53 protein-coding genes (2 of these 53 cut by a window edge) are annotated in these 57,671 nt (G+C 30.9%); 16 read left to right on the top strand and 37 right to left on the bottom strand.

What is annotated here, in order from left to right:
* From OCU55_RS13960 to OCU55_RS13950, 3 genes are all read right to left on the bottom strand, one after another.
* On the bottom strand, positions 1-137 hold the 5' end (the start) of the coding sequence (locus OCU55_RS13960; RefSeq protein ID WP_427847055.1) for a nucleotide sugar dehydrogenase. The gene continues 1,180 nt to the left of window position 1, outside the view; only the first 137 of its 1,317 coding nucleotides appear in the window; it begins with the start codon at positions 135-137; its stop codon lies beyond the left edge, outside the window.
* Between the two features lie 213 nt (positions 138-350).
* Entirely contained in the window at positions 351-1,340 is a 990-nt protein-coding gene (locus OCU55_RS13955; RefSeq protein WP_261852923.1) for a UDP-3-O-(3-hydroxymyristoyl)glucosamine N-acyltransferase, read from the bottom strand.
* Positions 1,341-1,348: 8 nt separating this feature from the next.
* Positions 1,349-2,095: a polysaccharide deacetylase family protein gene (locus OCU55_RS13950; RefSeq protein ID WP_261852922.1), complete on the bottom strand. Its 747-nt coding sequence runs from the start codon at positions 2,093-2,095 to the stop codon at positions 1,349-1,351.
* A 131-nt stretch (positions 2,096-2,226) separates the two neighbouring features.
* Between OCU55_RS13950 and OCU55_RS13945 the strand changes: the two genes are divergently transcribed.
* Both OCU55_RS13945 and OCU55_RS13940 read left to right on the top strand, forming a co-directional pair.
* On the top strand, positions 2,227-3,093 hold the full coding sequence (locus OCU55_RS13945) for an NAD-dependent epimerase/dehydratase family protein (protein ID WP_261852921.1): 867 nt from the start codon (positions 2,227-2,229) through the stop codon (positions 3,091-3,093).
* 15 nt (positions 3,094-3,108) lie between these two features.
* A complete protein-coding gene (locus OCU55_RS13940; protein ID WP_261852920.1) occupies positions 3,109-4,464 on the top strand; it encodes a glycosyltransferase in 1,356 nt (451 codons plus the stop codon).
* Between the two features lie 189 nt (positions 4,465-4,653).
* Here the strand turns inward: OCU55_RS13940 and OCU55_RS13935 are convergent, their stop codons facing one another.
* From OCU55_RS13935 to OCU55_RS13890, 10 genes are all read right to left on the bottom strand, one after another.
* Positions 4,654-5,628: an NAD-dependent epimerase/dehydratase family protein gene (locus tag OCU55_RS13935; RefSeq protein ID WP_261852919.1), complete on the bottom strand. Its 975-nt coding sequence runs from the start codon at positions 5,626-5,628 to the stop codon at positions 4,654-4,656.
* Between the two features lie 50 nt (positions 5,629-5,678).
* Positions 5,679-6,308 (bottom strand): PIG-L deacetylase family protein, encoded by a 630-nt coding sequence (locus OCU55_RS13930; RefSeq protein ID WP_261852918.1) that lies wholly within the window; start codon positions 6,306-6,308, stop codon positions 5,679-5,681.
* A 17-nt stretch (positions 6,309-6,325) separates the two neighbouring features.
* Entirely contained in the window at positions 6,326-7,009 is a 684-nt protein-coding gene (locus tag OCU55_RS13925; protein ID WP_261852917.1) for a glycosyltransferase family protein, read from the bottom strand.
* Positions 7,006-8,595 carry a bifunctional glycosyltransferase family 2 protein/class I SAM-dependent methyltransferase gene (locus tag OCU55_RS13920; protein WP_261852916.1) on the bottom strand — a complete coding sequence of 530 codons (1,590 nt, stop codon included), beginning with the start codon at positions 8,593-8,595 and terminating at the stop codon, positions 7,006-7,008. Before OCU55_RS13920 ends, OCU55_RS13925 begins: the two co-directional genes overlap by 4 nt.
* Before the next feature lie 203 nt (positions 8,596-8,798).
* Positions 8,799-10,838, bottom strand: a complete 2,040-nt coding sequence (locus tag OCU55_RS13915; protein WP_261852915.1) for a methyl-accepting chemotaxis protein — start codon at positions 10,836-10,838, stop codon at positions 8,799-8,801.
* Between the two features lie 474 nt (positions 10,839-11,312).
* Positions 11,313-11,615 (bottom strand): PTS sugar transporter subunit IIB, encoded by a 303-nt coding sequence (locus OCU55_RS13910; protein ID WP_261852914.1) that lies wholly within the window; start codon positions 11,613-11,615, stop codon positions 11,313-11,315.
* 362 nt (positions 11,616-11,977) lie between these two features.
* Positions 11,978-12,217, bottom strand: a complete 240-nt coding sequence (locus OCU55_RS13905) for a hypothetical protein (protein ID WP_183279426.1) — start codon at positions 12,215-12,217, stop codon at positions 11,978-11,980.
* Between the two features lie 279 nt (positions 12,218-12,496).
* A complete protein-coding gene (locus tag OCU55_RS13900) occupies positions 12,497-13,237 on the bottom strand; it encodes a MurR/RpiR family transcriptional regulator (protein ID WP_261852913.1) in 741 nt (246 codons plus the stop codon).
* A gap of 95 nt (positions 13,238-13,332) precedes the next feature.
* Positions 13,333-14,352, bottom strand: a complete 1,020-nt coding sequence (locus OCU55_RS13895) for a homoserine dehydrogenase (RefSeq protein WP_261852912.1) — start codon at positions 14,350-14,352, stop codon at positions 13,333-13,335.
* Between the two features lie 28 nt (positions 14,353-14,380).
* A complete protein-coding gene (locus OCU55_RS13890) occupies positions 14,381-15,565 on the bottom strand; it encodes an MFS transporter (RefSeq protein ID WP_261852911.1) in 1,185 nt (394 codons plus the stop codon).
* Positions 15,566-15,785: 220 nt separating this feature from the next.
* Between OCU55_RS13890 and OCU55_RS13885 the strand changes: the two genes are divergently transcribed.
* Positions 15,786-16,364: an HDIG domain-containing metalloprotein gene (locus tag OCU55_RS13885; protein WP_261852910.1), complete on the top strand. Its 579-nt coding sequence runs from the start codon at positions 15,786-15,788 to the stop codon at positions 16,362-16,364.
* Between the two features lie 239 nt (positions 16,365-16,603).
* On the opposite strand, the gene OCU55_RS13880 is transcribed toward OCU55_RS13885, so the two are convergent.
* From OCU55_RS13880 to cysC, 17 genes are all read right to left on the bottom strand, one after another.
* On the bottom strand, positions 16,604-17,713 hold the full coding sequence (locus OCU55_RS13880; RefSeq protein WP_261852909.1) for an FtsW/RodA/SpoVE family cell cycle protein: 1,110 nt from the start codon (positions 17,711-17,713) through the stop codon (positions 16,604-16,606).
* 365 nt (positions 17,714-18,078) lie between these two features.
* Entirely contained in the window at positions 18,079-19,428 is a 1,350-nt protein-coding gene (locus OCU55_RS13875) for a 6-phospho-beta-glucosidase (protein WP_261852908.1), read from the bottom strand.
* A gap of 252 nt (positions 19,429-19,680) precedes the next feature.
* The gene (locus OCU55_RS13870; RefSeq protein ID WP_261852907.1) at positions 19,681-20,202 is read right to left on the bottom strand and encodes a DUF1648 domain-containing protein; all 522 of its coding nucleotides are present in this window, start codon (positions 20,200-20,202) and stop codon (positions 19,681-19,683) included.
* Between the two features lie 251 nt (positions 20,203-20,453).
* Complete coding sequence (locus OCU55_RS13865) at positions 20,454-22,649, bottom strand: DNA topoisomerase III (RefSeq protein ID WP_261852906.1); 2,196 nt, start codon at positions 22,647-22,649, stop codon at positions 20,454-20,456.
* Positions 22,650-22,920: 271 nt separating this feature from the next.
* The gene (locus OCU55_RS13860) at positions 22,921-23,826 is read right to left on the bottom strand and encodes an HD-GYP domain-containing protein (protein WP_261852905.1); all 906 of its coding nucleotides are present in this window, start codon (positions 23,824-23,826) and stop codon (positions 22,921-22,923) included.
* Between the two features lie 77 nt (positions 23,827-23,903).
* On the bottom strand, positions 23,904-24,365 hold the full coding sequence (locus OCU55_RS13855) for a hypothetical protein (RefSeq protein ID WP_261852904.1): 462 nt from the start codon (positions 24,363-24,365) through the stop codon (positions 23,904-23,906).
* 228 nt (positions 24,366-24,593) lie between these two features.
* Complete coding sequence (locus tag OCU55_RS13850; protein ID WP_261852903.1) at positions 24,594-25,967, bottom strand: APC family permease; 1,374 nt, start codon at positions 25,965-25,967, stop codon at positions 24,594-24,596.
* A gap of 419 nt (positions 25,968-26,386) precedes the next feature.
* The gene (locus tag OCU55_RS13845; RefSeq protein WP_261852902.1) at positions 26,387-27,052 is read right to left on the bottom strand and encodes a YczE/YyaS/YitT family protein; all 666 of its coding nucleotides are present in this window, start codon (positions 27,050-27,052) and stop codon (positions 26,387-26,389) included.
* Between the two features lie 95 nt (positions 27,053-27,147).
* A complete protein-coding gene (locus OCU55_RS13840; protein WP_261852901.1) occupies positions 27,148-27,330 on the bottom strand; it encodes a GGDEF domain-containing protein in 183 nt (60 codons plus the stop codon).
* A gap of 35 nt (positions 27,331-27,365) precedes the next feature.
* The gene (locus tag OCU55_RS13835) at positions 27,366-29,165 is read right to left on the bottom strand and encodes a GTP-binding protein (RefSeq protein WP_261852900.1); all 1,800 of its coding nucleotides are present in this window, start codon (positions 29,163-29,165) and stop codon (positions 27,366-27,368) included.
* 16 nt (positions 29,166-29,181) lie between these two features.
* Positions 29,182-30,063 (bottom strand): sulfate adenylyltransferase subunit CysD, encoded by an 882-nt coding sequence (cysD, locus tag OCU55_RS13830; protein WP_261852899.1) that lies wholly within the window; start codon positions 30,061-30,063, stop codon positions 29,182-29,184.
* An 81-nt stretch (positions 30,064-30,144) separates the two neighbouring features.
* Positions 30,145-30,459, bottom strand: a complete 315-nt coding sequence (locus tag OCU55_RS13825) for a 4Fe-4S dicluster domain-containing protein (RefSeq protein WP_261852898.1) — start codon at positions 30,457-30,459, stop codon at positions 30,145-30,147.
* The gene (locus tag OCU55_RS13820) at positions 30,443-32,131 is read right to left on the bottom strand and encodes an adenylyl-sulfate reductase subunit alpha (RefSeq protein WP_261852897.1); all 1,689 of its coding nucleotides are present in this window, start codon (positions 32,129-32,131) and stop codon (positions 30,443-30,445) included. Before OCU55_RS13820 ends, OCU55_RS13825 begins: the two co-directional genes overlap by 17 nt.
* Positions 32,132-32,151: 20 nt before the next feature.
* The gene (locus tag OCU55_RS13815) at positions 32,152-32,904 is read right to left on the bottom strand and encodes an ABC transporter permease (protein WP_261853082.1); all 753 of its coding nucleotides are present in this window, start codon (positions 32,902-32,904) and stop codon (positions 32,152-32,154) included.
* A complete protein-coding gene (locus OCU55_RS13810; RefSeq protein WP_261852896.1) occupies positions 32,861-33,700 on the bottom strand; it encodes an ABC transporter ATP-binding protein in 840 nt (279 codons plus the stop codon). The genes OCU55_RS13815 and OCU55_RS13810 overlap by 44 nt, the downstream gene beginning before the upstream one ends.
* A 16-nt stretch (positions 33,701-33,716) precedes the next feature.
* Complete coding sequence (locus tag OCU55_RS13805; protein WP_261852895.1) at positions 33,717-34,742, bottom strand: aliphatic sulfonate ABC transporter substrate-binding protein; 1,026 nt, start codon at positions 34,740-34,742, stop codon at positions 33,717-33,719.
* Between the two features lie 117 nt (positions 34,743-34,859).
* A complete protein-coding gene (cysC, locus tag OCU55_RS13800) occupies positions 34,860-35,474 on the bottom strand; it encodes an adenylyl-sulfate kinase (protein ID WP_261852894.1) in 615 nt (204 codons plus the stop codon).
* Positions 35,475-35,915: 441 nt separating this feature from the next.
* On the opposite strand from cysC, the gene OCU55_RS13795 reads away from it, so the two are divergent.
* The 3 genes from OCU55_RS13795 to OCU55_RS13785 all read left to right on the top strand — a co-directional run bounded on the left by OCU55_RS13795 (position 35,916) and on the right by OCU55_RS13785 (position 39,935).
* A complete protein-coding gene (locus OCU55_RS13795) occupies positions 35,916-36,941 on the top strand; it encodes a branched-chain amino acid aminotransferase (RefSeq protein ID WP_261852893.1) in 1,026 nt (341 codons plus the stop codon).
* Between the two features lie 191 nt (positions 36,942-37,132).
* Positions 37,133-39,139 carry an alpha/beta hydrolase family protein gene (locus tag OCU55_RS13790; RefSeq protein WP_261852892.1) on the top strand — a complete coding sequence of 669 codons (2,007 nt, stop codon included), beginning with the start codon at positions 37,133-37,135 and terminating at the stop codon, positions 39,137-39,139.
* Between the two features lie 154 nt (positions 39,140-39,293).
* Positions 39,294-39,935 carry an exosporium glycoprotein BclB-related protein gene (locus OCU55_RS13785; protein WP_261852891.1) on the top strand — a complete coding sequence of 214 codons (642 nt, stop codon included), beginning with the start codon at positions 39,294-39,296 and terminating at the stop codon, positions 39,933-39,935.
* 157 nt (positions 39,936-40,092) lie between these two features.
* Here OCU55_RS13785 and treR read toward each other — a convergent pair whose 3' ends face one another.
* The 3 genes from treR to treP all read right to left on the bottom strand — a co-directional run bounded on the left by treR (position 40,093) and on the right by treP (position 44,094).
* A complete protein-coding gene (gene treR / locus OCU55_RS13780; RefSeq protein ID WP_261852890.1) occupies positions 40,093-40,803 on the bottom strand; it encodes a trehalose operon repressor in 711 nt (236 codons plus the stop codon).
* Positions 40,804-40,924: 121 nt separating this feature from the next.
* The gene (gene treC / locus OCU55_RS13775) at positions 40,925-42,583 is read right to left on the bottom strand and encodes an alpha,alpha-phosphotrehalase (protein WP_261852889.1); all 1,659 of its coding nucleotides are present in this window, start codon (positions 42,581-42,583) and stop codon (positions 40,925-40,927) included.
* Positions 42,584-42,663: 80 nt separating this feature from the next.
* Positions 42,664-44,094 (bottom strand): PTS system trehalose-specific EIIBC component, encoded by a 1,431-nt coding sequence (gene treP, locus OCU55_RS13770; RefSeq protein ID WP_261852888.1) that lies wholly within the window; start codon positions 44,092-44,094, stop codon positions 42,664-42,666.
* A gap of 679 nt (positions 44,095-44,773) precedes the next feature.
* Between treP and OCU55_RS13765 the strand changes: the two genes are divergently transcribed.
* Positions 44,774-45,406 carry a hypothetical protein gene (locus OCU55_RS13765; protein ID WP_261852887.1) on the top strand — a complete coding sequence of 211 codons (633 nt, stop codon included), beginning with the start codon at positions 44,774-44,776 and terminating at the stop codon, positions 45,404-45,406.
* A 283-nt stretch (positions 45,407-45,689) separates the two neighbouring features.
* Here the strand turns inward: OCU55_RS13765 and uppS are convergent, their stop codons facing one another.
* The gene (gene uppS, locus OCU55_RS13760; RefSeq protein ID WP_261852886.1) at positions 45,690-46,331 is read right to left on the bottom strand and encodes a polyprenyl diphosphate synthase; all 642 of its coding nucleotides are present in this window, start codon (positions 46,329-46,331) and stop codon (positions 45,690-45,692) included.
* Between the two features lie 102 nt (positions 46,332-46,433).
* Positions 46,434-47,321: a DMT family transporter gene (locus OCU55_RS13755; protein ID WP_261852885.1), complete on the bottom strand. Its 888-nt coding sequence runs from the start codon at positions 47,319-47,321 to the stop codon at positions 46,434-46,436.
* A 255-nt stretch (positions 47,322-47,576) separates the two neighbouring features.
* Between OCU55_RS13755 and OCU55_RS13750 the strand changes: the two genes are divergently transcribed.
* Together OCU55_RS13750 and OCU55_RS13745 are read left to right on the top strand one after the other, a co-directional pair.
* Positions 47,577-48,482, top strand: a complete 906-nt coding sequence (locus OCU55_RS13750; RefSeq protein WP_261852884.1) for a Gfo/Idh/MocA family protein — start codon at positions 47,577-47,579, stop codon at positions 48,480-48,482.
* Positions 48,483-48,673: 191 nt separating this feature from the next.
* Entirely contained in the window at positions 48,674-49,447 is a 774-nt protein-coding gene (locus OCU55_RS13745) for a MurR/RpiR family transcriptional regulator (RefSeq protein WP_261852883.1), read from the top strand.
* 136 nt (positions 49,448-49,583) lie between these two features.
* On the opposite strand, the gene OCU55_RS13740 is transcribed toward OCU55_RS13745, so the two are convergent.
* Together OCU55_RS13740 and OCU55_RS13735 are read right to left on the bottom strand one after the other, a co-directional pair.
* The gene (locus tag OCU55_RS13740) at positions 49,584-51,020 is read right to left on the bottom strand and encodes a HAMP domain-containing sensor histidine kinase (RefSeq protein ID WP_261852882.1); all 1,437 of its coding nucleotides are present in this window, start codon (positions 51,018-51,020) and stop codon (positions 49,584-49,586) included.
* 10 nt (positions 51,021-51,030) lie between these two features.
* A complete protein-coding gene (locus OCU55_RS13735; protein ID WP_261852881.1) occupies positions 51,031-51,723 on the bottom strand; it encodes a response regulator transcription factor in 693 nt (230 codons plus the stop codon).
* 234 nt (positions 51,724-51,957) lie between these two features.
* Between OCU55_RS13735 and OCU55_RS13730 the strand changes: the two genes are divergently transcribed.
* From OCU55_RS13730 to OCU55_RS13700, 7 genes are all read left to right on the top strand, one after another.
* Positions 51,958-52,260 carry a hypothetical protein gene (locus OCU55_RS13730; protein ID WP_261852880.1) on the top strand — a complete coding sequence of 101 codons (303 nt, stop codon included), beginning with the start codon at positions 51,958-51,960 and terminating at the stop codon, positions 52,258-52,260.
* A 14-nt stretch (positions 52,261-52,274) separates the two neighbouring features.
* Positions 52,275-52,853: a hypothetical protein gene (locus OCU55_RS13725; RefSeq protein ID WP_261852879.1), complete on the top strand. Its 579-nt coding sequence runs from the start codon at positions 52,275-52,277 to the stop codon at positions 52,851-52,853.
* A gap of 265 nt (positions 52,854-53,118) precedes the next feature.
* Positions 53,119-54,078, top strand: a complete 960-nt coding sequence (locus tag OCU55_RS13720; protein ID WP_261852878.1) for a CobW family GTP-binding protein — start codon at positions 53,119-53,121, stop codon at positions 54,076-54,078.
* A 431-nt stretch (positions 54,079-54,509) separates the two neighbouring features.
* Positions 54,510-55,151: a GTP-binding protein gene (locus OCU55_RS13715; protein ID WP_261852877.1), complete on the top strand. Its 642-nt coding sequence runs from the start codon at positions 54,510-54,512 to the stop codon at positions 55,149-55,151.
* A gap of 31 nt (positions 55,152-55,182) precedes the next feature.
* Positions 55,183-56,223 carry a permease gene (locus OCU55_RS13710; RefSeq protein ID WP_261852876.1) on the top strand — a complete coding sequence of 347 codons (1,041 nt, stop codon included), beginning with the start codon at positions 55,183-55,185 and terminating at the stop codon, positions 56,221-56,223.
* 1 nt (position 56,224) lies between these two features.
* Positions 56,225-56,968, top strand: a complete 744-nt coding sequence (locus tag OCU55_RS13705) for a TIGR03943 family putative permease subunit (protein WP_261852875.1) — start codon at positions 56,225-56,227, stop codon at positions 56,966-56,968.
* A gap of 589 nt (positions 56,969-57,557) precedes the next feature.
* Positions 57,558-57,671, top strand: partial view of a methyl-accepting chemotaxis protein gene (locus OCU55_RS13700; RefSeq protein ID WP_261852874.1) — the 5' portion only. Its footprint extends 1,599 nt past the window's final position; the window shows 114 of its 1,713 coding nt (coding positions 1-114); it begins with the start codon at positions 57,558-57,560; its stop codon lies beyond the right edge, outside the window.

Here is a 57,671-nt window from a genome sequence, read left to right as displayed (position 1 = left end):
ACATCAAAACCTACAACGTTAAATCCACTTTTAGCACTTTCAACAGCTAGAGGAAGACCTACATATCCTAGTCCCACAATTCCTACAACTGCACTTTTGTTCGCTATCTTTTCAGCAAGAATAGATTCATTAGTCACTTTATTAACTCCTTTACCCATAAATTGTCAACATTTTACACTAAATTCTACTATATATTATGCTTACTGAAAAAATATGTTCTTTAAGATATTTATCTTCATGCTAGTAGGTGCATTACCGCTCGTCTTTAATAATCGGATATAATTGTAGTTAATGTTGAAATTAAGCAGTCATAAAGGATTCCAATACGGTGCTTTAATTGCACCTAATTATTAAATATTCATCTCATTTAAAAGTTTCTGCTTAATTCTTTTCATCATCTTTAGGTTTTCAATTGTATCAGCAGGATTTCCTGCTACCACTTCATTATCCTGCACATTACGCAAAACTACACTTCCTATACCGATAGTTACATGACTACCTATTTTAACTCCATTAATTATTGATGTATTTGGTCCTATCCAACTATTTTCTCCAATGGCCACACTGCCACTAATCTCTGCGTTAGCAATTATATATGATCCTTTTCCTACTCTACAATTATGAGCAATAAATACACAATCATCTATCTTAACACCGTCCTCTATAATCGTAGGTTCAATTGTGCCTTGAGCAACTGAAACTAAAGCTCCAACCTCTACATTATTTCCTAGTATTACTCCTCCAAGATGTGGTATCCTGAAAGGAACTCCTTTTTCATCTCTCTCCATTCCAAATCCTTCATCGCCAATAACTGAATTTTCTTTTATAATACAATCATTTCCTACGATAACATTGTCCCTTATCTTTGCTCCACTCCTTATAATGCACCTTTCCCCTATGCTACAATTGTTCCCAATAAAAACAAGAGGTTCGATTTGAGTTTCTTGACCTACTTTTACATTCTCACCTATAACATAACCTTCATCGTTCAACTTGTAGCCATGTAGCACCTTACTTTGTCTTTTTAAGATATAAGTTAAAATCTTAGCATACTCTAGCCTTGCATTTTCTACTATAAGAACTATGTTATTCTCATGAATACTTATCTCGTTTTCATCAAGAAACAGCTTTACAGCATTGCTTATCAATATAATACTTTCATTTACTAACCTCATATTCAATAATGAAAGCTTATCAATTTTACTTATAAATATAAGACTATTATCCCTAGGCCTTCCAGCCGTTGATATATTGTAAATATCAATACTTTTAGTTATATTTCCGTAACAATCATCTATATCCACTAAATCATAACTATTAAAAAAGAATTTCTTATCCATAATTTCTCCTAACCGTCTGCATATTTACAAAAACAATCTAATAACTTTTTGTTTCCCATTTCTTCGTTATATTTTTTATTCAATCTCATATCACAATCTAATTCATTAATGTTTCTTTTGAATATTTTATTAAGCGCCTCTTCATAAGTTAACTCTGTTTCAGAAAAATGAATTGGATGCAATAGTACTTGGATTAAATCTTCTTTCCCTTTCCTTATAAATTCAAATATATTTTTCCCTCTGAAATCCTTACATGAATCTGATATATACAGTTCAGAATTAAAGAATTCTGGACTATATGCATTCTTATATCCTTGAAACACCGGATATACATTATAGATAGACGGGCGATGCAGACTTACAGAATATACCTTATCATTAATAATATTTTCAAGAATACTACACTCATTTTTCATGTTGGATTGCATCTTCTCATCATCTAAATTGCCATATACAAGTGGGTCAAAATGCAAGCCTATATCAAAACCCTTATCGTGCATATTACGTAGCAATCTTCTATTTTTTGATGCATTAGGGTTATAAGTTTCTGAGCTGGTAAGCACAAAATAAGTACTTCTTACATCTTTTTGTTCTTCAATTTGCGATAGCACATAAGCTGTCTCAATATCAAAATCTATATCATGCCTTAGTATTACCCCTGTCAAAGGTTTCTCTGGTAATGTTTTAAAGGTATATATTATATTCACTTGCTTCATTAGTTCTATAAGTAGCCCGTATTCTTTATAAGTAAACATATTCGTTTTATCTCCTTAACTTATTACAACTGAAACAATATTCATATGGGGCAATTTATAAGTTTCTCCATATAATATGAAGGAAAAAAGCTTTTGTTCTTTATAAATTTCTGTAAGGAGTTTTTATAATAATGAAAAATATAGAATTGCTAATAACCGGTGGTTCTGGTTTTATAGGCACACACTTAGTAAATTCATTGAATAGTATATATAACATCACAAACCTTGGGAGAAATAAAAATCCAAAGTGTTCTAATATATATTGGGACTTAAGAACTGGTTTAGATAACATTACCAATCTACACCCACACACGGTAATTCATTGCGCTTCCATAGTGAACAGTAAAAGTACTGATAACTATGAATATATAGATATAAACGTTAAATCTACTATAGCCTTACTAGAGTTCTGTGTTAAAAATTCCGTAAAAAAGTTTATTTTTATCTCATCTGGTGGTGTATATGGTTATAGCAAAGAATCTTTATCAGAATGCAATTTTTGTAACCCAGAAGGAATTTATTTATTAAGTAAATACTTTTCAGAAAAGATATGTGATTTATATAAAGATAAATTAGATATTGTAATATTAAGGCCATTTTTTCCATACGGTGAAGGACAAAAAGGACGGTTAATAAGTAATTTGTTTTACGATATTTTGAACAATAATGTGATTTCACTAAACAAGAATGGACATCCTAGAATAAATCCTATATATATATCCGACTTAATAGCTATCATCAACCTAGCTATTGAAAATGATGTGTCAGGAGTATTTAATGCATGTGGAGATGATATTGTTTCAATAGAAGAGCTTTGTAAAATAATAGCACATGTTGCAGATAACAAAAGCTTACGTTTTTCCTATAAAGAAACTGATGCAGAAGACTTAGTAGGTGATAATAGCTATCTATGCTCTGCTTTAAATTATAAATTAAATACAAACTTAGAACAGGGACTTGCTTATTACTTTAAATGGTTGAAAACTCTAGAAAATTAGAAGGTGTGTAAAAAAATGAATAATGAAGCAATGAACTCAAAACAAACTATAGAGTCATATATGAAGCAAAATAATATAGACAAGGCTTATGAACTTGCAGAAGCATATGTAAAGGCATCACCTAACGATCCAGATGGTTATTATTTATATGGTTATTTATTAATGCTTAAAGATCAAGACCAAAATGCCAGTCTTATATTTAATAAGGGATTAGATATTGATCAAAAGAATGCTCTATTAAACTTTTCTATAGGAAATCTTTTAAATAAGCAGCACAAATCCACAGAAGCCTTAAAATATTTCTGCAAATCAAAACTATTTAACCCATCCATAGATTTTAAAATCAGTCTAAAAAATGACTTTAATAATCTTAATATACTCTTTGGCTCTATGGAGATAGCTAACCAGATGCATACTTCTGTAAAAGGCTTAAAAAAATTAGGCCTTAATGCCAAATCTATAAATTATTATCCTGGCTATTTGGGTTACAAAAATGACTACACATTAAATTTATCTTCAATCGAAGATTTTGATATCGCTGATCTAGAAACTAAAAAATTAGCCTCTGAACTTATATCTGAAAACAATGTATTTCATCTTTTTTTTGGAACAAGTTTGACTTTAGATCATAGCGACCTTCCATTATTAAAAGAATTGGGAAAGAAAGTTGTAATGCAGTACTGGGGATCTGATGTGAGAATGTACTCTAAAGCAGTAAAATTAAATAGATATGTAAAGGTAAAGAACATGGATGAAGAACAGATTAAAAGACACCTGGAATTTATCTCCTACTATGTATCAGACTGCTTAGTAGATTATGAATTAGCAGAATACGTAAAAGACTTCCATACAAACATTCATTATATTATGCCTGCTATTGATCTGTCTGAATACAAGGTTGTTGAACCAACCAAAAATGATAAACCTTTAATCGTTCACGCACCTACCTCTCCTGAATTTAAAGGAACCCCCTATATACTGAGAGCAGTTGAACAACTAAAACAATACTATGATTTTGATTTTAAGTTAGTACAAGGTGTATCTCATGAAGAAGCTGTTAAAATATATGCAAAAGCTGATTTAATAATAGATCAGATTCTAACTGGAAGTTACGGTCTCTTTTGTATAGAAGCTATGGCCATGGGTAAACCTGTTATATGCTATATAAGTGATTTTATGAAAGAAAAGTATCCAAAGGATTTACCTGTCATATCTGCAAATCCAGATAATATAAAAGAAACTATAGAGAATTTCCTTCGCAATAGAGATAGATCAGAAGATTTAAGAATTAAAGGTAGATCATACGTCGAAAAGTATCATGATATGAATCTAATTTGTTCTGATCTATACCATGTATACAAAAATTTATAAACTTCTATTTCATTTTATTGATTGAGGTTAAATATATATTAAAGGGTTCCTATGTCTAAACTTAATTTATATTCGTTAGAAAATCTGTGCTTCTGGGTATTTTCAGGCATGTATAAATTAATAGTCGAGCTAGGAACCTTATAAAAATGCAATATAAAGTTATTATTATCTTATAAGCTTTTTATTTATTTAATCTTCTAAACTTCTATACCATTCAATAGTCCTCTTTAATCCGCTAATCAAGTCGATTTTAGGATTGAATCCTAGAAGTCTTTTTGCTTTATCAATACTAGGAACCCTTAATTCCACATCTGCATATGCTTTTGGTATATATATAATATTAGAATTAGAGCTTGCTATTTGTTTTATCAGCTTAGCTAGCATTTCTATTGTTATGGTAGCTTTAGGATTTCCTATATTTAAAGAATTACCTATTGCAGCATCACAGTTTAAACATAATCTTATCCCTTCAATGAAGTCATCAATATAACACCACGATCTTATTTGATCTCCATCACCATGAATCTGTATTTCCTCATTCTTAATAGCCTTAAGTATAAACTTGTGAATCGCTCCTTCTCCAACTTGCCCTGGCCCATATATATTGAAAGGTCTTACTGTTACAGTCTTTAGCCCATATTGCTTGTAATAACTATGAGTAAGGTGCTCACCTGCTAACTTACTCGCAGAATAGGTCCATCTAGCTTCTCCAGCAGGTCCTATTTTTGCATTACACTCCTCATCCACCCTATAGGCATGGCTACCAAAGACTTCACTAGTAGAAAAATCTATAAATCTACTTATATTTCCTGCATAATTCTTTATTGCTTCTAAAACATTATAGGTTCCTAACATATTAACCTTCATTGTTTCCACTGGATTACTAATAACTGTATCTACTCCAGCAATTGCAGCCAAATGCACAACTATATCTGGAGAAAAATCTTTAACTACTTTTTTTAAAAATTCTAAGTCTAATATATCTCCTTCCATTAAAGTAATTGAGTTCTCATTTAATAAATCTGTATCTTTTATTGAGTTTCTTCTGAGATTATCATAAATTAGCAACTTATTCTCTTTAGCTAAAACCTCACTTAGCTTTGAACCTATGAATCCTGCTCCACCTGTTAACATTATCCTCTTATTTTGGGTATCTAAATTCATCTTTACCCTCCATTTAAAATATTCTAACTGTACATAAGCCAATAGAATTATCATTTATTTATCCATCTTATAACTTCAAAACCCTCTGCAAATTTTTCTCCTATCTGCACACCCCTAGCAGTAGCCATGCTTCTAATAAAATCTTCTTTAATATAATCCCTATGATTCTGTGATTCATAGCATCTTAGAGCTTCTATTTTTCTTAATATATGCCTTTCTTCTAGAACAAAAAAGGCTTGAGTATTAAAAGAAAGATTATTCCATATCATTTCATAACCTAGTATAGTGAACATCTTAAAAGCCCTTATGCCTTCATTTGTGATTGTCTGATGGTCTTGATGTATATCTTTTGATGACGGCAGTAAAATCAAATCTGGTTTTAGTAATTCTCTTAACTTTATTAAATCATCTAATATTGACTGCCTGTTATCAGAAAAAGTCCTAACCTTATATGAATATAAATATAGATTTTCAGGTTTTATACCTAAGGTTTTAGTAGCCTTTTTTACTTCAATCTCTAATATATTAGTAGGAAGCCCTTTTCTTACTGAAAGTTCACATACAGAGAATGCTGCATAGTATATTTCAGAACCTTCTTCTATAAACTTGGCTATAGTTCCACCGCAGCCCAATTCACCATCATCAGTATGAGGTGCTAATATTAAAACCCGCTTAAACATATCTCCTCCCAAATAACCTAAGTAACTTTTATAGCATTTATTTCTTTTGCATACTCATCAAGCAACCTTTTTCTGCTATCTTCATAACTAAAACTTAATTCTATTCTTCCACAATCATGTATGCACCAGATTGACAGCTGTTTTGGAACTACAACCTTATAGCCATTCCTCTTGAATTCAATACTGTGAGATATATCATAAAAATGCCATCCTTGAAATATATCTTCTCTCCAAGGTATATCATACTGTGTTATCATAATTAGCCCATCTATAGCTGCCACTTCTTCATATATATCCTTCACTTCATTAAAATTGATGACCTCCATACTTCCAATATGACTGTCTGCAACTTTACCTAAGCAGTCATTTGCCTCCCACCATACTCCGTTAGCTGGAATCGTCCTACATCCAACCACCCCAATCATACCTATATTTTTATTTAGGTTAAATATCTGTAAGATATCATGTATAAAGTTTTTGTTCACTATGAACACATCTTGATGCATGAAAACCTTATACTTTGCATCTGACCTTCTAATCCCTTCATTATAGGCACTTGTAATTGAGTTGAAATTTTTAATTTTAATAAATTCCACTTCAATATCCTCTGGGGTTATTAGATGTTCCACATAAAACTTTGATTCTTCATATAATTCTTCATTATTAACAGAGGTTATAAAGGCAATTTTTTTATCATTCATCTTTTTTCCTCCAAATATATATCTTTCATAATACTTCTTAATTTATCTTTTAAAATTATATGTTTCTCAATAGCTCTATCTATATCTTCCATTGAAAGTTTTTTAGAAAGAAATAATTCAGCAATTTTTCCTACACTATTCTCAATATCAACATCATATTCTATTCTCCTAAGTATAAATGCTAACCTTTGATCCATCCCATTCTCATTGTTGTCTGCTACAACTATATATCTAGAAGATAAATACTGGATTTTCATATCTGGTTTTGATATCGATAATAGATTCTCTATGAACTCCTCATCTTCTTTATTAGTTTCTTGAAGTATACCTTCTGCCTTGATGTTATAATACTTACAATCGGCAAGAAGCTTATATAAATCATTGAAAGTAAAGAAACTTACATCTTCACTACCTAAGCATCCATCATCATATCTCCAATTACCATTAATTAATTGTTTTATCTTTGGAAAATACATAGCATTAGGAACTATCAATATTAAATGTCCAAGGGGTTTAAGATACTTCTTAATAATACTCAAAAGCCTTTCTGGATAATAAAGATATTGAAGAAGTTCACTTATTATAATGTAATCAAAAAAGCTTTCCTCATATCCAAACTTAATATTTTCTACATCTCCTACCTTCACGTTCATGAAACTTTTAGCAATCTCCGCAGCTTCAATGTTTTTTTCTATTCCAAAGAGCCTCGTATTCTCATATTCATCTCGTATTTTCAAACAAGTTGCTCCGCATCCACAGCCAATATCTAGTATATTCATTGGTTTATTATCTATATTAATAATCTTATTTAAAATCTCAAATCTTATAAGAGTCATGCTGCTGGGATCAAATCCCCACTTTTCTATAAACTTTCTATAGTTTTCATACATTATATTATTTGTTTTACCTGGATCTCTCTTAAACGAAACACTTCCATAATGATGAACAAAGGTATCTTTACATAGCAAAAGTTTATACCCAGCTTTTATTATCCTATATGAATAATCATCATCCTCATAATTACCTGGTGTAAATCTTTCATCCAGTAATCCAACTTCGTTAATAACCGACTTTTTTATCAGCATACAAAAGCCAATTAGCTTAATCCTCTGTTCCCATTTCTTTTCATCCGAATCATTATATTTATCTGCAAATTCAACAAGCTCATCGTAATTATTATATGAAGTAGGGATAGTCTGATAATAAGAGCAGCTATTAGTTACTGCGCCAACAGCCCCTACACTGTCATTACTCCATAAGGCTAAAGACAAATTGTTTAACCATTTTGGAGTAACAATAACATCATTATTTAATAACAAGATACTATCTCCTGTTGCGATGTTTATTCCTTGATTGCATCCCTTAGGAAACCCTATATTGTATTCATTAAATATGCATCTGATATCAATACATCTTTTTAACCACTCTTTTGTCTCATCAGAAGAATTATTATCTATAACTATAATTTCATAATCCAGATGTTCTGTATATTTTCTTATACTATCTATACATTTTTTCGTATATTCTATATTGTTGTAAGTAAGTATAATTATACTAGTCTTATGTGTCTCTATATTTCTATTCAAGTTTCATCAATCCCTTATAAAATAGTCAATAATATAATATGTCTACTTAGCGAAGTTGCTAATAAAAATTCCTTTGAAGTGATTAATTCTAACTTAAACCAATCTTAAGCTTAAAACTTTATACTTTTCTATTAAGTAAACAAAGAAGCTCAGTACTGCAATTAATTATCGCAATACCAAGCTTCTCCTTCATATTTATTTAATTAGATCTTAAATTTATTTACATCATCTTCTAACCCATTAGATAATTCCTTTAAGTTAGTTGCTTTTTCATTAAACGAATCCATGCTTGCAGATACTTGCTGAGTAGCCGCTGAAACTTGCTCTGTGCTTGCAGCAGTTTCTTCTGATATAGCAGACATATTCTGCATTTTATCCATTATGGAATCCTTGTCTTTATTAATACCATTTATTGATTGCTGAACAGTGACAATCATCATTGCTAACTTATCAATAGCTCTAGATATTTCATTAAAGGTTTCCTTGGTTTCTTTTACCGCATTACCTTGTTCCTCTATTGTAGTTTTAGCTTCAGTAACAGATTTTACTGCAATCATTGATTTTTCATTAACTTGCTCTATAAGAACCTGTATATCTTTCGTTGATTGAGTAGACTGTTCTGCAAGAGTTCTAATTTCATCAGCTACTATAGAGAACCCTCTTCCTGCTTCTCCAGCTCTTGCAGCTTCAATTGCTGCATTTAATGCTAGAAGATTTGTTTGTTCTGCAATACTATTTATAGTCTTCGTTATTTCTTGGATATTTAAAGATGAATCTCTCATGTCCTTAACTGCTAACTCTATCTTATCTGATGCTTTACTTGTATCTATAGACTTATCTGAAAGTGCATCCATAACTACTAATCCGGTTTTAGTCATATTATCTGTATCAGTTGATACTTTAGTCATATTAGTTGTTTGTTCATATATACTTTGAAGTTTCTTAACCAAAGCATCAAGCTCAGATACTCCTGTCTCAACATCTCTTGCTTGCTGAGTACTTCCGCTAGCAACTTGATCTATAGTTTTAGCTATATCTTCTATAGCATTTGTTGTCTGCTCACTAATAGTCGAAAGATCTATAGATGTTTTATTTATAGTGTCAGTTGAATTTTTCACGTTTGCAACGAGCGCACTTATGCCCTTAGCCATTTCATTATAGCTCTCTGCTAAGTCTTCAAACTCATCTTTAGAATTAATAACTAAAGAATTAGTTAAATCACCTTTTGCAGCTCCGTTTAATGCAAACCTTAACTTCTTAATATTTTTATTAATAGTTTCACTAAATAAAAACGCTACTATCACATTTATTATTAACGCACCAACTAAAAATACATAAAGAAGATTAGTTAGTACCTTTGTGTCAGTATTTATTTCACTTTTCTTCATTGAGGCCATTATCTTCCAACCAGTAGTATCGTTAGTTATGTAACTTGCAAATTTTGTTTCACCTGTTTTTGTATATATGTATTCAGCTATTCCACTCTTAGAGTTCTTTACTTCATTCCAATATGTCTGCTTAGTTGTATCATCTTTTCCTAAAAGTGTCTTGTCAGGGTGAGCTATCATGATACCATTTTTGTCACTTACATATACATAGCCCTCATTACCTAAGGTTACCTTTGACATATTATCGGCTAATGTACTTAAATTTATATTTATAGTAACTACTCCAACTTCAGTACCGTCTTTAACTACAGCTTTAGAAACAGATATTATATTATTGCCTGTTCCTAAAGATTTATAAGGTTCTGAAAATGCAACCTTCCCCTTATTCTCCATAGCATCTTTATACCAACCTCTTGCAGTCGGATCATAATCAGATGCGAAGTTTGTTTCAGGATAAGAGATTAATTTTTTATCAGTAGTAGAAAAAAGTATTTGTTCAATATCTCCATTACTTACTTTTACCTGCTTTATTACATCTTTTGCATACTCTTCACTTTCTGGATGTGTGCTTAAATTTGTTAAGTTATAATCATTGGAAAGCATAATTGTACTTGAAACGATTCCATTAAAATAGTTATCTAATGACTGATTTACTAGACCAACTTCTTGATTTGTTGTCACCTTAAACTTGTTTAAAATTATGTCATAAGATTTTTTATATGCCGCTACTCCATAAGTGATTAAAGGAATTTGACATATGAAAATCATCATAAGTATAAGCTTGACCCTTATACTCCTAAACTTAAACCTTTTCTCATCATTTACTTTTTTCTTTTGTTGTTGATCCTTTTCCATTCTTTTTCCCCCTTAAAAATATAGCTGTATTTATATTGATATAAATCTAAGTATAAGCTAGCTATTTACTTTAAAAATTACCCCTATTATCTAAGCGCTATTTTACATTCAGGTTACAAAATTCCACAAATATCTATACTCAACAATTAAAGATATCACTACAAAAATTATACATTTAGACTTATATCAACATTTACATATATTTATCGACACTATAATAACATTTTTAACTACTGGAAACAATTAATTTAATTAATTATTTAATATAAAAAAAATTTTCATTAAAATTGGAAAAATATCTAATAATTATTATTAGAAACCATTTATCCCTCTGTTCACGAAAAAAAAGCTAGCATAAATATAAACTCATGCTAACTTTTCTAACCATTTGTTATATAAAATCTTTTTATTATCCGTCTTTCTGAATATAAACGAGAAAAACTTTGCAGACGAATATTTTACTTTTTAAGCAGTCTATTTTAATAGAGCTAAAGTTTTATCTAGAACTACCTTACCATCCATCATACTGTAGTCCTTCATATCAATTACCACAACTGGAACTCTACCTTTTATTATTTTATCAACTTGTCCCTTTAAAAACTTAACTTGAGGACCAAGAAGAACTGCGTCTACTGTACTACCTACATTAGCGCACTTTGAGATAGGTAAAGCGAATATCTCTATATCTATATTTTTATCGTTTGCAGCACTCATCATTTTGTTAACCAATAAACTTGTAGACATCCCCGCTGCACAAACAATTAGTATTCTCTTCATAAAATCCCCCCTAATAGAACGAAACAAAATCGTATAAGTCAATTATATAGTTGTAAATTTCCTAATGTAAATGTTTTATAACTTTATGTAACAAGTATATTGTTTTGTAAAATTATAACTTTAAAAAACATGTTGTTACACAAAAAAGTCTCTGAAGTAGTTTTCTTCAATGATTTTTTTGCATATCTACCTTTCCAAATACATATAAAGAAGCTTGCAGACAAATAAGTTTTGTTTTTTTTATGTATCCCCTAAAACTCATCTTAAATACTTAAAAACAATTCTGTTAACTAGCATTAAGATTTTATAATTACAATACAGTAAAAAATAAAAGGATGCTATTATACATCCTCTTAAGTTCATTATTTTACATATATCGCGAAATACAATGCCATTCCAAACTTTGACTTATTTTTAAATGTTGTTTTTAAATACGATTCCAACTTATCTTTTGGAAGACTTGTTTCTACATCCATTGTTGCCTTAATTTTGCTTACATTTTCTTTAATGGTGCATTTTATATTATCATCTTGATAATTATCAAAAAACTCCACCAACTGCTTTAACTGTGCACAATTTAGTTCTGCTACATAAGTATTCATCTACATTCCTCCTAAGATATATTTATAAAATAAACCTAACTAGTCTTGTAAAGATAATATACAGCTTGTACTATATACATTTTATATATGTATTTTGTATAAACCTTGTATATAATATTATTTAATTCTAAGTTTTAGAATCAAATATACAAATTAGAATATTAAAAACACTCTATAAAATCATTATATAATTTCTCAATCCTTATGTAAAGGTTTAAGGAGATATAGTTATATATAACTCAGATTGTAAAATGGTACATATAAAAAACATCTTGTTATTTAAAGCAGCAATCTATTGACTTCTCTAGCTAACGCCTCAATTATATATACAGTAGGTACTTGAGAAGTAACGTCTCTATATTCTAAAGCATTATCTAAAAAGTTTTCTGTGCTTATGTAATATGATATATTTATATCAGAAAGCTTTGACAAAGTTGAACTTTTTCTGTTTGTTATTGAAATAATCTTACTTCCTTTAGATTTTAATAGATTTACAAGTCTTAAAGATGAATCAGTTTCACCAGAAACTGAGAGTGCTATAGTTACACTATTGCTAACCATTTCACCAATAAGTGGAAAATAAGGATCATCTATATGCATAGCAAACTTTCCTAGGCTTGACATATATCTTGCTCCATATCCTGCTATAAAGCCTGAGTTCCCAATTCCTATAAAGATTACATTATTATAATCAGCTATAAGTTGCGCAGCCTTCAATATACTTTCATCTAGGTCTCCATTTAAAGATCTTTCCATAAACTCTTCTATAGCGTTGATACTATTATCAAGAATCTTACTATTATTTTCTTTTGCATGCATCTTCAATTTAACTTTAAAATCAGAGAATCCCTCGCAACCCATATTTCTACAGAACCTAAGTATAGTAGTTGTGGAAACATGAGTTTCTTGTGCTAATTCTCTTATTCTCATATACATTACTTTATTCATATTTTCAATTACATACTTATATAAATCTAATTCTAGTTCATTTAAATTCGCAATATTTTCAGCACTAAACACATCAACCACTCCTTAATTAAATAGTACCTCTTTACTTATGTAATTTCAAAGGTTAATTTACAGATATGAACATATAATTTTGTAAAACAGAAATATTACTGTTTATACATGTTTATTATATCTTTAAGGACAGCGGCTCCAGCACCAATAGGATCAGACGCCCCTCCTGCACAAAATATTTCACCCATTTCATCTGTATCATAAACTATACACTTATTTGTACCATTAACTGATGCCATCATTTTTGTATTTATCACTTTTACTGGTGAAACTTTCATGTATACTTCCTCACCTGAGATACTCGCTTCTGCTATTAGTTTTATCGTTTGTCCATTTTCATATGCAATTCTAATATCATCATTTGTTATTTTATCAATTCCAGTTATAGTTACATCATTAATAGTATACTTCTTGTTCAGTACTTTATTTACTATTAGTACAAGTTTACAACCACTATCAAATCCACTTATATCTAATGTAGGATTTCTCTCTGCTATCCCCATACTTTGAGCTTTTTCCAAAGCCTCTTCAAAGGATATTTTATTTAACGTCATTTCAGTTAGTATATAATTCGTAGTTCCATTTAATATTCCCTTAATTGATTTTAACTTTGATCCACTCAAGCAATTTTCTCCTATATCTAAAGTTGGAAGAGCCGCTGCTGTAGCTCCGCTATAATTTAATTTAGCTCCTTTTTCTTTAACCTTATCTAAAATTTGCGTGTAATTAGTTACTAGCGCTCCTTTAGATGCAAAAACTAAATCCATCCCCAGATTCAGGGCCTCTAAAGAATAACTTAATCCAGGTTCACCGCTGTTTAAGTTCGTTGGAGTTGCTTCAACAAGTATATCACCTTTAGGAATCACTTTATTATTCAAATTTAAGCCTTTAACTTTAGCATATTCTTTGAGAGCAGAAGACCCTTTACCACACTTTATCAACAAACTTAAATCTATACCTTTTTCTTCAAAAATCTGACCTTCCGCTGCAATTATTGATATTACTTGTAAGTCTAAATTATATTTATTAATGATAAGGTTTTTATTATTTGATATAATTTTGCAAAGTTCTACTGATACATTACCATACCCACATATTACTATAGATTTTTTCAAAAAAATCCCCCCAAAATTTAAATGAATCTTATTCTATTTTCCCATCTAAAATACTTTTTAATTTAGATAAAAAATATCCTGATATCAATGGTGTAGTACCTATTATAATTAAATATATATTTAAAATATTATAATGCTTAAACATAGAAAGTAAAACTACCAGAACTATAGTACTAATTATTCTTCCTAAGTTAAGTACTATATCCTTATTTATCATATATTCTACTCTTAAGTCTCCTTCATGAGATTTATCTATTACATTAAACGTAGTAGATGATAATTGAATCATAAAAAATGGCATAAAGAACGAATCCATCACTGTATAAATGAGTAATATCATATAACTTATTCTAAACGAAAGTAGCAATGCACCTATTAATGCCGACATACCTCCAATAAATATCGCTATTCTTCGCCTTTTAGGTTTTATTATCCTTTGCACCAACATATAAGACAAGGATGAAATAAATGCACCTACTAGCGATAGCTTACCAAGTGATAATTCGCTGCCTGTATTTTGAAAGATTAGTAAATTCACTATAAATACTATAATAACATCTCTAAAGCCCCAACACATAGTAGCTTTTCGAATCATGCCCCAATCATTATTATTTTTAGAAAAGGCAACTCTTAAGTTTAGTTTACTGCCGCAGTTCTTACACTTTAAGGTGAGACTTATAAGCATCAATATTATAAACAAAGCTAAGGTTATAGCAAATACTATAGTGTATCCTTTTATGCCCTGAAATCTACTTATTATGTATGCTGAAGTTATAGGAGCGACTATACTGGCAAATCCACAGCAACTACCATTATAACCATTAAAAGTATCTCTGTTAGTAGGACATGTAAAGTCAAAACTCAAAGTATTGAAAGCTAGCCAATAGAACCCACAAGCAAATCCATATATAACACCTAAAAAGTATATAGCTCCAACTCCATTTTTTCCTATTAATAATATCAATACATAGAACACAGCATATAATAACAATCCTACTCTTAAGGCCCATATTCCATTTTTCTTTTTAGCTATATATCCCGCAATCATGAAAGAAACAGGTGTAAATACATAATGCATTAAATTATATATTGCTATTACAATAAAATCTCCAGTTTCTCTCCAAAAAAATATGTTGGCAAATATTCCTGATAACCCCATACCTAACGTAAAAATTGTACTAACTACTAATAGTAATTTCGCCTCTCTACACATTTTGCCCTCCTCTGCCATACTAAAACTATATAAGTTGCAGTAACATTTAAAGCTTAGAGTCAACAACTCATCTTTATTATCTACATTCTCCTTTATCACATTCATAAAATCTTTTTGAAAAACTTGACAAATACTTATATTATTACTAATATTTTATATAAATTAAAAATATTTAACGATATTTACTTACTTATAGCAACTAAGAAAGGGTGATTTACAATTGTCTGAAAAAACTCCAACCAGAGAAGAAGCCTTAACTCTTCTAAAAGAATTTAATAAAACTGAAAGCCTTTTAACACACGCCTTATCAGTAGAAGCTGTAATGCGACATTTTTCAGAACTTTATAACGAAGATTCTGAGAAGTGGGGCATTATTGGATTACTTCATGATTTGGATTACGAGATGTATCCAGAAGAACACTGCTTTAAAGCAAGAGAAATACTTGAAGAAAGAAACTGGCCTGAAGCTTATATCAGAGCTATTCAAAGCCATGGTTACGGTCTAGTTAATGATATAGAGCCTATAGAAACTATGGAGAAAGTTCTTTATACTACTGATGAACTTACAGGACTTATTACTGCAACCTGCTTGCTTAGACCAAGTAAGAGTGTTCTAGATTTGGAAGTTAAGTCAGTAAAAAAGAAATGGAAACAAAAAGGTTTTGCAGCAGGCGTTAATAGAGAAGTCATAACGAAAGGTGCAGAAAAACTAGGCGTAGAAATAGATGAAATTATAGAAGAAACAATAAAAGGTATGCAAAAAGCTGCAGATGATATAGGTTTAAGAGGTGTAGTTTAGATATAACTATTATGAATCGTAGCTAGTAATTTTATCGATATATCTAATATATTAGCTCAAAACTTTTTCGCTTTTCTAAAAGTTAAAAGGGAAATATATTGTACAGACACATCCTAAATGTCTATATAATATATTTCCCTTTCAATTATATATCCTTAAGTTCTACTCTACAGAACTTAATTTCTGACTCTATTAAATATTAACGAAAGTGGATTATTTATTTCTATGAACACACACACTTAAAAAACTATCTTCTTTCTTCTCATTCCGATGTTTAAGACTAAGGCGATTGATACAACAGTAGTAAGAAGTGAACTGCCTCCATAACTTGTCAGTGGCAGAGTTATGCCAGTTATAGGCATGATTCCTATAGCCATTCCTGCATTTTGTAAAATAGCGAAGGTAAAATAAGTAGCCATGCCTACTGAAAAAATCATTCCAAATCCGTCTTTCGCTTTTTTAGCTATTGCTATAATTCTATATATTAAAAATCCATAAAGACTGAGCAGCACAATTGCTCCTAAAGTCCCAAAGTTTTCTGTAGTAACTGCAAATATGAAATCTGTTTGAGGTTCTGGTACATTACTTGCCACGTAATTAGCATTGGCTTGGTTTTCAACAGTGAACTTCTTTCCAAAGAATCCACCTGAACCAACTCCAGTCATTGCTTGAAGTAATTGGTACCCATCCCCTAATGCATAAGATTCTGGATCTAAAAAGGCAATTATTCTTCCTTTTTGGTAGTCCTTAATAAAATGTCCTGAGTTCCATATACCTACTACAGAAATAATTACGATTAAAATTCCTGCTCCTAAAACTTTAAGATTAAGATTTGCGGCGAAAGCTATTCCGAGTACTATGAAAAAAAGTACCATAGTCATTCCCATATCTGGCTGCTTAATTATAAGCACCATAGGTATGGCACAATATATACCTAGTATTATAAGATTTCTTATATTATTAACCTTAAACTCCATATCTTCGAGCTTTACACCAAGCATCATAATCAATGCAATTTTAGCTATCTCCGCTGGCTGTATATAAAAACCAACATAAACCCATCCAGTTGCGCCATTTATTGTTCTTCCAAAATAAAGTGTATATAAAAGCAGTATCATACACAACCAATAAAATATCTTCACATATATCTTTAAATCTACATAATCAATTAACAATACTATGTAGGATATTGCTAAAGATAATATAAGCCACTTTACCTGTTGACTTCCTTTACCACTACAAGTCGCAATATTATATGCTCCAAATAAAACAATTAATATGACAGTAATTATAATACCAAAATCCAGTTCTTTTAGTGTTTTCCTATCTAAAAATAAGCTCTTTATCATACTCTATATCACCTCTCACAAAACACCTTAATATATATTATATACCTTTTAAGGAAATAATAGTATTAACACATATCATTTATATATTTAATATTAGTATTGAAATTAAGATGTCGCTACAGGAGATGCTATATGAGCGAGCTATTAGAATTAAATGATTTTTGTAGATGTAATAGCGTAAAAAAACTGTATTGTCCAAGCGTAGCGAGTTATACAGTTTTAGCTATGAAATCGTAGAAAATCATATTAATTCTTTGCGAAGCTCATTAAAGTATCGGATGTAGAGACACCTTAATTTCAACATAGATAAACATAAAAGTGCTCATGCAAATAGCTTGAGCACTTTTATGTTTAACTATATTATTTTATTTATTCTCTAATTTATCTATAACTTCTTTAAATTGAGGTAAATGATTTTTATGAGCAACTAACATCTCATCTAATAATTGTCTACCTTTTAAATCATCACTGACCAAAGGATTAGTAACCATTGCCAATAAAGCCGTATCATAATTTCCAGTATATGCAGCTTCTGCTGCTAATCTTTCAAAGGCTTTAATTTGTGCAGTAAGCCCCTGTACCGCAATTGGAAGATCTGTTACAGTCTCTACAGGGTTTGGTCCTTCTTTTCCAACATAGCAGCTTACTTCCACTGCAGAATTCATATCAAAATTACTCAAGGTATTGCCATTTCTTGTGTTCACAGCTATTACTGTATTCTTATCATTGTATATTGCATTTATTACATTACATGCGACATCTGAGTAATGAGCTCCTCCACGCTTTGATAATTGTTCAGGTTTTACAGCTAAATTAACATCCTTATATAATTCAAACAATTCCCTCTCAACTTGCATTACGACTTCAGCACGAGTTTGTCCTTTAGAATAACTTTCTAATTCTTCCTTAAGCATATCGCCTCTTTTATAGTAATACCTGTGGTATGGACAAGGTATAAGTTTCAAAGCTCTAATAAACTCAGTTTCCCATTGCATAGCTTTTATATTTGCCATAGTTGGACTTTCATTGTTTGGATCAAGTAGCTTTTCCATTACTTCATTAGTTATATCCTTACCATCTAAATAAACTCTTTCACCGTATACCATATGATTAAGACCAGCAAAATCTACTCTTATTCTTGAGTGTTCCACTCCAAGCAATGCTGCTATTGAGAACTCAAGTCCTATAGGCACATTACATACTCCTATAACTTTTTTATGTTCTCCATACCTTAATAATGCTTCCGTAACTATTCCAGCAGGATTTGTAAAGTTTATAAGCCATGCATTTGGACAGAGCTCTTTCATTTCCTTGGCAATATCAAGTATAACCGGAACTGTTCTTAATGCTTTAAATAATCCACCTGCTCCATTAGTTTCTTGTCCCAAAAATCCATGGCTCAAAGGAATTCTTTCATCCTTAGCACGAGCTGGAAGTAAGCCTACACGAAGCTGAGTTGTAACAAAATCAGCATCCTTTAAAGCTTCTTTTCTATCTAAGGTCATATGAATTCCCATTGGAACTCCTGCTTTTTCTACCATTCTTTTAGCTAAGTTACCTACTATCTCTAATTTTTCTTTTCCTTCTTCAATGTCCACCAACCAGTATTCTGTAACAGGAAGTTCATTATATCTTTTAATCAAACCTTCAACCAATTCTGGTGTATAGCTTGACCCTCCCCCTATGGTAACTATCTTCAAACCTCTCTTATCCATTTTACATCCTCCTAAAATATAAGTAATCGTATTCATTTATGTAATGTTTAATCTCTATTTATATAATAATACGATTTATATTAATTTTATTACTTACTAATATTATAAATCAACCTACTTATTTTGTGGTTTCTATTTATGAAAATTTTTAATATTCAAAATCTCTAATTGAAGACACCTTACCTAGTCTAATCAGAAAAAAGCTGTAAAACAAAATAGTTTTACAGCCTTTTTATCATTGTTTTTAAGTAATTATTTGTAGCTTAATGACTTTCTAACAAAATAAACTACAGTTCCAAATATAGCTAATATAAACAACGGCAAGGATAGTATTCCTAAGTTGCTCTTATTACCTAATGCTACCATCAATGAATTATATTCCATTACTGAAAGATATACCAAAAGTTCAGTTTTTATAAAGATCATAAGCCTTCTTGCATTGCTATATTGATCTCTCGCATTTATCTCATTTATATCTACCACATAATTAAAAACATGAGGAAACTTACTCAATGTAGTCAATAAAACATAGAATAATATTGATATTATAGGCATTATAAGTAAAGTATTTTTACTCCCCCAGCCATCAGGCTCTCCTGTTATTCCAAAATGAGTAGCTATATGCTGAGGTATTCTATCCCAGCAAGCTGTAAGCATTCCTATCACCACAATTATGGCCGCGATTGATATTATCTCTAATATTCTTTCTAAACTTGAATAAGGTATCTTTAATATAGGTCTTTTATTACTTCCATTCCCAAAAGATTCAGTCATGAAGCTCATCTCCTAAATATATCTTTAATAGCTTTTATATTTAAATTATATTCTTTAACTTTACTTTAAAAGCCTATTAGGCTACTTATATTAGTTGTTACATCTAAAGTCAAGTTATACTATAAGTTAATAATAATTGCTATATGATATAATTTCAAAATCTATATCCTTAAAAATATATTGATATTAGCTAGTATTTTTTCATTTTATCCATTAAAGTACTAAACTTAAACATTAGCTTCAAGTATATACTATTCTTCCTTACCAAACATTGACATAAGGTCAGCAAAAGCATTATTTATAGGAGCATCGCTTTCTTTTTTCATCTTTTTCATTATGTTTGAAACTTCTTTTTTATTTACCTTATCTGATTTATTATCAAATCTCTTATTAAAGGAACTTGCTTTTTCTCTGAAGCTGCAATTAGTATTTGCACATACATATATTTGACCTTCTCCTTGACCCCTTAGTTCAAGCTTTTTATGACACTCTGGGCATCTAGCATTTGTAAATCTGCTTAAGTTTTCTCTGTGACCGCATTCTCTATCCTGACAAACCAGCATCTTTCCGTTCTTTCCGCTTACTTCTAGCATATACTTGCCACATTCAGGACACTTCTTACCAGTTACATTATCGTGCCTAAACTTATCACTACTTCCTTTAACATCTTGAACTAACTCTTTTGCATAATTTCTCATTTCTTCTGTGAAAACCTTAGGATTTTTCTTTCCTTTACTTATAAGATCAAGTTCAAGTTCCCATTTAGCAGTCATTAAAGGCGATTTAAGTTCTTCTGGAACTAATTCTATAAGTTGCTTTCCTTTTGAAGTCGGAATTATGTCTTTTCCGCTCTTCTCTATATAGAACATGTTATATAACTTCTCTATTATATCTGCTCTAGTAGCAACTGTTCCTATTCCACCAGTTTCTCCTAGAGTTTTAGCAGAAACCTTATCTACTGATACATATTTATGAGGCTTTTCCATAGCTGAAAGTAGAGTACCTTCATTAAATCTTGCTGGTGGTTTAGTTTGTTGTTTTTTACTATCTACTGATAATATAGGAAGTTTGTCACCCTTCTTTACAACAGGTAACTCTTGGCTATCCTTTTCATCTTCATCATCTGTAAGATCATCAACCCTATCATAAACCTTCTTCCACCCCTTTGACTTTATAACATTTCCTTTGGCCACAAAAGTTTCTCCACTTATATCTGTAGATATTGTTGTCTGTACATACTCATATGGAGGTAACATCACAGCTAAAAATCTCTTAACAACTAAGTCATAGATATGTCTTTCTTCACTGCTTAGTACTGCTAAATTAACTTTTTCTTCTGTAGGAATAATTGCATGGTGATCACTTACCTTGCTGTTATCTACAAAGCCTTTATGTGCATTTATCTTACCGTTTAAAATCTCAGTAGCAGCAGCTCTATAATTACTTATAGAAATTGCTTTAAGTCTTTCTGGCAAAGTAGCTACTATATCACTAGAAATATATCTTGAATCTGTTCTAGGATAAGTAAGTATCTTAAAGTTCTCATATAATCTCTGCATTATAGATAAAGTCTGCTTTGCTGAATATCCAAATATTCTGTTGGCATCCCTTTGAAGCTCTGTTAAATCATAAAGTGCAGGAGCAAATTGCTTCTTATTGCTCTCTATGACATCAACTACATTGGCTTCTTTTCCTTTAACTGCTGCAATTATCTTATTTGCCCTATCTTCTTCAAAAATACTACCATTGTTATTTTTATCTCTCCAGCTAAGAGTAAATCCTTTTGTCTTAGCACTTATAGTAAAATAATCCTTTGGTTTAAAGTTCTTTATCTCTTCTTCACGATTCACTATCATAGCTAAAGTAGCTGATTGAACACGACCTGCAGTAAGCTGTGCATTATGCTTGCATGTAAGTGCTCTAGTTATATTAAGACCTACTACCCAGTCTGCCTCAGCTCTACAAGCAGCTGCTTTATATAAATTATCATATTGTGATCCTGGTTTTAGATTCTTAAAACCCTCTAATATAGCCTTATCTGTTTGAGAGGATATCCATAATCTTTTTATAGGCTTGTTAACTCTAGCCTTTTCTATGATCCATCTTGCAACCAATTCACCTTCACGTCCTGCATCAGTTGCTATTATAATTTCAGTTACATCTTTTCTATTTAATTGCTCCTTAACAGCGTTATACTGCTTCCCACTTTGTTTTATAACTACAAGTTTTAAGTGATCAGGGAGCATAGGAAGATCTTCTAACTTCCAACTTTTATATTTATCATCATAAGCTTCTGGATCTGCAAGGGTAACTAAGTGCCCTAACGCCCAAGTAATTATATATTTTTCACCTTCTAAATATCCATTACCTTTTTTACCACACTTTAAAACTCTTGCAATTTCTCTAGCTACTGATGGCTTTTCTGCTAGTACTACTATCTTACTCATATCAACAACCCTTTCAGTTTTTCTATGCTTATATTACCACAAAGAAATCTTTTTAACTACTAATTAAAGATGAACCACTTCAATCTGAAATCTATTTTCAAAACTCCTCTGGTTTCTGAGAGGAGAATTTGAAAATATAAATTTAATTATGAAGTGGTTCATCTAAATCAACTCTATCTCTTTATAACGCAAAAATAATAGAAAGGCAGCTTAAACTGCCTTTCTATTATATATTAAGCAAAACTTTTTATTAAACTCTTAGACATATTTTTTATATTAAACCTTCTTCTTTAAGCACTTCTTCTAACTTAGATATAATCAACTCATCGTAGTGTTTCCCTACCAAGGCTTTAAGTTCTCTTAAAGCATCCCCTGGCTCCATACCTTTTCTATAAGGACGATCAGAAGTCATAGCATCATAAGAATCTGCAACACCAATTATCTTGGCTTCTAAACAGATTTCGTCTCCCTTTAGTCCTAAAGGATAACCGCTTCCATCTAATCTTTCATGATGCTGTCCTATTCCAAGAGCTGATTCTTTTATAAATGTATCTTTTACTATATCTTCTCCATCCTTAGGATGTTTTTTTATATATTCAAATTCTTCTGTTGTAAGTCTACCTGGTTTTTTTAAGACTTCATCTGGAACATTTATCTTTCCCAAGTCATGAAATGCTGCAGCATAATTCAAACAAGTAATCTTTGCATTTGATAATAATAACTTTTCACCTATTTTCACCGAATATTCTTTTACTCTTTCCCCATGAGCATGAGTATACATATCTTTTTCTTCAACAGCATTTCTCATATCTTCCAAGTCCTTCATCTTATTACTTATTAAGTGAAAAACTGGCTTATCACTCACATAAAGTATCTGAACATCGGTTATAGTTTTGAAAAAAGCCTTATTTTCTAAGTCCTTTGAAAAATAATAATCACCATTTTTTAGTTTTATCATTTCTCCATCGAACTCTAATACCAGCTCACCTTCTAATATATAAAAAAACTCCATTAGTTCAGAACTGTCTGCTGGATATACAAAAAAGATTGTATTTTTATCAATCTTTTGAAGCATTATTTCTGTTTGTCCACTATTTGCCAATAATGAAAGCTGCGTTTTATTGCTTAAAACTTTTTCTATATAACTACCTTTACGATTTAAAAATATTCCAGACATAATTCCTCCTAAACCAGGTATATGATTATTAACATTAGAAGATTTATATATTTAAATTGCTGTCTAATATTGTACTTTTAGTCCACTACGTGAACAGGATCTATCGCAATAATTTTCCCGCCAATATTATAGTCAAAATATTCCTTCTGAACCTCAATTCCGCCTGCTGTAGCCTCTGCTACCATGGCATTAGCTAAGTCCTCAGTTTCATTATATAAATCTAAGCAAAGCTTGTCTATCTCTTTGTTAGCTTCTTCTCTTAAATTAACAATTTCTTTATCAATTTCAGCTATCTTATCATCTTGTCCTGTATAATTAGCCTTTTCGCTCTCTAGTTCTACTACTTTTTTATCGAGTTCTATATTTATTTCTGAACCCTTTGTTTGAGCATTATCTATTAAAACTTGAATTTGTTGATTAGTTTGCTGAATCTTTGCAAGAATGTCTGACTTATCATCATTTGTTGCTGCAAAAGCATTGTGTCCTAATCCAAAAGAAACTAATAAAAACGTAAATAAAAATGCAATTAATTTTTTCATTTTTCTCCCCCTATATGCTACTTTCTTTTTGTTCTAAGAGTTTAATATGTCCTTATTAATTTTACTTTATTTTAATTCATTTAGCAATTTTTACAATGGAAAATATATCATATAATTGTTTTAACAAATTATTATTCTATCTGTCATACTTTGTATTTAACTGGATAAAAATACACTACTCAATACTAATTTGTTGCTTTAAGTATTGATATAGTGTATTTTGAATGACTATTTATTTAAACTACTGTTTTTATACCCATAAACGAAGTATATAATTAATCCAAGTAAAAGCCAAACTACAAATCTTATCCACGTTTGGATTGGTAAGAATGACATAAGATATCCACAGAATATAACTGTTAATATCGGAGTAAATGGCACTCCTGGGCACTTAAACTTTCTTTCTATATCAGGCATAGCTTTTCTTAAAACTACAACCCCAATAGAAACTAGAACAAATGCAAATAATGTTCCTATGTTACAAAGTTCCATTATAATACCTAGTGGTAAGAAACCTGCCATAATAGCAGTTATTATTCCTGTTATTACAGTACAAAGACCTGGCGTTCCAAACCTTTTATTTACCTTTGCAAATCTTTTTGGAAGTAATCCATCTCTAGACATAACCATGAATATTCTTACTTGTCCATATAGAGTTACAAGTAGAGTTGAAATCATTCCTATTACAGCTCCAACACCAACTAAAGCCGATCCCCAAGTTATACCTATAGTAGATAAGGCACCTGGTAAAGCGTTGTCGATATTTATACTCTTGAATGGTACTATCCCTGTTAATATCAAGGATACTGCGATATATAGAACAATTACTGCTATTAAACATATAGCAAGTCCCATAGGTACATCTTTCTTTGGATTTTTAGTTTCTTCCGCTGCAGTTGATACAGCATCAAACCCTATAAAAGCGAAGAATATTATTGATGCTCCCGTCATTATTCCCTTTGTTCCAAAAGGCGCAAAAGGATGATAGTTTGCCACATTTATATGAGTTATACCTAATACTACAAACACAAGTATTACGAATATTTTAATTCCTACTATTATATTATTTACCTTAGCACTTTCAGAAACTCCTATATATAAAATCCAAGTGACTATAAGAGTTATAATTACTGCTGGTAAATCAACTATACCACCACTTATAGGTGCTGTTGTTAATGCAGTTGGAATAGCTATACCATAATCCTTTAATATACCGACTAAGGTTCCTGACCAACCTGAGGCAACTGCTGCTGCAGAAACTAGGTATTCTAATATCAAATCCCATCCTATTATCCAAGCTATTATTTCACCGAAGGCAACATAGGAGTATGAATATGTACTACCTGAAACAGGAAACATTGATGCTAATTCCGAATAAGTAAGGGCGCATAAAGCACTAACTATAGCTGCAACTATATAAGATATTGTAACAGCAGGTCCAGCAAGTTGAGCGCCTTGTCCTGTAGCTACAAATATACCAGTTCCAACTACTGAACCAATACCTAAAGCTGCCAAGTCAAAAGCTGTAAGTTTTCTTTTAAGACCACTATGCTCTGTTGCTTCATTAAAATCATTAATTGTTTTACGTCTGAATATGTTCAAGATCATACCCCCATTTATATATTTTACACTCAATAAATTTTTCAAATACATTCTATTATTTAAGCACTTTATCAGTATATTAGATTAAAGTACCTCATAAATTATAAATACTATATTATAATTATACAAATGAAAATCATGCATATTTTTGTCGTTTTTCACTCAGATATATCCAATATAACAATTTATACCTTAATTATTAACTTATAATTAATGTTTCTCAAAAATGCTATTATTTTCACTCCTAAATACTAATTATTTACAAACTGTACTTTTTCTTGTATAACCTTGATTTATTGTATATTTCACCACATTAAAATTCAAATAAAAAAGGATGATATATATAACCATCCTAAAAAAGCTTAAATAATGTTTATATGCATAAATTTTCATGTTCTTGCATACTTTTATTAACTTAATTATTCATTTATTTGATAAAGACTATTTTTAACAAATAGTATATCATCTAGAATATATCTATGTTTTACTTTAGATACATCAAATTTAAATACCTTGAAAATAAACTGAACTGCATGGCCAACTGAAAACGCCATTATCAGTGTTCCAATTCCTACAAATCCTCCTAACAAGTATCCAACCACTAGTGCACTTATTTCTATAATGCTTCTTACTACTCTAACTGATTTATTTGTCTTTCTAGTCAATGCTACCATGAGACCATCTCTTGGTCCAGCACCTAACTCTGCACCTATATAAAGGAAAGTAGCTAGCGCTATAACCATAACACCACAAAACATCATTATAACTGAAATAACTATATTAGTACTTACTGGTATTATTCTATTAAACATTAAAATATCCATGAACTCTCCTATAAATATCATATTGAATATGGTTCCCCAGCCTATTCTCTCGCCTAGCATAAAGTTTATCAGTATGATAACAAAACCTACAGATATAGTCGCATGTCCCATTGTAATGTTTAATGTCTTTGATATTCCTTGACCAAAAACATCCCAAGGTGATAGTCCAATATTAGAATTTATGGCCAAAACTAGTCCGAAGGCATATAAAAAAAGCCCGAAGAAAAGCCTAACCATTGTGGAAATTATCTTTTTTATCATTGTAAATAGCCCCCAAGTATTAAATGTTATTTATAACCTTGTATATAAATAACACTATATTTTATGTAGATATATTCTGTTTAAATTACTTACTATTATATTACTATTAATTTAAAGTCATCATTACTATAAAAATATATTCTATTTTTACCAGAACGCTTTGCTTTATATAGCGCTTCGTCAGCGCATCGTATGACATCAGTAGAACTTTGAGTTTCTACACTCCAAACAGCACCACCAATACTACATCCTATTTTCCTTATCAGTGAAAAATGCAAAGGATATATATTCCCTTGCATTATAATTTTAATATTTAAAAAGGTTTAAATATTATGCCTCTATCTTGTAATAGTGTTTTTATCTTCATTACTACCACATCCACTGAATCATAACTTTGTATATGAAGATCGTATTCAAGATCTGTAGTTACCTCTTCTCCTACCCAAACCTTTATTATTTTATCAGAATCTACAGCTGTTTCAATTATCTCAATATCATCTCTGCTAAGTTCTACTGCTGTCACAATAGGAATAGCCCCTGAATCAACTAGAATATTTGACACCTCAGATAATCTTCTTAAGTGCTCTTCGTTGTTATCATTTTCTGTATGCTTAATATCTGCATCCACACCATATAACACATTACTTATACCAAGGAAATAAACTATTCTACCGTCACTAAACAACTTTCTTTCAAGCTCTTTTGCTATAGCCTTCTTGCCTACATCCTTTTGCCCTGTTATACAGATTAAAGCTTGTTTTTGTCCATATTTTTCTGCTCTTTCTTCCTTTGAAATGCTACTGTTTTCCCACTTGTTATTTCTAACGATAACCTTGTCTCTCAGCCATGCACTATCATCTTCAAGATCCTTTAGTATTATTCCTCCTCCAGCTATCTCATAGTTATCTACAATTACAAATCTGCTAGTTTGAGCTATTTCATGAGCTAAATCATAAGCGATTGGTTTTTGTGCTCTAAGTACACATTCTGCTACATCATGTCTATCTATAGAATCCTTTACTTCATTTTCTAGATTTGATGCATCTATAACTTTAGTTATTTCTTCAATTCTAACGGGTACTTTTGCTGTACCTACCTTCAGAAGATAATCTCTACCTTTTACCATAGACTGTCTTCCAAGCCAAAATAGGTTAACCTTTATTCTGTTACCAACCTTAGGTTTAGGTTCACTTGTTAAAGTAACCATTTCTCCTCTTTTTACATATATCTGTTCAGTAAATGTGAATCCTATGGCAGAACCAGATCCTGCACTTTCTGGCACCTCAGCATTGAAAATCTCAATGGAATTAACTTTATTTTTTTTACCAGAAGGATAGAATACAACCTCATCTCCAACATTAATACGTCCTGTCTCAATGGTTCCAGCTACAATTCTTCTATTGTCCCCATCTTCAGTAAACTTATATACAGCCTGCACTGGCATTCTAAAAGGTTTATCATCTGGAAGCTTTTCTTTTTCAAAACCATCTAAAATATCTAATACTGATTGTCCACTGTACCAAGGTGTCTTTTCAGATGTAGATACTATATTTTCTCCAAAGAAGCCGCTTACTGGTATATAGTATCTTGGCTCAACATCTATCTTATTTAAAAATTCTGTATATTCCTTAACTATATTGTTGAAAACTTCTTCACTATAATCCACAAGATCCATTTTATTAATTAATACAACTACATTCTTTATACCTAACATAGACAACAAGTATCCATGTCTTCTTGAATTTTCTTGAATCCCTTCATTGGCATCTATTACTAGTAAAGCAACCTCTGCCCTTGAAGCTCCGGTTACCATATTTTTCAAGAATTCTATATGTCCTGGTGCATCTATAATTATATAGTCCCTCTTATCAGTCTTAAAAAAACATCTTGCTGCATCAATAGTTATACCTTGCTCTTGCTCATCTTTTAAAGCATCAAGCAAGAAAGCATATTCAAAAGGTTTTGAATTTCTTCTACATCTTTCTTTAACCTGTTCAAGCTTTCCTTCTGGTAGTGAATTTGTATCTGCTAAAAGCCTTCCTATAATAGTACTCTTTCCATGATCAACGTGTCCAACAATTACTATATTCATATCTTCTTTGATAACGTTCATTTAATAGCCCCCATTCCTACATATAGCCGTTCTTTCTTAATTCTTCTAATCCTCCACCATCTTCTTTATCCTGAGCTCTTCCAGATCTTTCTGCTATGTTTGCAAACTTTCCAGTCTTAAGCTCTTCTATGATTTCATCAACATTTTTCGCTGTAGATTCTACAGGAGTAGTACATGGATAGCATCCTAGGGACCTATATCTCTTGCCTTCCCCTTGATCAAAATATAGTGATACCATTTCAATGTTTTCTCTTTTGATATATTCCCATATATCAAGTTCGGTCCAGTCTAATAATGGATGTATTCTTACATGAGTACCTGGAGCAAAATCAGTCTTATATTGATTCCAAAATTCTGGTGGCTGCTCTGCTACATCCCAATCATTATTCTTATCTCTTGGTGAGAAGTATCTTTCTTTTGATCTACTTCCTTCTTCATCTGCTCTTACCCCAACAATTATTCCAGTGAACGGTTCTGTATTCTTGTCAATTTCATATTTGCCGATATCATGATTCATTCTGTATCTTGGCCAGCTACCATTAAGAGTGTTAGTTAAAGCTTCAGTCTTTAGTCTCTTACAGCACTCTAACCTAGTCACCTTTCCATCTGGGAAGGTTTCATTTTTATCAAGGGCTTCTTTATTTTCTCCATATATCATATCGAGTTTCCACTTTAATGCTAGCCTATCTCTGTACTGTATCATTTCATGTATTTTATAATGCGTATCTACATGTACAAGAGGAATTGGCACATGTCCAAAGAAAGCCTTTCTTGCAAGCCAAAGAAGTACAGTACTGTCTTTACCTATAGACCAAAGCATCCCTAAGTTTTTAAACTCACTGTATGCCTCTCTTAATATATGAATACTTTTATTTTCTAACTTATCTAAATGATTCAATGTAATAACCCCCTAGTCTACTTGTTAAACTTATTGATATATCATTTCTTAATAAACTTTATTAAACTTATTAGCTTCATTTTAATACTTATTGGATTCTTTTGTATTTATCCTTACAACATGTTTATTGTCTTCAGTATCTACAATCTCCCATTGCCAATACTGTCCATGTCTTTTTACCTTCATTGCCCCTCCAGCTCCGCCAATATCATTTCCTAAGAAATATGTGATTGCCGAACTGCCACATTCTTTAAGACATGCTGTACATCCCCAACAGGCATTTTCATATTTTATATAGGCTTTTTTATCTTCATCTTTATAGATTAAGCTTCCAGGACAAACCTTTATACATTTTCCACATCTTATGCATTTATCTTTATCAATTCTTATGCTCATAGGATTCATCCCTTCCAATTAAATCTCTAAATATAATATTTACTTTGCCATTTTTATATATTGAATTTACATACTTCATCCAATTCTCATCATCCCTATTTGGATAGTCCGCATTTTCCTGATAACATCTCCATCTAGTTTCTTTTCTTGCCCTAAGATGTTCAATCAGAACTCTAGAAACATATACCCTATCTATTATTTCAAAGATAAACATTAACTGATGTAAGTCTTCAGCTTTAAGTGTATATGCTAAATTCATTAATTTTTTTATCTTCTCTGCTGCAATGTTTAGTTCATTTTCATTATATATATAGGATTTTGATATACCCCCAGCATACTCATCCATCACAGCTTGCATCATTTCTTCAACTTGTTTTATTGAGTACTCAGAATATTCATTTTCAAAGAAGCTCTTTATAAAAAATGTCTTCTCTTCTATAGCTCCACTATCTAATTTATTGGTTGTTCTACCTTCTATATTTTTAATTATAGATTCAGCTGCTATCTCTGCTTCAGCAAAACATCCTGTAACGTATTTCTTAGGACTTCCACCTGCTACATCACCTATAGCATATAGACCTTTTATTGTTGTCTTTCTATCCTTATCTATCCAATAACCGCCCGCAGTATGTCCACCAACTATATAAGGCTCAGTTCCTTCAATCTCCACATTTTCTTTAGATGGACCTGTAGTTCTCTCAAGCCATCTTAAGGTTTGAGATGGAGCCATATTTAAATAAGCCTTAAATAAATCCTTGTCTAATTCTTCTGAAATACCCTCAGTCTTTAAATAGCACGGTCCATTGCCAATCTTATTTTCCATAACTGTTGCATATAGTCTTATATGAGTATTAGGTTTTCCATACTTAGATACATAACTTTCTCCTAAGGAGTTAATCTGTTCAGCCTTTACCCCTTGTGCTATTGTTCCAGTAGGAGCTATAGTATCTTTGCACCTTAAAGCTATAAATCTCATTTCAAAAGAGGTCATCTCTGCTCCAGCTTTTATTCCCATTGCATAACCTGATCCAGTATTAAAAGGACTGTACCACATCTTGTGGCTTGAGAAACCTGGATTATTAGGTTTATATATTCCAGCTGCACCTCCTGTAGCGCATACTACAAACTTTGAATAGATAGTATAAATAATATTTTGATCTAAGGAGAATCCAATAGCTCCAACTACTTCATCATCTTTAATAAGATAGTCAACTATATTCACTCTATTTAATACAGTTATATTAGCTCTCTTATTCACTTCATCTGCTAAAAGTGGCTTGATATTTTCACCATTTATCTTTACGCTTCTCTTACCTCTTTGAATATAGTTACCAGCTTCATCTTTTAATATAGGAAGTCCCATATCTTCAATCTTCTTAGTTACACCATTCAATCTCTTTGCAATACTATAAACTAAGTCTTCTCTTATGACATTTTCTGAATCTCTTTTTACATACTCAACAAAGGATTCAGCAGTCTCACCTTTTCCTATATATGCATTAAGTGCATTAACCCCTGCGGCAAGACATCCGCTTCTCTTTATATTAGCTTTATCCGTAATTATAACTTTTAAGTCTGACTTATCCACAATAGTTAGAGCACTGAAACATCCTGCAGTTCCTCCCCCAATTACTAACACATCTGTCTCCAGTATTTCCTTTCTAAAATCCAATTCATAGCCTCCCTTATTGCCTATATTTCAGTTTTAAGTCCCCATTTTTGTCTTATGTTCGCCTCAATTCTGCCAAAAACTATTTTATCTAACAGAAGTCCTAACCCAATTATTACTACCATAACAGCTACTACCTGACTTATATCTCCTACATCTCTTCCTACCATTAACACATAACCTAAGCCTTTTGAAGAAGAAATCATCTCTCCGGCCATTAAAGCTCTCCAAGCAAAGGACCATCCTTGTTTCATACCAGCGACAATCCCTGGAAGGGCTGCTGGTATAATAACATTAATATATAACTTAAGACCTTTAGCTCCCATGGTCTTTGCAGCTTTTATATAAAGTGGATACACATTATTTATAGCTCCTTCAGTAGCTATTGATATTGAAAATATTGACCCCATAGCTATGACAAATATAATAGATTGTTCACTTATTCCATACCAAAGTATAGCAAAAGGCACCCAGCAAATACTTGGTAAAGTCTGCAATCCAAGAATTAAAGCTTTAATATTGTCACCTATATACCTAAAACGAACTATAAAAAGACCTAATGATAGTCCTATGACTACCGATAATAGATAACCTAACAAAAGTCTCCCCATACTTGCCCCAATTGCTGTAAATAAGGTATTGTCCTTAACTAAGTTAAATAAGCTTCTAAAAACCTCGAAAGGTGATGGAAAAGTATATGGCTTCCATATAGCCAAAACGTCAACTCCAAGCTTATATACCAGTTCCCATATCGCTAGCAGAAGAATATAAAACATTACCTTTTTCAATACTCCAATCATTGTCGTATTCAGCTCTTGCAATCCTCTCAACCTCCTCTCTAAGTTCCTCCATAACCTGTGCTGCTATATATGTTAAATTTACATCTTCAACTTTTCTTGGTCTTGCGAGATCTATATTAAACTCTCTTTTAACTTTTCCTGGATTTGCAGACATAACTAGTACCCTATTACCTAAAAGTACTGCCTCTTCAACACTATGAGTTATGAATATTATTGTTTTCTTAGTCTCAAGCCAAACCTTTTGAAGTTCAGTCTGAAGTATGTTCTTAGTCTGACTATCTAATGCTGCAAAAGGCTCATCCATAAGCAATACTTCTGAGTCTAAGGTTAATGCTCTCACAAGGGCTACCCTCTGCCTCATACCTCCTGAAAGCTCATGAACATATGAATTCTGAAACTTAGTTAAATGAACCATTTTAAGATAATGAAGAGCTCTCTCTCGTCTCTCCTTTTTTGGAACTCCAGCTATTTTCATTCCAAATTCAACGTTATCTATTACCTTTAACCAGGGAAATAGTGCTGACTCTTGAAACATAACAGCCCTATCTACCCCAACACCTTTAATCTCACTTCCATTTAAACTTATCTTGCCTTCAGTAGGACTCTCTAGACCTGCAATTATATTTAGCAAAGTAGACTTTCCACAACCTGATGGCCCCAATATACATACAAACTCACCTTTCTTACAAGTGAGGTTAATATTATCTAAGGTGTAGGTTTCTTTATGCTTAGATATAAATTTCTTATTTACTCCTTCAATTACGAGACTCAACTACTTTTCCCCCTTCTTATTTCGTTTTAGCTTGCTGGCTTTCCTTAATAACTTTATTTAGCGGATCTAAATCATAAAAATTAGTTAAATCCGGTTTCTCTCTTATAAATCCGATTTCTTTTGATAAAGCTGCCATCTCGGTAATAGAATCCTGTATAGGATAATTAGTTATAACTAGTCTTTTAAAAGCTGTATCTAGTACATCTTTTTTAAGCGGTTTCTTGGTGAGTTTATCTAGTTGCTTGTTTATATCACTCTTAGCTGCCTCTAGATTTGAACTAATATAATCTGTCATTTTAACATGAGCTTTCAAAAAATTAGAAACCACATCTGGATGTTCCTTCACAAAATCTTTTCTTGCTACTACTACTGCAACTGAGTAATTACCACCTCTCCAAACATCTTTATAATCAAGAATGACTTTAGCACCAGCTTCTTTTTCTAATCTAGTACCCCAAGGTTCTGGAACTAGAGCTGCATCTATCTTGTGTTGTGATAAAAGAGTTTTAATTAGAGAGTTCTCTGCCTGTACTACATCAACCGTTCCACCAGCTGTTTTGTCTTTTAATCCATTTTCTTTTAATAGTGCTCTTAGGGATAAATCTTGAGTGTTACCGAATTGAGGAATTGCGACTTTTTTTCCTGAAAGGTCTTTTACACCTTTTATTGAGGAATCTTTTGCTGCAAGCAAAACTGCTCCTGCACTAGAAGCTCCAGCAATAATTTCAATGGATCCCTTAGAATTTATATACCCGTTTAATGCAGGCCCTGGACCTATATACCCTATATCTATACTTCCTGCAAGAAGAGCTTGCAGTTCATCTGGACCAGCATTAAATTGTTTCCAGTTAACGCTATATTTATCACCTATAGCCTTCTGAAATTCTCCATTGTTCATTCCTACTAAAGCTTGAGCATGAGTTATATTAGAGAAAAAGCCAATTCTGACTTTAGAAGTGTCTTCGCTTTTTGATGAGCATCCGAAAAGCCCCAATACCATTACAGATGTCATTACAGAAGCAAGGATTTTTTTTATATTCATTTTTTAGCCCCCCAAGTACTTTAGCCGTTATTACGGATGTACCACTTCGTAATAAAATTTATTATTTTTAAATTCTCTCACCAGAAGCCGTGAGAGTTTTAAAAATAGATTTCGGTTCTAAGTGGTACATCTATAGATATCTTCTTTTTTTAGATAAGCAATTATTTGCTCTACACACTGTTCTATAGAAGCTTTATGTGTATATATTGTGATTTCAGGATTATCAGGTTTCTCATAAGGTGAATCAATTCCCGTAAAGTCTTTTATAAGTCCAGTTCTCGCCTTTTTATATAACCCCTTTGGATCCCTATCCTCGCAAACTTCTAAATCACAATCAACAAAAACTTCTATAAACCTATCTCTTAGTAATTCTCTTATACTATCCCTATCCTCTCTAAAAGGAGAAACAAAGGTAGCCAAGGTTATAATGCCTGCATCAACAAAAAGTTTAGATACTTCCTTTACTCTTCTTATGTTTTCAATTCTATCTTCTTTAGAAAATCCAAGTCCTGAATTTAATCCATGTCTTAGATTGTCCCCATCTAATAAATAAGTAAGATAAGAATCATTGTGCAGTTTTACACTTAATGCGTTTGCAATTGTAGATTTGCCAGAACCTGAAAATCCAGTAAACCACAGCAGTATCCCCTTTTGATTTAATAGCCGTTCCCTATCTTCTCTGCTAATACTAGTATTGTGCCAAACTATATTAGCATCATTGTTAATATTCATAGCTAAGCCTCCCCAAAATTATTTTTGTTATGAAATTAACATTTACGCTCAGATTAGCCGAGTAAGCCCCAAATAAGTACCGAAAGCTATAAATCCTAGAACCTTCTGTAATTTATCAATTCTAATTACCAACTATTCCGATATGTTTTATTTTATTAAATTAAGTATATTAGAGGATTTAATTGAAATCAATACATTTTTTGATAATTAATAAACAATTTAACTATTTTTACTGTAAATCAGTTAAAAAATAGGCGTTTTAGTTAGGATATCCTCATTCCGAGTTAATAAATGTATACTTTGGTAACTATACTACATATTTAGACATAACTTATCTTAATTACTTCGAAAGGAAAAAGTTTATTTTACATTATAACTAAAAGTGATAAAATTATATAATAGGAATTTAAAAGTATAATTTATAGAACAGGGGGCTTTTTAATGTCTAAAGAAGTAAATATTGATTGGAGTACATTGGGGTTTAATTATATCAAAACAGATTTCCGATATGTTTCTAAGTGGAAAGATGGAAAATGGGATGATGGCGCACTTGTTGAGGATAATATGCTTTCAATAAGCGAAGCTTCAACAGCTTTACATTATGGGCAACAATGCTTTGAGGGATTAAAAGCATATAGAACTAAAGAAGGAAAAATTCAGCTTTTCAGACCTGATCAAAATGCAAAAAGAATGGCTGCTAGCTGTAACAGGTTATTGATGCCAGAAATATCTGAGAAAAAGTTTATAGATGCTTGTATTCAAGTTGTTAAGGCAAATGAACACTATGTTCCACCTTATGGTACTGGGGCAACATTATATCTAAGACCTTTCGTAATAGGTGTTGGTAATAACATTGGTGTAAAACCTGCACCTGAATATATATTCTGCGTATTCTGTATACCTGTAGGGGCTTATTTCAAAGGTGGAATAACTCCTGTAAACTTTATAATTTCAGATTATGATAGAGCAGCACCTTACGGTACTGGGGCAGCTAAAGTTGGTGGAAACTATGCTGCAAGTCTACATCCTCATGAACTAGCAGCAAAGGGTGGCTATGCAGATTGTATTTACCTAGACCCAGCAACACACACTAAGATTGAAGAAGTTGGAGCTGCTAACTTCTTTGGTATAACAAAGGATAATAAATTTGTAACACCTGATTCACCATCCATACTTCCTAGCATAACTAAGTATTCCTTGCTTCATTTAGCTAAAGAATATTTAGGTTTAGAAGCTGAAGAAAGAGATGTATTTATAGACAACATAGATGAATTCAAAGAAGCAGGCGCTTGTGGAACTGCAGCTGTAATAACACCAATAGGTGGAATCTTCTATAAAGATAAGCTTCATGTGTTCCATAGTGAAACAGAAGTAGGCCCAATTACAAAAGAACTTTATGACACACTTTCAGGAATTCAATTTGGTGACAAAAAAGCGCCTGAAGGATGGATTGTAGAAGTTAAATAGAGCATTTTATTAAGTGAAGAGTTACTAAAGTCTTCCTGTACTAAAACTTAATTTATGCATGTTCAAAAATCCTGAATTCTTGGAATTTTGCGGCATACACAAATTTATAGTTTAAGTCAGGAACTCAATAAACTGTAGCTCTTCACTTTTTTACATTAACTATTGGTATAAATTGAATGGAGGATTAATATATGGAAAAAGTGAAAATCGATGATTTTACTAAATATACTTTTTTATCTTCAATAAAGCACTCACCTGATGGTAACTATGCCTGCTTTGTTGTGCACCAAGCAGATCTTGAGGATAACAAATACTTATCAAATTTATGGATTATTGACTTAAAAAGCAATTCTAAATACAGACTTACATCCTCTGACTCTGAAAAGAGTTTTTTATGGCTTGATTCTGAGAATATAATATTCCCTGCCCAAAGGGATTCTAAAGATAAAGAAAAACTTAAGAACGGCGAAGAATTCACTCACTATTATAGAATTAATATTCACGGTGGAGAAGCAGTTAAACTATTTACTATTCCTAAGTCTGTAAACTCCATAAAACAAATTAACGAGAATTTGTACGTGTTCTCTTCAGATTATAATCCTAATGAAACTGATTTAAGTTGTTTAAATTCTGATGAAAAACAAAAAGAATTAAGCAGAAGAAAAGACGAAGATGATTATGAAATACTTGAAGAAATACCATTTTGGCTAAATGGTGGTGGATTCACGAGAGGCCAAAGAACAAGATTATATTTATTTGATACTGCAACGCAAAAGGTTGAAACTATTACAGACGAAGCTACAAATGTTGATTTCTTTGACTTAGACGTAAGCAAAAGTAAGCTTGTAATACTAAGCTACCATTTTAAAGATAAAATGCCTACGACAAATGAAATATCAATATATGACTTAAAAAAGAAAAAGCTCACTATAGTACCTCAACCGTTACCTATGAGCAATAGATTTGCAAATTTTATATCTAATAAAAACCTTATAGTGGCAGCAACAGATATGTCTAAATACGGTATAAATGAAAACTCAAAGTTCTATACCATTGACTTAGATACCTATGAACAAAAATGCATTACACCTGATTTTGATAAAGCTTTGGATAACTCTGTAGGTTCAGACTGCAGATATTGTGGTTCTGTAACAATGCAAATTGAAGGAGAATTCTTATATTTTATAACAACCGAAAATGATAGTTCTTTATTAAACAAGATAGATGTAAATGGAAATATAGAAACTCTAACTAATGGTAATGGAACTGTAGATGGGATAAGCATAAATAAAGATAATGCACTATTCATAGGAATGGCTTCAGAAGCTCTTCAAGAAATTTATACTGTAGGTGATAATACCTCTGAAAAATTATCTTCTTTTAATGATTGGGTTAAATCAGAAAAGCTTATTTCTTCTCCAGAAAAAGTAAGTATTGAAACAGAGCCAGGTATACTAATAGACGGCTGGGTTATTAAACCTGTGAATTTTGATGAAACCCAAAAATATCCTGCAATATTAGATATACATGGTGGTCCTAAAACAGTATACGGCACAGTTTTCTTCCATGAAATGCAGTACTGGGCTAGTGAAGGCTATGCAGTCTTTTTCTGCAACCCTAGAGGAAGCGATGGAAAAGGCAACGACTTTGCTGATATCAGAGGAAAATACGGAACAATAGATTATGAAGATATCATGAAATTTACTGATGAGGTGCTAAAAAGATATACATTTATAGACTCTGCAAAAGTTGGTGTAACCGGAGGCTCTTATGGCGGATTTATGACCAACTGGATAATAGGCCACACTGATAGATTTAGTGCCGCTGCTTCTCAACGAAGCATTTCAAACTGGACTTCTTTTTTCGGCACAACAGATATAGGTTATTTCTTTGGACCAGATCAAACTGGAGCAACACCTTGGAGTGACTACGAAAAAGTATGGTTCCACTCCCCACTAAAATATGCGGATAAGGTAAAAACACCAACACTATTCCTACACTCCAATGAAGATTATAGATGTTGGATTCCTGAAGCTCTTCAGATGTTTACTGCATTAAAATATCACGGAGTAGAAACAAGACTTTGTATGTTTAAAGTAGAAAACCATGAGTTGAGTAGAAGTGGCAAACCTAAACATAGAGTTAGAAGGATTACAGAAATAACGCAATGGTTTGATAAGCATCTAAAAAATAACTAAAATGACTATTTTCGCGATTATCTGACAAATCGATACACCAATTCACCTTCTTATTTATATACTATAATATAGAATAATCTATATAAACATATAAATATATAAAGTGCTTTTTATATATTTATATCATTATATTTTTAAGGAAGGGATTTTTGATATGTCAATGTATAACGATTATAATAGATATGACTTATGTCCAAATGACCCTGGCTATCCAGATGGTCATCATCATAAACATCACTGCAATCCTTGTGCTACTCTTACCACTATTCGTAGAGTAAATACTAGAATCTTAGGTGGGGCTATAATACCATTCGCATCAGATTTTATTGCACCGGTTATTCTTACGACCATAGCAGGCAATCTATTTAGTGACGCTACAATAGTAGGTTTTGGGAGTGCCTTCCCCGGATTCACTCTTACAAATAACGGTACCACATTAACTATACCTACTGGTACGCCTGATGAAGCTTTTTCAATGCCTCGCTCCGGAATAATTACTTCTATAGCTGCTCACTTTACAGTTTTAACTGCAGTAACTCTTACAACCCCAGTAACCATTGTAGCTCAATTATTTAGAGCAAATTCTACCACATTTACAGCTATTCCAGGAGCTTTAGTTAACTTAGATCCGTTACAAGGTTCTTTATCAATTGGAGATTCAGTCAGCGGGATAGCTAACTTTGAGGCACCAGTAGAGGCTGGTTCACGTGTTATGATGGTATTTTACGCAACAAATCCTACCGGAGTTGCAAGTGTTGTTAGAGGATATGTTAACGCAGGTGCTGAAATAAAATAAATTAATTTAATTTACCCTAAAAGTATAGTTTTCTATGAAAGCTCATATTAGCATAGACTTAACTTGTTTAAATGTTACCTTTTAATTAAAAAGGAGACTCTGAATAAGCAGAGCCTCCTTTTTTCTTAGATTCTATAAAACTTCAATAACAGTGTACTTATCTTCTTCTAGCAAAATCTACAAATCTAAATCTATCCGGTCTATGTCTAGATTCTGTATACTGAAATAGACTAGTATCTTCTAGATAAACATAGTTTTTAACCACTACTATCATATTGAAGTTTTCAAAGTCTAAAACAGCCTTATCTTCTTCGGTAGCCTGCTGAACTGTAAATTCCTTCTTAGCATAACTAATCTTTAGACCTAAAGTATTTTCTATATATTCATATATGGAATTCTCACAGATTTCTTTTGTTAAATCTGGAACGAATTTTTTGTTAAAGTAATCTTTATCTAAAATAATTTTTTTGCCACCAATTTCTCTAACTCTTACTACCTTCCACGCTTCGTCATCCTCTGATAACTCTAGCTGCTTCATTATAAACTTGTCTCCACTTATAAGCTCTAATTCTTTTAATATAGTATTAGAACCACTTCCCATCTTTCCCGCAAGTTCCTTAAAGCTAGTTAATCCAGACATAGGAAAATCAAATTTATTTACATCAAGAACAAAAGAACCTTTTCCTTTTATCTTTTGTATGCATCCATTTGTCTCTAAAAGAGCCAGAGCTTTTCTTATAGTATCCCTGGATACATTATAAGCTTCCATGAGTTCGCTTTCAGAAGGAAGTTTTGAGTTTGGCTCCATCTTGCCAACTTCTATTTTATTAACTATATCATTATATATAGCTAGGTATTTACTATCCATATTATATCACCGTAAATATTTTAGCATTTATATATATAAGTTTCAACAAATATACCTTTGCATAAATAATATAGTGATTTTTAGATGTTAAGTTTAATTATAGTATTGTCTATTTGTATCTTTATCCGTTTAAATAATATACTATAGACTCATAAGGTCTTAGTTCAATGCGGTCTGTTAGCTGTTGCGAATCTTCATAATTAGATAATAATATGCTAGCATTCTCATCATATAATTTATATTCACTAGGCATATCAACTATGGTTTCACGTCCATAAAAGTTGTTTATTACCATAAGCTTTTCACCTTCATACTCTCTAACATATGCAAAAACTGATTCATGCTCTTCTAATATAGGCACATAACTTCCATATGATATAACATCATATTCTTTTCTTAAAGATATCAACTTCTTATAGTGATAGAAGATAGAATTACTTTCTTTTAATGAGTTCTCAACATTTATTTTATTATAGTTGTCACTTAAAGATATCCAAGGTTCTCCTGTTGTAAATCCACCATTTTCACTACAATCCCACTGCATAGGAGTTCTTGAATTATCTCTAGATTTACATTTAAGTATTTTTAATATTTCATCCTCACATTTTCCGCTATTTTTAAGTATGTTGTAATAATTTATTGATTCAATATCTTCATAGTGCTTTATATCATTAAAATGAGGATTGGTCATTCCAATCTCTTCACCTTGATATATGTAAGGCGTACCTCTGAGCATATGAATAGCTGTGGCAAGCATCTTTGCAGATTGTTTATGATATTTCTCTTCATTACCAAAACGACTCACTATTCTTGGTTGGTCATGGTTGCACCAAAACACTGCACTCCATCCATTATTCTTTTCCATACCCACTTGCCAACTATTAAAGATATCTTTTAACTTTAAGAAATCAAAATCCATTAAAGTCCACTTATCACCATCTTTATAATCAACCTTTAAGTGATGAAAATTAAAGACCATTGACAGTTCCTTTTCTTCAGGATTTGAGTAATTTATACAGTTATTAATATCAGTAGAGGACATCTCTCCTACAGTTAATATGTTATTCTTAGTAGCAAAGGTTTTATTATTTAATTCTTTTAAATATTCATGTATTCTTGGCCCATCAGTATAAAATTTTCTGCCATCTCCTTCAAAGTCATCTTCATATATATCTGGCTTAGAAATCAGGTTTATTACATCTAGTCTAAATCCATTTACACCCTTCTCCATCCAAAACTTTACTACTTTGTATATTTCATCTCTAACCTGAGAGTTCTCCCAATTCAAGTCAGCCTGAGTTTCATCAAACAGATGTAAATAATATTCATCATTTACCTTCTTCCAAGCACTTCCTCCAAACTTAGACTTCCAATTAGTAGGTTCGGAGCCATCTTCCGTCTCTTTAAAAATGTAATAATCTTTATATTGTTTCTCATTCCTTAGAGCCTTCTTGAACCATTCATGTTCTGTAGAAGTATGATTAAACACCATGTCCAGCATCACACCAATATTCCTATTAGTGCATTCTTCAACTAACTTTTCAAAATCCTTCATTGTTCCAAATCTTTTATCTATGCTACAGTAATCAGCAACATCATACCCATTATCCTTCTGTGGAGAAGCGTAAAATGGAGTAAGCCATATATAATCTACCCCAAGCATTTCTAAATAATCAATTTTTTCTATTACTCCCTTTAGATCACCTAAACCGTCTCCATTAGAATCCTTAAATGATTTAGGATATATTTGATAAATTACGCTTTTTTTAAAGTCTTTCATATAATCTGCTCCTTTAAAATAAGTGTTAAAGAGGAAGGAGTTTCCCCCTACCTCTCTTCTCACATTAATTTCAAATTCTATTATCCATTTAAGCTAGCTTTGTCTTTTATCGCTTTTCTTTTTGAAAGAGCTATAGTTAGTACAAATGGTACTGCTATTGCTACAACCATGCATAAAGCGAAAGTAACCATGTATTGTGGCTTTATTGATAAAATTCCTGGAAGTCCACCTACTCCAATTGAGTTAGCCATAACTCCTGATCCTACAGAAATAACTGCTGCAATTGCTGATCCAGTCATAGCGGCTAAGAATGGATATACATATTTTAAGTTTATACCAAACATTGCTGGTTCAGTTACCCCTAGATAGCATGATATGCATGCTGGTATAGATACTTGCTTTTCTTCTTCATTATCTCTATTTATAAAAATCATAGCTAGTACTGCTGATCCTTGTGCTATATTAGATAAAGCTATCATCGGCCACAAGTTTGTACCGCCTAACTGTCCCATAAGTTGTAAGTCTATAGCATTAGTCATATGATGTAAGCCTGTAATTACTAAAGGTGCATAAGCAAATCCAAATACAGCTGCAAATAACCATCCAAAAGATGAAGTTAAAGCGTTATATACTACATATGATATACCTGAACCTATCTTCCAACCAAGTGGTCCTAACACTGTATGAGCTATAAGTACTGTTGGAACAAGTGATAAAAATGGAACTACTATCATTGATATATATTCCGGAACGACCTTACGAATATTTTTCTCTAATATTGCAAGTAAAAATCCTGCAAGTATTGCTGGAATTACTTGAGCTTGGTAACCAATCATTTGAACCTGCGCAAAACCAAAGTTCCAAACTGGAATTTCCTTTGCTCCTGCTACCGCATAAGCATTTAATAACTGTGGAGATACTAACGTTATACCTAGTATTATTCCTAGTATTTGAGTTGTACCCATTTTCTTAGATATTGACCATGTTATTCCTACAGGCAAGAAGTGGAATATAGCTTCACCAATAAGCCATAAGAATGAGTGGACGCCTGCCCAAAATTGTGATACTTCTATTATTGTCTTAGTGCCTCCATCAAGAAGCTTGATATCTCCTATTACATTACGGAAACCTAAGATCAAACCACCTACTACTAATGCTGGTATAAGTGGTGTAAATATTTCAGCAAGGTTTGCTAGTAGTCTTTGCATAAAGTTCATGTTTCCCTTAGCTGCTACTTTTGCCTGCTCTTTACTTACTCCGTCTATACCTGCTACCTCAACAAAGTCATTGTAAAACATAGATACTTCATTACCTATGATAACCTGAAATTGTCCAGCTTGAGTAAAAGTTCCCTTTACACTCTTTAAACTTTCAATTTTCTTCACATCTGCCTTTTTAGGCTCAGCTAACACGAACCTCATACGAGTAGCGCAATGTGTTACAGCTGATATATTTTCTTTTCCACCTACATATTCTAATAAAAGCTTTGCATCATTAGAAAACTTAGCCATAAAATAATCCCCCCGACATCTTAATATAAATAAGTTTATGTTTAAAAATTAATTTAGTAAATGATTACATAGACTTTAAATAAAAAATTTGATAAAGCGATTTTCTTTATTAAATTTTTTTGCGCATCTGCCTTTTCTGAACGTATGTGAAGAAATTCTGGCAGGCGACATATTCTTCTTTTTTATTCTTTAACTTATACTATGTCTTAAGTCTGTTAGCATAATTATCCACAGATATAATTGAGCTATAATTTCCTCTAAAGGATAAAAAATTCATTCAATAAGTCCTTTTAAAATTCAAGAAAACATTTTCATTAATTACAACCTATACGTACAAGTTTGTCTATGTTTTTATTATATGCTGTACGTACAGGTTCGTCAATATATATTTTTTATTTTTTCTAATTTATCTTCTGTACCCAAATATTTTTTGATTATAATTACTCAATAATGCATTAATTAATATCACAAATATAATGCCCTATCCTCCTTTACAACGCACTTATCATATTTTAAAACATTTAAATTATATTAGTGTGCCACTTAATTGATATTTAGTAACAATTTGTTCAAAATCATCACATCAAATTGACACAATAATAAAATATAATTTTTTTAGACAAGCAGTCTATATAAAAATATTCAAATTAGAAACACTTGAAAGTTAAGGAGTGAAAACATGATAAAAAACGTATTATCTAAAAAGCTTGTGATGGTAGTTTCAGCTTTAAGCATCACAGGATTATTACTTACAGGATGTAGTAGCTCTAATAAAAATACACAAGCTAATGCAGCTACTCAAAATCAACAAGGGCAGCAAAGACAACAAAACGGAAAGAATTGGGCAGCAAATTCAGAAGAAAGAAAGAAACAAATGGAGGATAGTGTAAACTCACTTGTATCTGATGGAACTATTACTAAGGATCAAGGAACTAAAGTTTTGGAGGCATTGACCTCATCTACGCAAAGACGGAATGGGCAACAGAATAATAACAGTGGTAATAGCCAAGGTAATGCTAATGACAATACGCAAAATAATAATCAACAAAACCAAAATAATCAAAATAACCAACAAGCACCAAGTAATCAAAACGGACAGAATAAAGGGAACAGAGGCAACTTCAACCCACTTAGTCAACTAGTTTCCAATGGCACAATAACACAAGCCCAAGCTGATAAGATTATGGAAAAAGTAAGAGCAAATATGCCTCAAAGACAAAATAACAACAACAATAACGGAGCTACAAACAACAATAATAGTACTAATAATAACGCGAACAATAGTACAAGCAACAACAGTACAGGCTCATAATATAACTTTTTAGTAATTCTTAAAATCACTTAAGGGCAAATAAGCTTTTTCACTGTAGTAAATACGCCTATTGAAATATCTACTATGATAGTAGATTAAAACTTAATGCTTTTATGGATAACAAAATAGTGTAGATAACCTCGCCTATGTCTGAGATTATCCACACTATTTTTTATTTTTATCCACAAATTTATCTCTATTAATCATTATGGTGTGTATAAATTAAATACGTTAACATACTTAATTTAAAAAATTGCAAATAAAATCGCTATATCTAATGATTTTATCCTCCAAGAGTGATGTCTTGATCACTATACCAGCTCAATGCATTGTAGAAATGCTCTGGCTTAAAATCTGGCCAATACTCATCAATAACATAAAAATCTGAGTAAATAGATTGTACAGGAAGGAATCCACTCAGTCTTCTCCTGCCGCCCCATCTTATTATAAGATCTACTCTAGACACATCATAAGATTGTATTTGATTATTAATATTATTACTTCTAGACTTAACCTCTTTAAGATGGTCTAAATCCCATTTCCAACTATAATTTACTAAGAAATTAACTTTCATACCTCCATTACCGAAGGTTTTTCTTACGGTATAAGGCATTAGCTCTTTCGGAAACATATCAGACTTTGTATTTCCTACTACAAGTAATTCTGCATCTTGATTTGAAAGAACCTTTACAGCATTAATACAAGCCTCTGTAAATGCTTTCCTTTGTTCTGCAGGCCTTTTTGTATTATCAACAGTAAAACCATAATAAGTTACTTCTTTTATTCCAGCATTTTTACACAAAGTAAAAAGTTCCAATCCAGGATCTATTCCTGAAATATATCCATTCTCTTTAGATAATCCCTTATCTACAGCCCATCTTCTATTTCCATCTGGAATTATTCCTACGTGATTTGGTATTCTCATAAACCCACCTCAATAATATATAAGTCTAAATATGAATCATATACATATTATTGCCAACATACCAAAAACTAACCACAGATATTTGTTATACAAAGATATAATTTACTTTTCTAAGTTCTGTAATGGTAGTTTGCCAACCCTTTCTACTAAAAATGTAGATAAAAGCACTATGATACCCCCAATTATCTGAACAACAGTAATAGATTCACTTAATAATAATGTCGAAAAAACTACCGCTGATATAGGATCAATGTAACTAAGTATAGCTATTGAATGACTCTCTAAGCTCTTCATAGCAGTAAAGTATAATAAATAAGCAATGCCTGTATGTATAACTCCAACAATTAATACAAACATAATACCCTTAGCCCCTAGTGTTGAAACCTTCATTATTTCGCCTCTATAAATTATAAAAGGTAAAAGTGTTATTGCTGAAACTACAAGTTGAATTAGTGTAGTATCAAATCCCGACAAACCTTTTATAAACTTATTTGTCAATACTACAGTGGCATATAAAGCAGCTCCACTAAGCCCATACAGTATACCTTTAATATTCTGCGAAAACTCACCTGCACTTTCACCAGAATTTAATATCATCACTATTCCAATCAGTGCTGCTATTAGACACGCTAACTTAGTACCTGTAAGTTTTTCTTTAAGTATAAAAGGTGCTGCAATTATTACAAACATCGGTGCAAAATAATAGCTTATAGTAGCTATTGAAACAGTAGTATATTTATAGGCCTGAAATAATAATATCCAATTAAAGCCTATAGCAATACCTGAAAGTATTAATGGAATTACATTTTCTCTTATTCTCGATATAAAAATCTTTTGCTTACCTATTACGCTAAAAGAAAATAAAAATAAACTTCCTATTGTAGCTCTTAAAAAAGCAATCTCTAGAGATGGTAAATTTATATTCTTTACAAAAATTCCTATGCTTCCAAAAATAATCATTGCTAATAATATTTTTATCTTATCATTCACGTCTTTAGCCCCCAATTCTAAGTAGTCTTTTCTTAAGTAATTTCTTATAAGTTCACAATATTAAACTTGTAAATTTACAAACTCTAAAAACCCTCACAGATAAAGGATTTTCAAGCATTCATAAGTTTAGTTTTCTTAATTAAGCTCTATTGTACATGCTTATATAATACTTTACATTATATATAACTGTTTGTCATTGTAGTTTAGGTGCTTTATAATTATTTAGGTAAAGATTTTTTACTAGGAGGATTTGTTATGAGAATTGGAGTTATAGGTTTAGGTGGAATTGCCCAAAAAGCATATTTACCTGTTATAACAGCAAGAGAGGATATAGAACTTGTATTTTGTACAAGGAGTAACGAAAAATTAAAAGAGCAAGCTAAAAAATATAGAATTACTGAGTACACAACGTCAATAGATGATTTAATAAATTCAAAGATTCAAGCTGCTTTTGTTCATACCGCAACTGAATCTCATTTTGAAATCTGTAAGAAACTACTTATGTCAGGTATACATGTTTACGTAGATAAGCCGATTTCCTACTCTTATGAAGAATCAAAACAACTGGTAGACATTGCAAACAAGTATAATAGAACTCTAATGATAGGTTTTAATAGAAGATTTGCTCCTATGTATTCTTCAATTAAAAACGAAGAAACTGCCAATGTAATTTTAGTGCAAAAAAATAGAGTCTCTAGCCCTCAAGATATAAGAACATTTATACTTGACGACTATATACATGTGCTTGATACAGCAAGATTCTTAATGGGTGGAAATATAGCTGACCTTCAGGTAAATGGATTAATAAAAAATAATAAGTTATATAATGTAGTTACAAAACTATCAAATGAAAATACTACTTCAATTGCCATAATGAACAGGGATAGTGGTATGTCAGAAGAACTCGTTGAATATATGTGTCCTGGCAAAAAAATTGTTGTAAAAGATATGGCGCATAATTCTAGCCTAGCTAATAATAAAGAGAGCTTAAGTAAACTAGGCGATTGGGATACAACCTTATATAGAAAAGGTTTTGAGCAAATAATAAATCATTTCATAGACTGTATAAGAGATGGGAAAGAGACCGCTATATCCTTAGAAGACGCACTCCTTACACATAAAATATGCGAAGATATTATAGAAAAACTTATGCAACTATAATCCTTTCTATACTTATACGAACTTAACTTTTTATAACACTTATTTTAAAAACAAATTAATATAATTTTTAAAATAGGTTTTATAAACTAACAATACACATGATCCATCAATATCATAATAGATTTAATTTATATATAACTTAATACTAATTAATACAAATGCTAAAATTAATGCAATGGTGGTGAAAAAAAATGAGTGATGTTGTTCATAAGCTATTATTAATAATTAATACCAGTAATGAAAAAGATATTGACTACAATATTTCTTGGATAATGCTTCAAAATATAAATAAAATATCAAGCATGAGTATAAACCAGTTAGCTGACTTATGTTATGTATCCATTTCTACCATAAGTAGGTTTTGCAGAAAACTAGGTTGCAACAGCTTTTATGAATTTAAAAACATGCTAGTATATGATGACAATGAATATTTTGATCCAAGAAATAAAAGCATAAACATGAACATTAATGAGGATGCCTCTGATCTATTTTTTATGGCTAAGAAAAACATAGACTTAGCTACTGAAACTTTAAAGACAGAGGAAATTGACCAATTAGTTCAGTATATACATGATTATCCCAGTGTATCCCTGGTAGGTTTAAATACAGGACAGAGCATTACTCTCGATTTTCAGAGTGAATTAATGGTACTAGGTAAATTTGCAACAGTTTTTGTAGATATTGATAAGCAACTAGATAATATAAAATCATTAGATGAAAATTCATTACTAGTTATATTTTCAATATCAGGTGGCTGCAGCTATAATTCCAGACTTAGTGAAGCCTTAAAGCAAAGTAAAGCAAAAAAAGTATTAATCACTCAAAATCCAGCTACCCCTCTACTTGAGTACGTAACTAAGGTAATTCTATATGGAAATGAATACTTCCCTTTTGTAGGGAGATATGCTTTTTTATACGTTAAAGATCTTATTTTAATGAGATATAGATTCTTATACGAAGTATAAGAATCTATTCCTTAACACGTCAATGTAGCAATCTAATTATCGAAAACTAATAAAGATAGATTATTTAGTTATAGTTCATGCAATGAAAAAAGCTATATATAATACATAATTGAGTTTCATATATTATGAAACTCAATTATGTATTTCTTTTTTGCAATGGCAATATTATATTAAAGTTTGCTCCCCCTCTTATATTATTATCAGCAGTTATTATACCGCTATGTTTCTGAATAATTGTCTTTGTAATAGCTAACCCCAATCCATAATTTCCGCCTTTTCCTTTAAAGAACCTATCAAATATATGTTCCTTATCTTCCTTATCAAAACCTGAACCATCATCATTTATATCTATAACTATAGCTTCATCTTTCTTTTCTAAGGAAATATCTATTATCTTATTGGAGTATCTAATGCAATTAGCTAATATATTAATGATTGCTCTCATTAATTTCTCTTCATCACAATATAAAAACAACTCCTCATCGCAATGTGTAAATAATATTTCTCTTTCATTTTTTATAGTAATGCCTTTAATCCTATCAATGGAACTGCTTATTAATTCTTTCATATCTACCTTTTCTAAATTAAAATCATCTTGCATTGCATCTATTTTTGATAAATACAATAGATCTTCAACTAGGGTAGATAGTCTCTTGCTTTCTTCTATTATTATTTCTATAGCTTTGTTTTTATCCTCTACAACATTAAGCCTAATACCTTCTGCATATCCTTGTATCGACATCAAAGGTGTTCTAAGTTCATGAGATGCATTCTGCATGAAAGTTTTCATAGTATTATCATAAGAAGAAAGTTTTGTAGCCATAAAGCTCATAGTCCTTGATAGATCTGTAAGCTCCTCATGTTCAAAATTAAACTCTTTTACCGTGTAGTCTCTTTCTGCAATATTTTTTGCATACTTTATTACATCATAAATTGGATTGCTAATCTTCTTAGCCAATTTTGTTGATATACTTAAAGAGATTATAGCCATTATTATAAGTATAGAAAAAAGTAAAAGATTTACCTTCCTTGTGACTTCATCACTCTTAGACAAATCTGAATATACAATTAGGTAACAACTATTATTTTGTAGCTTAATAGGATATGATACAGCCTGATACTTATTACCACGAATATTCAAGTTAATCACTACACCTCTACTAATATTAGATATTTGATTTTTTTTTATTTTGGCAATTAACTCACTTGAAGTATCTTTATCTTCTTGATTAATATTTTCATTAGGATATATTATATTTTTGTCTTCATTTATAACTATATATTTAATATCCAAGATAGAGTTGGCTCTTTTTAGAATTGAGTTTAGTCTTGAATTACCCCTCTCATTTACCTGCAAGTTCTGCAACTTATCTAAACCCAAATTAGTTGAATTTTGATTTATTGATTTTTGTAATATCTCTCCTGTCGTAATAATTTGATTCCTTGTTTCCCTTCTAACATAAATTCTTAAAGCTAAATCAAATATAATAGCTGTTAGCAACATAAATATTAATATTATTATTAGATGAGAAGTGAAGATACTTTTATTTATAGACTTCTTTGCTTTTCTCACATAAACACCTCTATTCAGCTATTTTCATTATAAATCCATATCCCCAAAGAGTTTCTATTCTTAAGTTTGAATTTGCATTAGCTAACTTTTTACGTATTCTCTTTATCATATCATCAGTAGCTCTTGTATCCACTTCACTATCAAATCCCCAAACCTTGTTTAATAATTCTTCTCTACTTATTCCTTTATTAACATTTTTACAAAGGTATCCTATTAAATTAAACTCCATTGGGGTTAGTTTTATTTCATTACCCTTACACTCAACAAATCTTCTATCTAAGTAAATATTTATATCACCTACACGAATTATATCAGTACTAAAATTACTTTTATCAAATTCCATTCTTCTAAATATGCTTTTTACTCTAAGCACAAGTTCCACTGGACTAAATGGCTTAGTCATATAATCATCACTGCCAAGCATAAGTCCCGCAATTTTATCTGATTCACTGTCTTTTGCCGAAATTATTATAATTGGTATATTACTATGCAACCTTATCTTTGAGCAAACTTCAAGACCATCCATACCAGGCATCATTATATCTAATATGACCATATCTGGAGTCCTTTTCATGAACTGCTCAAGCAAAGAACTTCCATCAGAAAAAGTTTCTACAGCATAACCATCTTTTTTTAAAAACATCTTTATCAAATCTTGTATTTTGACCTCATCATCTGCAATATATATTAGCTTCTCTGCCATTATTAAATCACCTCTTTATCTATAGAAGACATGAAATTTTAAAAATTGATTTAAAACTTAAGTTATAAGTCTTTATATAAATTTTTATTTTGATTATATCATAGTGTATATAGTTCTTTGTTAACTAAGTAATCTTGCCACAGTTTTGCCACAAAGTTTCAGAGACTTATCCTAATATCAGATGTTATACTCTAATCATACAGTTAAAACTTGAAGTTACATAGGAGGTTTAAATTGAAAAAATTTTATTTCATTCTAATTATTATGTTATCAGTATCATTGTTTATAGGATGCACCCGTAACAAGCCAATAAACTCTACTAGTGGTACAAACAAATCAAATATAAGTAATAAAGAATCTACTGCAACTAAGTCCAATTCTTCTAACTCAAACAATTCTACAGCAAAGACAGATAGTAATAGCGATGTTGCACAAAATATTGATAGTTCTATGAATAAGCTTGATAGTGTAATGAACGAGTTAGATGACAAAAATGATATAAATGAAACCGAAAATTTAGTAAATACCATTAATTAAGGGGGATTATAAAAATGAAAAATTTAAAATTAAAATTAGTGTCTTCATTAGTAGCATTATCAATAATAATACCTTCAACCCTAGTAAGGGCAGATGAGTTAAATGTTTCTACTAGTAAACTAAGTAATCTTGTAGAAAAGAAAGCTCAAGTGATATCAAACATTGAAAAAAGAAAGGAGTATAAGACTTTAATCTCCTCAAAGAAAGATATCATCAAACAAAATCACGAAACCAATCAAGCTTTACGAAAAGAAATACTTTCAAAAAAGGAACAGGTAAAAACATTATTAAAGGGTATAAAAGGCAATAATAGCCAGATTAGTAGTGAGGATTTAAGCAAAATAGGATCTCAACTAGATTCTATAAAAACTCAACTTTCTTCGCTTTCATCTACATCAGGTACTATAAAAGCTTCATTTAACACTATAAAGAATGATTTCAAAAGTAAAAATTATGATCCTATAGAAGGTGAACTTAATAATATTATATCCATTCAAAATAAGAGAACCGATTTACTAAAACAACTAAATGATGCAATGTCTTCACTTATCACTACAGTTCAAAATTCTACATCAACCAATACTGCATCCTAAAAGAAAAAGTCTGCTATCAACTCACATTCTTGATGGCAGATTTTTTTATTAATAAATGAATACTTACTTTTTAATTGTATGGAACATTATTAGCATACTTTTTTCATATAATTATCAATAAAATCTATAATACATTTTCTGCATATTGATAATCATAATTTGTTAACTTTTTGTATATAGTATACAATGCAAATCATTTGCATTGATTAAATTTTTTCATAGGTTTAGAATGTAAAAGTAGAAGCTTTAGAAAGAAGGGATTTCTTTGAAGGTAAAAGTAGATTTATTTTCTGGTTTTTTAGGTGCAGGAAAAACTATGCTTATAAAAAAACTTATAAGCGAACAACTAAAGAACGATAAGATCGCAATAATAGAAAATGAATTTGGAGAAATAGGTATCGATAGCAGTTTCTTAAAAACTACTAAGATCGATGTTAAAGAAATAAATGCAGGCTGCATATGTTGTAGTGTTTATGGAGATTTCACTGAAGGAATTAATGAAGTAATTAGTAAGTATAATCCTGGAAGAATAATAATAGAGCCATCTGGAGTAGCAAAACTTTCAGAAATATTATCTGTGTTTAAAGAACCTAATCTAAAGGATAAGGTTGCTATAAATATGATAATGACAGTAATAGATATAACAAAATATGATATGTACGTATTAAATTTTGATGATTTCTATAAAAATCAAATAATAAATGCCAAAACTATAATATTGAGTAGAACTCAGAATGTGACTAAAGATATGGTGGTACAAACTGTCTCAAAGATTAGAGAATTAAATAAAAATGCAAATATAATAACAACTCCATGGGATGATTTAAAAGCTGAAGATATAATAAATATCGCTGAAGGTGATGCTCAAAAGCAGCTTATTGAGAAGGTAAATCTTATAAGAAGTAGCTTGGCTAAAGTTTCGCTTAAAAGCTCAACAACAAGATCTACTGGAGAAACCTTTAAGACTATAGGGATAGAAACACCTAAAGTATTTTCAAAAAGTACCTTAGAATCTATACTCACTCGATTAAATGATAAAAAAATATATGGAACAATTCTAAGAGCAAAAGGAATAATAGAATCCTCAAGCAGCAAATGGTTAGAATTTGACTTTGTACCAGGAGAGTTTGAGATAAGGCCTTCTTTGCCAGATTATTCAGGAAGAGTCTGTGTTATTGGAAATGAGCTCAATTCAAGCGAGATAAAGAAACTATTTGAAGTTTAAATTTTATTTTATAATTTATATTTAAGTACCTATTTTGGGGTTCCCCTACAAAATCAATTTTCTATTTGTGGAAGGTTTGGATATCTATAAACCTTCTAACAGCTATAAAATAACAATTGTAGTTGGAGCCCTGTAATTATTGACTAACTTTTACATCCTTTAAATAGTACAAGTTTTTAATTAAAAACATAAATTAGATTATCAAGGCATCAGAAAAGATATACCACAATTAGAAATTAATTATTATGTAACTTATTCTTATATAGGTGTACTATAATAATGTATTATTATAGATGTACCACTTCGAACCGAAATCTATTTTTAAAACTCTCACGGCTTCTGGTGAGAGAATTTAAAAATAATAAGTTTTATTACGAAGTGGTACATCCATAATTTATACAAACATTTAAACTTAAAGGCGTGATTACACTATGAAAACTAAAATAGATATTGAAATAGTAACTGGCTTTATAGGGTCTGGTAAAACATATTTTATAAATACACTTATAAAGAATACTTTTCTTTTCATGGAAAAGGTACTAATTATTCAAAATGAACAAGGCTTATGTCAAATCGAAGATAGTATTATAAATAGTAAGAACATAATATTAGAACAGTATAATCCACAATTAAAGCTGAGTTCAGACTATATTAATTCTATGATAGATAAATATAAGCCTCATAGGATAATAATAGAATACAATGGTACAAAAGATCTTATTGAATTAGTTGATACTATTTCCCTGGAATTAACTAATCGTTGCAATATTAGTTCAGTTTTCTATATTTCTGATATTAATACATATGGAATGTTCCTATCCAATATGCCTGGACTTGTTCTTCCTTGCATATACCACAGTAATCTAATAATATTAAATAATTGTTCTAAGATTTCTAAGGACAAGCTTAAAGAAATTAAATCCAATATTAATAGCCTGAATAGAGATACATTTATAGCTGATATAGATAAAATGGATTCTCTAGAAAAAGAGTTACAGTACATGGCCATCTTAGACGGAGGTTTTCTTAAATTTTTAAGAATTTCTCTAAAAACAATCTTATCTAAAATATAATTACCTCAGTGATTAGAAAGCGGTGTTTACAATGGAATATAGAGAAACTTCTAAGAAAAATTACATAAACTATTTATCAAAATTAGCATTTATTCCATTGATAATATTGATAATATTATTAATGTTAAAATTTAAGATAGCCTTAAATGGAAGAACCCTAAAAAACTTTTCCGCGATTTTTATAAGTATAATTTTAGAGGCAATGCCCTTTATATTTATAGGTTCTCTTATATCATCTTTCATACAACTTTATGTATCTGAAAAGACTATAGCCAGAATCTTACCTAAAAATAAGTTTTTAGCTTTATTATCTGCATCTGTAATAGGCATATTCTTTCCAATATGTGAGTGCGCCATAATTCCTATAGCAAGGCGACTTATAAAAAAAGGTGTGCCAGTTGGAGTTGCTACTACATTTATGCTAGCTACCCCTATCATCAATCCAGTAGTACTTATGTCTACATATTATGCTTTTAATCATAGAATATCTATATTGTTTATAAGAAGCATTGCAGGAATTGTAGCAGCCATAGCTATAGGATCTATTATAAGTATACTAGAAAGAAATAACTCAGATTTACTTAGAGAAGATATTTATGATGATAGTGATGATCTTTGCGGATGCGGTGAATCTCATACTGCATCTAAAAACAAATCAAAATTATCTTCGTTGCTTGATAATGTTATCACAGAATTTTTTGACATAAGCAAATTTCTAATTTTCGGTGCAATTTTATCTGCAGTATTCCAAGTTCTAGTATCAAGAGATAGTATAAATGTATTAGCTAGAAATCCTTATATTTCTGTACTCGCTATGATAGGACTAGCTTTTATCCTTTCAATCTGCTCCGAAGCAGATGCTTTTATAGGCTCTACATTTGTGGGCCAGTTTACTACTGGATCTATAATAGCCTTTTTAATATTTGGACCTATGCTTGATATAAAGAACACCTTGATGCTAGTTGGAGGCTTTAAAAGAAAGTATGTAATTACATTGATTATATGCATTGTTATTATTTGCTTTATCTTAGGTTCTTTAGTTAACTTTATGGAAGTAATGAAGGTGATTTAACATGAAAAGATTTAATTTTAATGAGTTTATAAAATTTATTACTTTGTTTCTATTATCATTATTTCTTTATAACCTTAATGCTACTGGCAACATAAAATTATTTATAACTCCTAAGCTAATATTTTATGTAAATATACTCCAAATAGCATTAATAATTTTAACTCTTTATCAACTAAAAAAATCTTTTACTATAGCTACTTATAAAAGATCTAACAAAGTTCATCTTCTGTTTATATTCACTATTATAGTAGGTTATGGTGCAAGCAAAGCAGGCATTGATACCACTATAGTTGACAATAAAGGCGTAAAAGCAATAAATAAGCTAGCTAATGTCTCTGGAGAACTTACTGCAGAAGAAAGAGCAAAGAAGCTTCCGCTTAATATAACCAGCGAAAATTATGTAGCTTCATTGTCAGATATGTTCCAGCATGTATCTGAATACAAAGGGAGACAGGTTACTATAAGTGGATTTATACACAAAGAACAAGGGCTAGATACAAATGAATTTGTAATTTCTAGATTATATATGAGTTGCTGTATAGCTGACTCACAAATTGTTGGGCCTATAGGCAGAATACGTGATAGAAGTATAGATTTTAAGGAAGGACAATGGGTTACAGTAGTTGGTAAAGTCTCCGAAAAAGATCAAGTTCAAGATGGTCAAAAAACTGTAACACCAGTTGTTGTAGCTGATAGTTTTCAAACTATACAAAAGCCTTCTGATCCTTATGTTTACTTAAAATAAATCATATGTATATAATTAATCTCTTTTAGAACTATCTAAAAGAGATTTTTTTTTACAAATAAATTTCAATAAATATTATTTGTCATTGATTTATATTTATTCAAATTTATTAACATGTTAAAAACTCCTGTTATACACATACTTACCACTAACCGCCATGTAAATGAATAAAGATATAACATACCATTATTTGCATTGTACACAATCGATAATTAGTATTAATTAGTATTGTATTTTATTTAATATGCTAATATACTTAATATAAGTCATAATAAAGCATTAAAAGATTATAACATTATAGTTAAATCAATAATTTTATGGAGATAACTCAAAAATAGAACGGCTTACTTAGTTAAATTGAAATTAAATAACAATTTTATAAAGATTCATAGATTTAAATTGGTATTCAAAATTTATAATTTATATTTATTAAAGTTTTTCTTATAACTATGAGTAAATATATCTAAAAGATTTCTTTACCAATATTTATTTTTTAAAGAACATATCAGAAAGTATTGATAATATGTAAAATTCTAAAGTTAGTGGTAAACTCGATAAAATATTAAATAAAAAGATCGGAGATTAAATTATGAAAATATTCAATAATCTATCTGTTAAGAGTAAACTCATATCTGGCTTTTCAATAGTTATTGTATTTATGGTAGCTATAACCTTAATTAGTCAGCTAAACTTGAATAAAATA

Source organism: Clostridium folliculivorans, assembly GCF_024341905.1.
In the GTDB taxonomy this organism is placed as follows: domain Bacteria; phylum Bacillota; class Clostridia; order Clostridiales; family Clostridiaceae; genus Clostridium_AR; species Clostridium_AR folliculivorans.
This window is presented reverse-complemented; position numbering and strand designations above follow the sequence as displayed.

Excerpts from the sequence above, each read along its gene's own strand:
- OCU55_RS13955 (WP_261852923.1), bottom strand. The coding sequence starts at position 1,340 with ATGGATAAGAAATTCTTTTTTAATAGTTATGATTTAGTGGATATAGAT.
- OCU55_RS13950 (WP_261852922.1), bottom strand. The coding sequence starts at position 2,095 with ATGTTTACTTATAAAGAATACGGGCTACTTATAGAACTAATGAAGCAA.
- OCU55_RS13945 (WP_261852921.1), top strand. The coding sequence starts at position 2,227 with ATGAAAAATATAGAATTGCTAATAACCGGTGGTTCTGGTTTTATAGGC.
- OCU55_RS13940 (WP_261852920.1), top strand. The coding sequence starts at position 3,109 with ATGAATAATGAAGCAATGAACTCAAAACAAACTATAGAGTCATATATG.
- OCU55_RS13935 (WP_261852919.1), bottom strand. The coding sequence starts at position 5,628 with ATGAATTTAGATACCCAAAATAAGAGGATAATGTTAACAGGTGGAGCA.
- OCU55_RS13930 (WP_261852918.1), bottom strand. The coding sequence starts at position 6,308 with ATGTTTAAGCGGGTTTTAATATTAGCACCTCATACTGATGATGGTGAA.
- OCU55_RS13925 (WP_261852917.1), bottom strand. The coding sequence starts at position 7,009 with ATGAATGATAAAAAAATTGCCTTTATAACCTCTGTTAATAATGAAGAA.
- OCU55_RS13915 (WP_261852915.1), bottom strand. The coding sequence starts at position 10,838 with ATGGAAAAGGATCAACAACAAAAGAAAAAAGTAAATGATGAGAAAAGG.
- OCU55_RS13910 (WP_261852914.1), bottom strand. The coding sequence starts at position 11,615 with ATGAAGAGAATACTAATTGTTTGTGCAGCGGGGATGTCTACAAGTTTA.
- OCU55_RS13905 (WP_183279426.1), bottom strand. The coding sequence starts at position 12,217 with ATGAATACTTATGTAGCAGAACTAAATTGTGCACAGTTAAAGCAGTTG.
- OCU55_RS13890 (WP_261852911.1), bottom strand. The coding sequence starts at position 15,565 with ATGTGTAGAGAGGCGAAATTACTATTAGTAGTTAGTACAATTTTTACG.
- OCU55_RS13880 (WP_261852909.1), bottom strand. The coding sequence starts at position 17,713 with ATGATAAAGAGCTTATTTTTAGATAGGAAAACACTAAAAGAACTGGAT.
- OCU55_RS13875 (WP_261852908.1), bottom strand. The coding sequence starts at position 19,428 with ATGGATAAGAGAGGTTTGAAGATAGTTACCATAGGGGGAGGGTCAAGC.
- OCU55_RS13870 (WP_261852907.1), bottom strand. The coding sequence starts at position 20,202 with ATGACTGAATCTTTTGGGAATGGAAGTAATAAAAGACCTATATTAAAG.
- OCU55_RS13865 (WP_261852906.1), bottom strand. The coding sequence starts at position 22,649 with ATGAGTAAGATAGTAGTACTAGCAGAAAAGCCATCAGTAGCTAGAGAA.
- OCU55_RS13860 (WP_261852905.1), bottom strand. The coding sequence starts at position 23,826 with ATGTCTGGAATATTTTTAAATCGTAAAGGTAGTTATATAGAAAAAGTT.
- OCU55_RS13855 (WP_261852904.1), bottom strand. The coding sequence starts at position 24,365 with ATGAAAAAATTAATTGCATTTTTATTTACGTTTTTATTAGTTTCTTTT.
- OCU55_RS13845 (WP_261852902.1), bottom strand. The coding sequence starts at position 27,052 with ATGATAAAAAAGATAATTTCCACAATGGTTAGGCTTTTCTTCGGGCTT.
- OCU55_RS13835 (WP_261852900.1), bottom strand. The coding sequence starts at position 29,165 with ATGAACGTTATCAAAGAAGATATGAATATAGTAATTGTTGGACACGTT.
- OCU55_RS13825 (WP_261852898.1), bottom strand. The coding sequence starts at position 30,459 with ATGAGCATAAGAATTGATAAAGATAAATGCATAAGATGTGGAAAATGT.
- OCU55_RS13815 (WP_261853082.1), bottom strand. The coding sequence starts at position 32,904 with ATGTTTTATATTCTTCTGCTAGCGATATGGGAACTGGTATATAAGCTT.
- OCU55_RS13805 (WP_261852895.1), bottom strand. The coding sequence starts at position 34,742 with ATGAATATAAAAAAAATCCTTGCTTCTGTAATGACATCTGTAATGGTA.
- cysC (WP_261852894.1), bottom strand. The coding sequence starts at position 35,474 with ATGAATATTAACAATGATGCTAATATAGTTTGGCACAATACTAGTATT.
- OCU55_RS13795 (WP_261852893.1), top strand. The coding sequence starts at position 35,916 with ATGTCTAAAGAAGTAAATATTGATTGGAGTACATTGGGGTTTAATTAT.
- OCU55_RS13790 (WP_261852892.1), top strand. The coding sequence starts at position 37,133 with ATGGAAAAAGTGAAAATCGATGATTTTACTAAATATACTTTTTTATCT.
- OCU55_RS13785 (WP_261852891.1), top strand. The coding sequence starts at position 39,294 with ATGTCAATGTATAACGATTATAATAGATATGACTTATGTCCAAATGAC.
- treR (WP_261852890.1), bottom strand. The coding sequence starts at position 40,803 with ATGGATAGTAAATACCTAGCTATATATAATGATATAGTTAATAAAATA.
- treC (WP_261852889.1), bottom strand. The coding sequence starts at position 42,583 with ATGAAAGACTTTAAAAAAAGCGTAATTTATCAAATATATCCTAAATCA.
- treP (WP_261852888.1), bottom strand. The coding sequence starts at position 44,094 with ATGGCTAAGTTTTCTAATGATGCAAAGCTTTTATTAGAATATGTAGGT.
- OCU55_RS13765 (WP_261852887.1), top strand. The coding sequence starts at position 44,774 with ATGATAAAAAACGTATTATCTAAAAAGCTTGTGATGGTAGTTTCAGCT.
- uppS (WP_261852886.1), bottom strand. The coding sequence starts at position 46,331 with ATGAGAATACCAAATCACGTAGGAATAATTCCAGATGGAAATAGAAGA.
- OCU55_RS13750 (WP_261852884.1), top strand. The coding sequence starts at position 47,577 with ATGAGAATTGGAGTTATAGGTTTAGGTGGAATTGCCCAAAAAGCATAT.
- OCU55_RS13745 (WP_261852883.1), top strand. The coding sequence starts at position 48,674 with ATGAGTGATGTTGTTCATAAGCTATTATTAATAATTAATACCAGTAAT.
- OCU55_RS13735 (WP_261852881.1), bottom strand. The coding sequence starts at position 51,723 with ATGGCAGAGAAGCTAATATATATTGCAGATGATGAGGTCAAAATACAA.
- OCU55_RS13725 (WP_261852879.1), top strand. The coding sequence starts at position 52,275 with ATGAAAAATTTAAAATTAAAATTAGTGTCTTCATTAGTAGCATTATCA.
- OCU55_RS13715 (WP_261852877.1), top strand. The coding sequence starts at position 54,510 with ATGAAAACTAAAATAGATATTGAAATAGTAACTGGCTTTATAGGGTCT.
- OCU55_RS13710 (WP_261852876.1), top strand. The coding sequence starts at position 55,183 with ATGGAATATAGAGAAACTTCTAAGAAAAATTACATAAACTATTTATCA.
- OCU55_RS13705 (WP_261852875.1), top strand. The coding sequence starts at position 56,225 with ATGAAAAGATTTAATTTTAATGAGTTTATAAAATTTATTACTTTGTTT.